This is a genomic window from Nocardia sp. NPDC003693 (assembly GCF_053981095.1).
Genome location: NZ_JBSFNO010000060.1, coordinates 1 through 40,611, shown reverse-complemented (window position 1 = coordinate 40,611; position 40,611 = coordinate 1). Strand labels below are relative to the sequence as shown.

Here is a 40,611-nt window from a genome sequence, read left to right as displayed (position 1 = left end):
CGATCCCGAGTATCCGGCCGCCCGCCTGCGCGACATGATCGCCGATGCCGCACCGTTGTTGGTGTTGAGCACGGGCGACACAGCTTCCGAACTGAGTACGTAGTTCGGGTATCTAAGGAAGGCGAGGCGCTCGCGCGCCAGACCGGGTTGCTCGATGTGCGCGGACGTCCCGTGCGGGGTCTGCCCGCGCAGGTCGTCGGCGGCAGCATCGGTGACGCCGAAGCCGCTTGGCGCGGAGCGTTTCTCGCGCACGGCTCGCTCACCGAGCCGGGCCGATCGTCGGCGCTGGAGGTGAGCTGCCCCGGACCGGAGGCCGCTCTCGCTCTGGTCGGCGCGGCACGGCGCATGGGCATCTCGGCCAAAGCGCGCGAGGTCCGCGGCACCGATCGGGTGGTGGTGCGCGATGGCGAGGCCATCGGGGCGCTGCTCACCCGCATGGGCGCCCAGGACACGCGGCTCACGTGGGAGGAACGGCGCATGCGCCGCGAAGTCCGCGCGACCGCGAACCGCCTGGCGAATTTCGATGACGCAAACCTGCGTCGCTCGGCCCGGGCCGCGGTAGCCGCCGCCGCCCGCGTGGAGCGCGCACTGGAGATATTGGCCGACGACGTGCCCGATCATTTGGCCGCCGCCGGCAAACTGCGGGTCCTGCATCGTCAGGCGTCGCTGGAGGAGCTCGGTCAGCTGGCCGATCCGCCGATGACCAAAGACGCTGTGGCGGGCCGTATTCGACGCCTGCTGTCCATGGCCGATCGCCGCGCCAAGGAACTCGGGGTGCCGGATACCGAATCCGCCGTCACCGCAGAGTTGTTGGAAGAGGCATGATCGTGTCCTGAAATCGGACATAATGACCTGATGGCGCCGCACCTCGACAAAGGTGCGGTGCCATCGGTGTTTCCACGCACCCCCGCATACCGCCCAGTACGGGCGGTGTCACCTGCTCACAGGCTGCCCCGCGGCCGTGAGAGGGGCCTGTCCGTTACGTTCGCGTGACGGTCTAGGGTGAGGGGTGCAACAGAATAAGTTCCGCGACACAACTGAGGAGCGATAACGTGACTGTCCGGGTAGGGATCAACGGCTTCGGCCGCATCGGACGTAACTTCTTCCGGGCCGTCGAGGCGCTGAAGGCCCTCGGCACCACCGACATCGAGATTGTCGCGGTCAACGACCTGACCGACATCCAGACCCTGGCGACACTGCTGAAGTACGACTCCATCCTGGGTCGGCTGCCGCAGGACGTCTCGGTCGACGGTGACTACATCGTGGTCGGGGAGCAGCGCATCAAGGCGCTCGCCATCAAGGAGGGCCCGTCCGCCCTGCCGTGGGCCGACCTGAATGTCGACGTGGTCGTCGAGTCCACCGGCATCTTCACCGATTCCGCCAAGGCGAAGGGCCACCTGGCCGCCGGCGCGAAGAAGGTCATCATCTCCGCCCCGGCCTCCGGCGAGGACATCACCATCGTGATGGGCGTGAACGACGACAAGTACGACGGCTCGCAGAACATCATCTCCAACGCCTCGTGCACCACCAACTGCCTGGGCCCGATCGCCAAGGTGCTCAACGACTCCTTCGGTATCGAGCACGGCCTCATGACCACCGTGCACGCGTACACCCAGGACCAGAACCTGCAGGACGCCCCGCACAAGGATCTGCGTCGCGCCCGCGCCGCCGCGCTGAACATCGTGCCCACCGGCACCGGCGCCGCCAAGGCCATCGGCCTGGTGCTGCCCGAGCTGCAGGGCAAGCTCAACGGCTACGCGCTGCGCGTGCCGGTTCCGACCGGTTCGCTCACCGACCTGACCGTGGTGCTGAAGAAGGCCGCGACCGTCGACGAGATCAACGCCGCCATGAAGGCCGCCGCCGACGGCCCGCTCAAGGGCATCCTGAAGTACAACACCGATCCGATCGTCTCCACCGACATCGTGACGGACCCGCACTCCTCGATCTACGACGCGCCGCTGACCCAGGTCATCGACAACCAGGTCAAGATCGCCTCCTGGTACGACAACGAGTGGGGCTACTCCAACCGCCTCGCCGACCTCATCGGCCTCGTCGGCAAGTCGCTCTGAGCCCGATGACGATCAAGACTCTCCAGGATCTGCTGACCGAGGGCGTCGAGGGCCGGGGCGTGCTCGTGCGCTCGGACCTCAACGTTCCCCTCGACAACGGTGTCATCACCGACCCGGGCCGCATCATCGCGTCCGCGCCGACCATCAAGGCGCTCGCGGAAGCCGGCGCCAAGGTCGTCGTGACGGCGCATCTGGGTCGCCCGAAGGGCGAGCCGGACCCGAAGCTCTCGCTCGCCCCGGTGGCGGCGCGCCTGGCCGAGGAGCTGGGCCGCAACGTCCAGCTCGCCGGCGACGTGGTGGGCCAGGACGCGCTCGCGCGGTCCGAGGGCCTCACCGACGGTGACGTGCTGCTGCTCGAGAACATCCGTTTCGATCCGCGCGAGACCAGCAAGGACGACGCGCAGCGGGCCAAGCTGGCCAACGCGCTGGTCGAGCTGGTCGGTGACGACGGCGCGTTCGTGTCCGACGGTTTCGGTGTCGTGCACCGCAAGCAGGCATCGGTCTACGACGTGGCCAAGGTGCTCCCGCACTACGCGGGCGGCCTCGTCGCGGCCGAGACCGAGGTGCTGAAGAAGCTGACCGAGAACGCGGAGCGCCCGTACGCGGTCGTGCTCGGCGGTTCGAAGGTCTCGGACAAGCTGGCGGTCATCGAGGCGCTCGCGCCCAAGGTCGACACGCTCGTCATCGGCGGCGGCATGTGCTTCACCTTCCTTGCGGCGCAGGGACTTCCGGTCGGCGGCTCACTGCTGCAGGAAGAGATGATCGACACCTGCAAGGGTCTGCTCGAGAAGTACGCCGATGTCATCCACCTGCCCCGGGACATCGTGGTCGCCGACAAGTTCGCGGCGGACGCGGAGTCGAAGGTGGTCTCGGCCAACGAGATTCCGGACGGCTGGATGGGCCTGGACATCGGTCCCGAGTCGACCGCGCGTTTCGGCGCGCTGCTGACCGAGGCCAAGACGGTGTTCTGGAACGGCCCGATGGGCGTGTTCGAGTTCGAGAAGTTCTCCGCGGGCACCCGCGGCGTCGCCGAGGCCATCGCGGTGGCCACCGGCAAGGGCGCGTTCACGGTGGTCGGCGGCGGCGATTCGGCCGCGGCCGTGCGCACCCTGGGCCTGCCGGACGACGGTTTCTCGCACATCTCCACCGGCGGCGGCGCGTCGCTGGAATACCTGGAGGGCAAGGAACTTCCCGGCATCTCCGTTCTGGAGGACTGACCCATGGCACGTAAGCCTCTGATCGCCGGCAACTGGAAGATGAACCTCAATCACCTCGAGGCCATCTCCCTGGTGCAGAAGATCGCGTTCGCCCTGCCGGAGAAGTACTTCGCGAAGGTCGACGTCACGGTGATCCCGCCGTTCGTCGATCTGCGCAGCGTGCAGACCCTGGTCGAGGGCGATCGCCTGCTGCTCACCTACGGCGCGCAGGACGTCTCCACCCACGACGAGGGCGCCTACACCGGCGAGATCAGCGGTTCCATGCTGGCCAAGCTGGGCTGCTCCTTCGTCGTGGTCGGCCACTCCGAGCGTCGCCAGTACCACCTGGAGGACGACGCCACGGTCCTGGCCAAGGCCAAGCAGGCGCTCAAGTACGGCATCACCCCGATCGTCTGCATCGGTGAGGGCCTGGGCGTCCGCGAGGCGCGCACGCACGTCGAGTACAACCTCGAGCAGCTGCGCGGCTCGCTCAAGGGCCTGACCGCCGAGGAGATCTCCCAGGTCGTCATCGCCTACGAGCCGGTCTGGGCCATCGGCACCGGTAAGGTCGCCACCCCGGCCGACGCGCAGGAAGTCTGCGGCGCCATCCGCAAGGAGCTCGCCGAACTGGCGAATCCCGAAGTGGCGGCGGGCGTTCGCGTCCTGTACGGCGGTTCGGTCAACGCCAAGAACGTCGGCGAGCTGGTCGGCCAGACCGACATCGACGGCGCCCTGGTGGGTGGCGCGTCCCTGAAGGGTGACGAGTTCGCCACCCTCTCGGCGATCGCCGCCGGCGGTCCGCTGCCGTAAAGGCCCGCCACACAAGGCAGTACCCGCAGCGCCGGACATCCACGGATGTCCGGCGCTGCGCCTTTCTCGGGGCACGTGATCGGTCGTCCTCGACCGAGCGATCTCCGCCTCCCGCCCGGCGCGTTCGAAGCATGGCCGAACCATGCCGGTGGCATCGGCGAACCGGTCGTCGAAAGCCGGAAATCTGGCCGTTGTCGTCAAAGGCCGGGGCATCGCGCTGTGGAATAGTCGAGGCCGGATTGTCCCGAAGGCGGAGGAGATACGCGCGTGCAGGTTTCCGGCAAGGTGGCCATCGTTACCGGTGCGGGGCGGGGGATCGGGGCGGCGCTGGTGCGGGCGCTGGCCGCCGGCGGGGCGCGGGTCGTCGCCGCCGACATCGACGAGTCCGCGGCGAAAGAGGTCACCGAGCGGGTGAACGCGGAGCACCCGGGGGCGGTGGCCGGGGCCGGGGCCGATGTCACCGACAGTGCGCGCATCGCGGAATTGATCGCGCTGGCCGAGCGCGAATTCGGGCCGGTGGACATGTATTTCGCCAACGCGGGGATCATCGGGGCGCTGGGGCTGGACGCGGACGACGCGGAGTGGGATCGGGCGCTGGGGGTCAACGTCCAGGCGCACGTGCGGGCCGCGCGGTTGCTGGTGCCGGGGTGGGTCGAGCGGGGCGAAGGGTATTTCATCAGCACCGCGTCGGCGGCCGGACTGCTCACGCAGATCGGGTCGGCGACCTACTCGGTGACCAAGCACGCGGCGGTCGGATTCGCGGAGTGGCTGCATATCACCTACGGGGACAAGGGTATTCGGGTCAGTTGCCTGTGCCCGATGGGGGTCAACACCGAGTTGTTGAACCAGGGGGATCCCGAGGCGGCGGCCGCGCATCCGGTCGCGCGGGCGGTCACGGCGGCGGGCGAGGTGCTCGAGCCGGACGCGGTCGCCGAGGTGACCCTCGCCGCCGTCGCCGAGGAACACTTCCTGATCCTGCCGCATCCGCAGGTGCTGGACATGTACCGCCAGAAGGGGTCGGACTACGACCGCTGGCTGCGCGGAATGCGCAGGTAACAGGCGAGTTTGGGGCTGGGCGGCTAGGACCGGGACCGTGCCGTCGCCGTGGCGAGCAGGCGATTGAAGGTCGGGCAGTCCAGATGCGAGGGATGCGGGCAGGCCGCGGCGTGCCGGAGCGCGTCGCGCATGGCGGTCAGGTCGCGGATCGAGCGGTCGAGTTCGTTGAACTGAGACGCTCGAAGCATCCGATATTTCCGACGCCGACGCAAGGGAGACGAGCCGATGAGTGACGAGCAGGGGCAGCACGAGCGGTGGAACGGACAGGCGGGCAGCGCCTGGGTGACCTCGCAGGCACTCCTCGACCGGGTGCTGAAACCGTTCGAAGAGATTCTCCTGGAAGGGGTTTCGGGGGAGCGGGTGCTCGATGTCGGCTGCGGCACCGGTGTCACGACGGTGGGGGCGACCCGGATTCCGGGCGTACGCACCTGCGTGGGCCTGGACATCTCCGATCAGATGGTCGCCGCCGCCCGCGAACGGGCGAGTGCCGCGGACAGCCCCGCGTCCTTCGTGGTCGCCGACGCGCAAACCTTCGGCTTCGAGCCCGAGACCTACGACATGGTGATGTCCCGCTTCGGCGTCATGTTCTTCCCGGACCCGGTCGCGGCCTTCGCGAATCTGCGCGCGGCGACCCGTCCCGGCGGCGAACTGCGCTGCATAGCCTGGCGTGACGCCGCGGAAAACCCGTTCATGACCACCGCCGAACGGGCCGCCGCGCCCCTGCTGCCCGGGCTGCCGGTCCGCATTCCCAACGCCCCCGGCCAATTCGGTTTCGCCGACGAGGATTTCGTGCGGAAGATCCTGGCCGCGAGTGGCTGGACCGACATCGACCTGCGGCCCATCGACACCGAATGTTCCTTCGCCGAAGCGGATCTGACCCGCTACGTCACGCAAATGGGTCACGTCGGCATCGCCCTGGCCGGGGCGGACGAGCAGACCCGGGATCGGGTGGTCCCCGTCGTCCGCGCCGCGTTCGAGCCGTTCGTTGTCGGCGACGAGGTCCGCTTCGCCGCCGCGTGCTGGCTGATCCGGGCCCGCGCTGCCGACTCCTGACCTGGTCGGAGGCGCTTCCCGGACCTTGATGGTATGTCCGTACCAATTACGTGATATGTTCGTACCATCAAAGTTGATGAAGGGGAGAGCGATGGCGGACAAGATCGGGCGGTTCGAGAACGACGAGGCGCGCGCGGCGCACGACCGCGCGTACGACGAGCTGGAGGCGCTCTGGCCGCTGCCCGCCGAGCGCTACGACATTCCGACCCGGTTCGGCTCGACCCACGTGCGCCGCTCGGGATCGGGCACGGGAGCGCCGATCGTGCTCCTGCATCCCTTCCCGGGCAACGGCCTGTACTGGCACCGCTTCATCGAGGCGTTCGCCCGCGATCGCACCGTCTACGCCCTGGATACCATCGGCGCGGCCGGCCGCACGATACAGACCGCGCCGGTGGGGGAGCGGAACTTCGCGGTGTGGTTCGACGAGGTCATGGCCGGTCTCGGTGTCGAGCGAGCGCACGTGGTGGGGTACTCGCAGGGCTCGTGGACCGGATCGATCATCGCCCTGCACGGTTCGCGGCGGCTGGCGAGCCTGTCGCTGATCGAACCCGGCGTCTTCACGAAGATGAAACTGCGGGTGCTGTTCAAGGTGATCCGGCTCAGCGCCCGCCCGACGGACGCGAATCTGCGGAAACTCAGCGAGTGGCTCACCCCGGGCAGCCGCATCGACGACAAGACCATGGCCTGCCTGAAAACCGCCATCGGCTACCGGTCCACGGTCGGATGGCCGCGGGTGTTCGACGATGCCGAGCTGCGGTCGATTTCCACGCCGACACTGGCGATCTTCGGTAGCGAATCGCTGGGATGCGACCCTCGGCGATCGGCCGAGCGGATCGCCGAGCATCTCCCGCACGGGGAGTCCGAGATCTACCCGGGCATGGGACATGCTGTGCTGGACCAGATTCCGGAGCGGGTGATTCCCCGCATCCTGTCCTTCATCGCCCAGCACGATCACCTGCCCGCCGAGCGCGCCTGACGGCGAACCGCCGGGGGAGCCGCTCGCCCGGAACCTCTGAGGGGTGAAGGTTCCGGGCGAGCGCTCGCGGTTCGACTAGGACGAGCCGGTGCTGCCGAAGGACCCGGACCCGCCCGATCCGGTGGTGGTCGTGGTCTTCAGCGTCCAGGTGCCGCAGCCCGCGGTGTAGAAGGCGACGTCGGTGGACTTGATCTCCACGGTGACCTTGCCGTTGATCGCGCCGCCGCTCTCGAGAATGGCGGTCACGTCCGGGGTGATGGCGTTCAGTCGCGCCCAGGCGCAGACGGTCGCGGCCGTGGTGGTGGTGTAGACGCCGGGCTGGATGTCGACCCCGACCAGGAAGGTCGCGTCGATGTCCATGATTCCGGTGGTGGCCGACGCGGGCGCCGCGGCCGCCATCAGGGCCGCGGCGGTCAGGGCTATTCCGTTGGCCAGCAAGGCATTGCGCATGGGTTCGGTTCCTTTCGGCGGAGCCGCGCCGAGCGGGTCCGGTCCGGCCGGGCGCCGGCGGGGAGGACCGGCACCCAACAAGTGAAAATTGAGTGTTTCGGAGGCTAATGGCTCCGGATACGCGATGCGGGGGTTTCACGCATCCTCGTGATCACCTGCGCGGAGCGTGCGGCCCGTGGTATTCGATCACCCTGCGCGCGTACCGAATCGAGCATCGAACGCGATCCGGTTCACGGACCTCTCCTTGCGATCCCACACTGCGAAGACCACCCGTTCGAAGCCCGCGCCGTGCCTGCGCAGGGCGAGATCGAACGCCTCGGCCACCTCGGCCGGGTCGTTGGCGAACACCCCGCAACCCCACGCGCCGAGGACGAGATCGCGCACCCCGTGCCGCGCGGCGATGGCGAGCACCCGATCGGCGCGTTCGATCAGCACCTCGCGCACCGGCACCGGTGCTCCCGCGCGCAGGGCCAGTTGGCCGGCGTTCGGGGCGGGCGAGGTCAGGAACGACACGGGGAAGGGCGCGGCCAGCAGTTCGTTGTGCCGATCCCGGATCACCGGGACGTCCGGCGAGAAGATCACGCGATGGCTGTAGCGCAGGTCGGTGGACGCCCGGTGTGCCGCATAGTAATCCGGCGCCTCGAGCAGCGTGCGGTACAGCAGCGCGCTGCGGCACACGTCTTCTTCCTGTGCCCGTGCGCCGCGCAGGTAGCCGCCACCGGGATTGCGGGCCGAGGCGAAATTCAGTACCGCGACGGCGGTTCCGCCGGAGTCGACCAGCCGGCGCGCCGCCTCGATGCTGCCCTCGCCGGTCACCTCGGGCGTCCCGCGGAAGGGGCCGCGGGCGGTGGTGTTCACCGCGTCGTCCGGGGTGTACGACACCGTGCCCGCGCGGGCGGCCGCCAGCGTTGCGGCGATCTCGACCTCGACCCCCGCCGGCGTCCGGTATCCGCCGCGATCCGCGATCTCCTCGTTCTGCGCGGCAAGGTATTTGGGACTGCTCATGCCCGAGACCGTACGGGCACCCGGCGCGCCCGTCACCCGAATTTTGGTCGCATCTACTAAATCTCCGTGGGTCGGCGGCGATTACGATGCCGCTATGACCCGCACCCAGCGTTTGCGCATCGTCCCGTCGCAGTTCGCGGTGGAGCACCTGCCGAATTCGACCTTCCCCGAAGACGACGAGTGGATCGCGCTGGTGCGAGCGCCCGAGGGGCTCACCGTGATTCGCGAGTGCCCGCCGTGGGTCGATGCCGAGCGCTGGAAGGGCTTCTACAGCGACGGCGGGCACGCGGTCGATACGCCGGGCATGCTGGCCTCACTCATCACCCCGCTGGCCGAATCGCAGATTCCGGTGTTCGTGGCCTCGACCTATCACGCCGATCTGGTGCTGGTGCCCGAACAGCGGCTCACCGAGGCCGCGGACGTGCTGCGCGCGGCGGGGCATCGCCTGCCCGACTGATCCGGCCGCCGCTTGCGTCGGCGAGCCCCGCTGCCTCGGCGAACGCCCTGCGCGGCGCGTGTGTCGCCGAGTTGCGCGGCGGGCGGGTCGGGTGCACGATATTACGGTCTACGTACGTAGGACGTACTCGAACGGGTATGTCCTACGCGCCTGGGCAAGTGCTCGAGTGCGTGCCGGCGCACCCCTACGATCAGGAACTACGCAACTGGCCAGTTGGCTGGCACACGGTGCGCGTCCGGTGCGCCGTGAGGTGAGGAGACATGAGAAGTGGGAGCGCGAGGCTTCGGTGAACTGGAAGCGGTCGTGATCGAACGGATCTGGGACCGCGCCGAGAAGACGACCGTGCGCGAGGTGTTCGACGGGCTCGCCGCCGAACGCGACATCGCCTACACCACGGTCATGTCCACCATGGACAATCTGCATCGCAAAGGCTGGCTCGAACGCGAGCGAGTCGGCAAGGCGTACCACTACTGGCCCACGCTGACCCGTGAGGAATACAGCGCGCGGCTCATGCGCGAGGCCCTCGGTAGCGGTGGTCGCTCGGAATTGGTGCTCGCGCATTTCGTCGAGCAGATGAGCGCGGAGGAATCGGAAGGGCTGCGCACCGCGCTGCGCAAACTGGCCCGCAAGCGCGACTGATCGCGTGCGTCCCGGCGCGCGGCCGGGAATGACGCCGAACGTCGGGCCGTACCCGCCGGTCGAAGGGACGTTGCGCCCGTACATCGGGCCGAACTCGCGCCCGTCGATCGGGCCGGCGTCGTGCCCGGACATCGCCGTTCGACGGCCCGCGCGCCGACGACGGCCGTGCCTGTCATCGCGCCTCCCGTCGGTACCGTCGCGCGTTCGAGTGTGATCGTGGACTCGCTCACACGGTTCGAACTAAGTACGTACGGAGATAGTAGATTGTTTCGGAGGGATGTCAATCAGGTTGCCCGCACGCACCTGATCCGACCGAAAAGACCGCTGGTCCAATCGTATTCGTGACGGGAAGGGAGAGCCGGTGGCTGCTGTGCCGCACATCCGGCGCGACCTGTTCGTTCTCGGAGCCCTCGTGGTCGCGATGCTGTTCGCGGCCGGGGCGGTCGCCGACTGCATGCTGCTGCGCCCGCACGGGCACACCCACGAACCGGTCGTCAGCGTGTCGGCCGCGCCGAGCGGGGCCGGGACGGTGGCGCCGGCCGCCGATCACTGCCCGTCGGCGCAGTGGCATTGCGACAAGGCCACCCTGCCCGGCGCCGTGGCCGCCGCGCCCTCGGCGACCGCGCCCGCGCAACCCGCGGCGGTGCTCGTCCTGCCGGTGCTGTTGCTCGCACTCCCCGGTGGGTCCCGCGGCCCGCCCCGGACCTCGTACGCCATCGTCAGCGGCCGAATGCTGTTGACGCGCCTGTGTATCGCCCGACGCTGATCGGTCAGCGCCAGGCCGGTGTGTGTTTCCCACCGGCCGGTGTTCGCTGCCCGCGCACGTCACGACCGTCCCCGCGGGGGCGGTTCCGATACCGAAAGCGACTCTCATGGACAAGCTTCTGCACGGCCCGTCCGCCCGATTCGGCGGCACGGCCGAGGACTTCGTGCTCGCCGCGCCCCACGCCGCCCGCGCGCCGCGCGCCCTGGTCGGCAACACCCCGCTGCTGTGGGTCGGGAAACCCTTCGCCTCGGCGGGACGGGGATTCTGGGCCAAACTCGAAGGCTGCAATCCGGGCGGGATGAAGGATCGCCCGGCCCTGCACATGGTGCGCCGCGCCGTGGCCCGCGGCGATCTGGCCCCGGGCGCACGCGTCGTCGAATCGAGCAGCGGCACACTGGGTTTGGGACTCGCGCTGGCCGGGCTGGTCTACCACCACCCGGTGACCGTGGTGACCGATCCCGGTCTGGAACCGATGGTGGCCCGCATGCTCACCGCCTACGGCGCGCAGGTCGACCTCGTGCGCAGCCCGCATCCCACCGGCGGCTGGCAGCAGGCCCGCCGCGACCGGGTCGCCGAACTGCTCGCCGCCGAACCCGGGGCCTGGTGCCCCGACCAGTACAGCAATCCCGACAACGTCGACGGCTACGAGTCCCTGGCGCTCGAGCTCCTCGAACAGCTCGGCGGCGTGGACGTCCTGGTGTGCGCGGTCGGCACCGGCGGGCATTCGGCCGGTGTGGCCCGTGTGCTGCGCCGCCACAACCCGGCGCTGCGCCTGATCGGCGTGGACACCGTCGCCTCCACGATCTTCGGCCAGGACGCGGGCCCCCGCCTCATGCGCGGTCTCGGCTCGAGCATCTACCCCCGCAACGTCGACTACGCCGCCTTCGCCGAAATCCATTGGGTGGCACCGTCCGAAGCGGTGTGGGCGTGCCGGACCCTGGCCGCCACCCACCACGCCAGCGGCGGCTGGAGCGTCGGCGCGGTGGCCCTGGTCGCGGGCTGGGCCGCCCGCACCCACGCCCCCGGCACCCGCGTCGCCGCCGTCTTCCCCGACGGCCCGCATCGCTACTTCGACACCGTCTACAACGACGCCTACTGCCACGAGCACGGCCTGCTCGACGCGCCGCCGCCCACCACCCCGGACCGGATCGCCCACCCCCGCGAACGCCAGGTGACGTCCTGGACCCGCTGCACGACGGTCGTCGACCCCGGCGCCGGTGCGGCCGATCGGGATTCACGCGGCGGCGTCCCGAGCACCCCTGTACCGCTCGCAGCGGCCGGCGACGCCGCCGGGGCGGTCGATGGGGCTGCGGTACCGAAGCGCCCCAGCCCGGGAGCCCGGGCGCGAGATGCGGTGGCGGACACCCACGCGATCCCGGGGGGTTCGAATGCCGCTGTTGTGCAAAGCAATACGGCGGACGTCGCGCGTCGTGCCCTCGGTGGCGCGAGCGGGTCGCGGTCCGAGCCCGAGCGCCGTGCGGACTCGAGCGCGCGCCGGGTGGGTGATCCGCGGTGAGCGTCCTGACCAAATTCCGGGGGTTCGACACCGCGGCGCAGCTGCTCATGGTCAACCAGTTCGGGATCAACCTGGGCTTCTACATGCTGATGCCGTACCTGGCCGGATACCTGGCCGGGCCATTGGGTTTGGCGGCCTGGGCCGTCGGCCTGGTGCTCGGGGTGCGGAACTTCTCGCAGCAGGGCATGTTCCTGGTCGGCGGCACGCTCGCCGACCGGCTCGGGTACAAGCCGCTCATCGTGGCCGGATGTCTGTTGCGCACCGGCGGATTCGTGCTGCTGGCCTTCGCGTCCTCGCTGCCGGCGCTGCTCATCGCTTCGGCGGCAACGGGATTCGCGGGGGCGCTGTTCAATCCCGCGGTGCGGGCCTACCTCGCGGCCGAGGCGGGGGAGCGGCGGGTCGAGGCGTTCGCGGTGTTCAACGTCTTCTATCAGGCCGGGATCCTGGCCGGCCCGCTCGTCGGGCTCGCGCTGCTGTCGGTGGACTTCCGGGTGGTGGCGACGTCGGCCGCCGCGGTCTTCGCGCTGCTGACGATCGCCCAGTTGTTCGCGCTGCCCGCCCGCCGGGGCGCCGAAGCGCCGGGTGCGTCGGTGCTGGCGGACTGGCGCACGGTGGTGGCCAATCGCCCGTTCGTACTGTTCTCCCTCGCCATGATCGGCTCGTACGTGCTGTCGTTCCAGGTGTACCTGGCACTGCCGCTGCAGGCCGAGTTCATCGCGGGCGCGAACGCGCAGACGGTCACCTCGGCGGTGTTCGTCATCTCCGGGGTGGTGGCCGTGGCCGGACAGCTCCGCATCACCGGCCTGCTGCGCTCGCGCTGGGGTTCGGGCCGTGCCCTGGTCGCCGGTATGACCGTGCTGGCTCTCTCGTTCCTGCCGCTGGCGATCGCGCCGACGGCGACGGTGTTCGGTGCGGCCGCCGCGATCACCGCGCTGCTGATCACCGCCGCGCTGCTGGCGGTCGGGACGGCGGCGGTCTTCCCGTTCGAGATGGACACCGTGGTGGCCCTGTCCGGCAATCGCCTGGTCGCCACCCACTACGGCTTCTACAACACCGTCGTGGGGGTGGGCATCCTGTTCGGAAACCTCGCCACCGGTGCGGTATTCGGCGCGGCCCGGGACGCGGGGGCGACGTGGGCGGTATGGATCGGCCTGGCGGTGATCGGGGCCCTCGCGGCCGTCGCGCTGCATCTGCTCGACCGGCGCACGCCCGCCGTACCGGTCGAGCAGGCCGATCCGATCACCGATCGCTTCCCGGTGGTCGCCGATCCCGACACGCTCCGGCTCCCGGTGTTCACCGGCGAACGGACCCGCTGACTCGAGCCGGCCCGGGGTGCGCGGTCCGCGCTGCCCGAGCCACCGCACCGGCAGCGCATCCGATACCGCTGCGGCGGTATCGGATCCGGCCGTGTCTCAGTTGATGGGGTCGCAGATGGTGAGCCCGACGATGGCCGTCAGCACCGCGGCCAGGGGTACGAGCGTCGCCGTGCCCGCCGCCGCGGCCAGGGCGAGTCGTTCCCGGAACCGGGTGGCCGCCGCGGCGGGCGCGGCCAGCCGTTCCACCCGGCTCGCCAGCCCGACCTCGGCGGCGCCGAGCGCGCCGGCCGGGCCGGTGGCGATGCCGGACAGGGTCAGCAGCGCCTGTAAGACCGTGCCCCGGCCGTGAATTCGCGCCGAGACGTCGTCGGCGATCATCTCGAGCAGGCGCGCCACCTCGTGCTCGCCCAGGACGAACAGCGAGATCCGTGGCATGGCCGTGGACAGCCCGCGGGTCAGCGCGAGGATCAGATGATGCCGCCCGGCCAGGTGCGCGCGCTCGTGGCTGAGCACCGCGTCCAGGTGCCGATCGTCCAGGGCGCTCAGGACGCCCCGGCTCACCACCACCGTATGTGGTTTGCCCGCAACGCAATACGCGGCGGGCTCGTCCACCGGCAGGACCACCGCGTCCAGTTCGGGATGATGGCGCCCGGCCAGCCGGGCCATGCGCGCGTGCTCGAAGGTCAGCCTGCGCGCCCGCAGCAGCGAGTTGCTCACCCGCGCGGCCAGCACCCCGGCCGCCAGGGTCGAGACCCCGGCCAGCCCCAGCAGGCCCGCCTGCACCGGTGTGCCGTACGCACCGAGCGCGGCGTCGTGCAGATGCACCATGCAGGTGTCGAGGAACCGCTGCGGGACCGTGGTGAGGCGGTGCGTGGCCAGATCCAGCACCAGCATGAAAAGGGCGACCACCCACGCCAGCACGGTCGACCCCAGCGCGGCCAGCCAGGCCGCCAGCGCCACGCGCGGGGTCGCGCCCCCATGTCCGGCCCGGCACAGCAGCCGCGGCGCGAGCACCGCGACGGCGAATCCGTAGAGCAGTAGACATGCCGCGACCGTCAATGCTTCCCCTGCCGTAGAGCCCGCCCCATTGCGTTCCTCCTCGAATCGGCCCGAGTGTACGTAGCGATCCTGAGCGGATCCTTACCGCGCGATGAGTTGCGATTCGCGCCCATTGTCCGGTAATACTATCTACGTACGTAGAACGTAGATAGCTTGTGTCGTCCCCTCAACGGCACAGGGGCGCCGACCGGACCGGCGTCGCCGACGAGCGGCCGGGGTGTAACCCTCCATCAGGCTCCGCCCGCTCGTCGCACACCCCTCCGGCGCCCGCTCAGCGCGCCGCGAGCAGCGCGTTCGCCGCCGCCTCGATCCGCTCCTCGTCCAGCAGCACCGTCCCGGCCGCGGGTCCGAGCGGGACGAAACTGTCCTCGCTGGTGACTCGCGCCACGCGCCCGTCGAAACCGGCGTCGACCAGCGCCGCGCACACCGCCTCGGAAACCCCGCCGCTGCGCCGGGTTTCGTCGGCGATGAGCACGCGCCCGGTGGCCCGGGCGCAGTCCAGCAGATCCTCGATCGGCAGCGGGGCGAGCCAGCGCAGGTCCAGCACCCGCGCGTGAATGCCGCGCTCGGCGAGCCTGCGCGCCACCCGCAGGCTCATCGGCACCCCGTTGGCGAAACTCACGATGGTGAGGTGGGTGCCGCTGCCGTGCACCCGCCCCTGCCCGATCTCGGCATGCCGGACGCCGGAAACCGGTGCGAGCCAGCCGTTGTCGCCGTCGCGGTACAGATCGCGGGTGTGATAGAGCGCGATCGGCTCGAGGAACACGCACACCCGCCCGTCCACCCGCGCCGCCGACACGCACGTGCGCAGCATGGCCGCCGCGTCGTCCCCGCGCGCGGGCGAGGCGATCACCACGCCCGGGATATCCCGCAGCGCGGCAAGGGAATTGTCGTTGTGGAAGTGCCCGCCGAATCCCTTCTGGTAGGCGTAGCCCGCGATCCGGACGACCAGCGGATTGCGATAGCTGCCCGCGGAGAAGAAGGACAGCGTCGCCGCCTCGCCCCGGACCTGATCCTCGGCGTTGTGCACGTAGGCCAGGTACTGGATCTCCGGAATCGGCACGAACCCCGCCAGGCCGGCGCCCAGCGCGGTGCCGAGCACACTCTGTTCGTCCAGCAGTGTGTCGAACACCCGGCGGACCCCGAAGCTCTGCTGCAGCCCCTTGGTGACCCCGTAGACCCCGCCCTTGCGGCCGACGTCCTCACCGAACACCAGCACGTCCGGATCACGCGCCAGCAGTTGCCCGAGCGTGTGATTGACCGCCTGCGCCAGGGTCAACTGCTCGCCGGTGTCGGCGCCCGGGCGATTTCCGGCGCGCTCGGGTTCTGGCCCGGTCCGCAATACATCGGTGCGCACCACCGTGGGACGGGACGGGGCCAGAGTCGCCATGACAGCGGCCGCGGTGGTGAGTTTGCTTTCGCCCCGGGCCTTTTCGGCGGCGGCGCCCACGCGGTCCCCGATATCGGTGTAGCGGCACAGGATTTCCCCGGCGGTGGCGACGCCCGCGCCGATCAGCAGCCGCGCGGTCGCGGTCACCGGATCACCGCGCAGATCGGTGGCGATATCGGCCGGGCGGCGATAGGCCGACTCGACATCGGAGCCCGCGTGCCCGAGCAGGCGCACGGTGCGCAGCCGCAGGAACGCGGGTTTGCGTTGCGCCCGAACCCAGTCCGCCGCCTCGCCGGCCACGGCCAGGGCCGCGGGCAGATCCGCGCCGTCGGCCTCGAAGTACCGCAGGCCGGGCCGCGAGCCGTAGGCGTGCTCGATCCACTGGCGCGGGGTGGGCACGCTGATGCCCAGTCCGTTGTCCTCGCACACGAACAACACCGGCATCGGTACGCCCTGGTGGGCGGTGTGCACGGCGGTGTTGATGGCCCCGGCGGCGGTGGAGTGATTGGCCGATGCGTCCCCGAAACTGCACACCACCACCGAATCCTCCGGCCACTCGCACGGGACCCCGAGCCGCGCGGCGTGTTCGATGGCGAAGGCCAGCCCGGCCGCGCGCGGGAGGTGCGAGGCGATCGTGGAGGTCTGCGGGATGACATTCGCGGCCTTGCTGCCGAAAACCTTGTGCCGCCCACCGGAAATCGGATCACCGATCGCCGCGGTGACCCCCAGCAGGACATCCCGGATGGGGTCCGGTCCGGGTACCTGGCGGGCGCGGTGCACGAAGAAGGCGGCCGAACGGTAGTGCAGCAGAGCCGGATCCGTGGCCCGCAGCGCGGCCGCGACCGCGACGTTGCCCTCGTGCCCGGAGGATCCGATGCTGTAGTACCCGTGCCCGTCGCGGGTGAGCTGCCGGGCGGCGAGGTCGAGGTGGCGCGCGGTGGCCTGGGCGTCGAACAGCTCCAGGTACTGCGCCCCGGTGCGCGGATCGCCCGGGGCGAACGGGTCCTGTTGCGGGCGTGCGACACCGGCTCTGGCCGCCGCTACTTCGGCTCGGAACCACGCATCGAGTTCGGCTTCCCGCTCGTTGATGTTCCCCACCTCCCGTATGTCCCAAATGTCACTTAAAGCCGGGCCTCAGAGTAAATGTGGAACGCCGATCCCCACGGGAACCGGGACCTGTCGGCTAGTCGGCGGGCCACCCACTCTGTTCCATCATGTCGGCGATGAGGGCCGCGATGTTCCACGCGTCGTCATCGCCCCGGTGATGGGTGCCGATCAGGGGCAGTCCGGCCGCGCCCAGAGCCTCGGCCATGCCGAACCGCCGCCGGGTGCGGCGGGAGGCGGAGAACGCCGCCTTCGCGTTGGTGTGCCTGCTGCCGAAGGGATATCGCACTCCCGTGGCCGCGCACTGGCGCTCGAACTGTTTGCGGTCGTAGTCGCCCCAGCTCGCCCACGCGCGGGAATCGGCGCGAAACTCGGTGCGCAGCAGCGCGCACGCCTCGGCGAAGGTGACGCCGGTGGCGACCTGTTCCGGGGTCAGGGTGGTCAGCCGGGTGCAGAACTCGCTGACGGTGGAGCGTTCGGGCCGCACCAGGATGCTGTGCTTGGCCACCCGCTCCCGGGTGCGCGTGTCCAGGACGCAGAGGCCGATCTCGATGATCTCGTTCGGCATGCCGGGCGGATTCTGTCCTTCCCAGCAGGTGGCCTCCACGTCGACCACGTTCAGAAGATGCGTGTCCATAGCGGCGGACGGTACCCGCCGATTCCCGCCCGGCGACAGCGGTTTTCGGTCGCCGGGCGGGCGCGGGACTACTCCGCGCGGAACTTCAGCCCGGTCCCGTTCGCGGTGTTGCGCAGCGTCAGGGTGTCGGAATCGATGGTGGCGGTGGTCTTTCCGTTCAGCGCCTCGAGGACCTGCTGCTCGACCTCCATGATCGCCGCGTCGCACATCATCTTGGTGGTGCCGATGCCCTCGAAGCTCACCTCGTCGCCCGCGACCGCGGCCTTGCCGACCATGCGGTTGCAGCCCGCGCTGCCCGAGACCGCGCCGTCCGGGGCGATGGTCAGGGTGGGACGAGCCTCGTCCAGGGCGACCGAGCGCACCTCGGCCTCGGGGCGCAGCAGCGCGGTGACGACCCAGGTCGTCCCGGCGAGCGGCCGGTCGGGCTGGGCGACCTTGCGGTCCAGCAGCTTCACCGTCAGGCCGTTGCCGGTGAGGGTGAGATCCGGGCCGTCGAGCGTCCAGTCCGGGCCCGAACGCAGCAGCCCGTCCATCCACTCGTCCGCCCCGGCGGTGTCGCCGGGGCAGCCCATGAGGGTGGAGGCCATCTCGCCCACCGTCAGCGTGTGGCCGTCGATGGTCACCGGGCCGGAGGCGGTGTTGCAGCCCGCGGTCGCGGTGACCCGGTTGTCGGCGAAGGTCAGGGTCAGCGGGCCGCCGCCGGGAATGGGCGTGCCCGTGACCTCGGTGGAGACGTAGGCCTTGCCCATGGGTGTTTCGGCGGGCGGTGTGTCGTCCTCGGCGGCGGACGAACACCCGGCGAGCGCGGCCACGGACGCGGCGAGCAGCACGCCACACCATCTGTGAGTTGCTGACATGTAGCCGATCGTACGGTGATCAGACCGGCATACCGAGTGCCGACGCGAGGGTCTGCCCGATGACGTCGACGAAGGCCGCGATGGCGCCCGGATCGGCGAACGAGGTCAGCACGTCCCGATTACCGCACCCGGCGGGCAGTTCCACGCCGTTGAGTCGCTGGTCCAGCCACAGCACCGCGCTCGCGGTGCCCGACACGGCGGCGATGCCGTGCTCGCTGAGCAGATCCCGGGTGTAGGCGACACGGGCCTCGGGGTCCCGGCAGTAGGTGTCGTAGAGATTGTTGACCGCGTTGATCGGCATCGCCTCGTCCAGCGGCGCCTGATAGATGTAGACGGGCGTGCGCGGGGTGCCGCGATGGCCCAGGCTCAGCTCGTCCAGCACCGGCTGCATTTCCGGCGCGCGCATCGGGTCGCCGGGGTAGTCGAACAGACCCTTGATGTTCACGAACGGGAAGCCCGCGAATTGCAGTGCCACGCACTGGTTCTCGTGCACCAGTCGCAGGCCCTTGCCGAACGGGTTCATGTACCGGTCGATGAACTGGTTCACCTGCGGGTATTCGCGCGCCACCCCGAGCAGTCCGCCGAGCACCGCGCCGCCGAAGGTCGAGGTGCCGTTGTTGTAGTCGATGGCCATGCGGATGTCGGCCATGAGACCGCCGGTCGCCGAGCCGACGAGGTTCAGCTCCGGCGCGTACTCGGGCTGGAGTTCGGCGGCGTGCGCGGTGGGGATCGCGCCGCCGGAGTAGCCCCACAGCGCGACCCGGGTGTCCGCGCCCGGCAGACCGGCGGGCTCGAAGTTCTCCGCGGCGCGGATGCCGTCCAGGGTGATGCGGCCGCCCAGCGGCCCGACCGCGTAGGCGGCGTTCGGGCCCTGGTGATCGGGGACCACGACCGCGTGCCCGCGCTGCAGCATGGCCTGCACCTCGATGAACTCCGCGCCGATCACCGGATTCAGGGGATTGGGCAGCGAGCCCATCTGCAGGCTGTAGGAGGGCGCGCAGTTCTGCGACAGCGAATCCTCGGCCATCTGGAACGAGAGCAGCGCGCGCTGTTCGGTCGGGGAGGGGCGATGCGGGACGATCACCGTCGAGACCGCCGCGATCGGCTCGCCCCGGGTGTTCGTGCTGCGGAACGAGAGTTGCCAGGCGTTGACGTTGAGCGGAATGAGCCAGAAATTGGCGAGATTCACCCGCCGGGCCGCCAGGATCTCCCCGGGTTGCGCCGCCGCGACCCGCGCCGGGTCCGGGGAGTAGAAGCCCGGATCCAGGTACGGCGGTGCGGGCGGAATCGGGAACGGCAGGGCAGGCTCCACCGAAACCGGTTGTGCCCCGGCGGTATCGGTCACCACCGGGCACAGGGCCAGCGTCACCCCCGCGGCCACGGCCAGGGCGGTCCCCATGCGTCTACCCGCTGTCATCTCGAACTCCTCCACCCCGCGCACCGCGGCGACCCTGCACTGCCTAAAATAGGAAGTGAGTATTTTCTAAGTAAGTGTCCCAGACGATAGGGGTCCGCCCGGAATGTGTCAACGGTCACCCGGGGCCGCCGCTTCGCCCGGCGGGACCGGCACGGCAGGATGTGCGGCGTGAGTGAAGTTTCGCGTCCGCGCCGCACCCAGCACGAGCGCCGAACGGCCACGGTGAGCAAACTGGTCGACGCCACCATCGCGGCCATCGGCGAGGTCGGCTACCAGCGAGCGACCGTGCAGGAGATCTGCGGGCGCGCCGGACTCTCCGCCGGGGCCATGTTCCGGCAGTTCGACACTCGCCTCGACCTGATCGTGAAGACCGCCGAGGAAGCCTTCGGGCGCCAGCTCGACGGCTTCCGCGCCGTCATGGCGCACCTCGACGCGCAGGACAACGCGCTGGCCGCGGCGCTGCGCTTCCTGCGCCAGGCCCAGGGTTCGCATCTGAGTCACGCGCTGCGCGAGATCTACCTGGCGGCCCGCTCGGACACCGAACTGCGCGACCGCATCGCGCCCATCGCGGAGCGGTACTACGCCGATATCGTGGCCGCGCTCAACGAGAGTCATGTGCTGGACGCGTTCCCCGAGGAGCTGCGCGAATCGCTGTTCTTCGCGATGCTGCATCTGTTCTCGGGCGAGGCCGTCGTGCGGTGCGTCTACCCGCGGCCCGACCTGGATGTGTCGGTGCTGGCGTTGGTCGAGGACATGCTAGCGGTGTACGCGGCGCGGGGGGTTGCGCAGGAGCCGTGATGCCGGCACGGCCGCCCGGCGCGCGATGAATGCGCACTCGGTGCGTGTTTTCGCCCATTCCAGCGGGCTCGCGGCTCGTCCTGGTCGGTTGACGGTCGCGGTACCGATCCGGGTGGTGTTCGCGGATCCGGCTGCCGGCCGCCCGGTCCGGCTCGTCGGCGACACGCCGGGGATGTGGGCGCGGCCCGGTCGACTCGCGGCCCATTGCGATCAGCCTGATTTGCGAGGTTAGGCCGGGTCTATCGGCAGTGTGCCGCCGGCGCGGGCCTAGGCTTACCCCGGTGACTGCGCTAGCGACGGCTTCCCCTCCCTCCGCCTGGGCGCCTCTGGCGTCGAAGGTGTACCGGGCACTGTGGATCGCGCAGCTGGTGTCCAACCTCGGCACCTGGATGCAGACCGTCGGCGCGCAGTGGCTGCTGGTCGACGAGCCGAACGCGGCGATGCTGGTGTCGCTGGTGCAGACCGCGACGACGCTGCCGGTGGTGCTGCTGGTCATTCCGGCCGGGGTGCTCGCGGACCTGGTGGATCGGCGGCGGCTGCTGATCGGGGCGCAGTCGGCGATGGCGGTGACCGCGCTGACACTGGCCGCGTGCACCGGATTGGGGTTGACCACCCCGGGGGTGCTGCTGGGCCTGCTGTTCCTGCTCGGCTGCGGGCAGGCGCTGACCATGCCGACCTGGCAGTCGATTCAGCCGGAACTGGTACCGCGCGAACAGATTCCGGCCGCGGCCGCGCTGAACGGGTTGAGCGTCAACGGCGCTCGCGCGGTGGGTCCGGCCATCGCGGGCGTGCTGATCTCGCTGGCCGGGCCGACCTTCGTGTTCGGCTTCAACGCGGTGTCCTTCATCGGCATCGTGGTGGTGCTGGTGTTGTGGCGGCGACCGGAGCGGGCGGCGACGCTGCCGAGCGAGCGGCCGCTGGCGGCGCTGCGGGCGGGCATGCGGTTCGTGCGGTCGGGACCGGCGATTCGGCGAGTGCTGTTGCGCGCCATCCTGTTCATCGTCCCGGCCAGCGCGATCTGGGCGCTGTTGCCGGTGGTCGCGCACAATCGGCTCGGGCTCGAGTCCTCGGGGTACGGGCTGCTGCTCGGGGCGCTGGGGGTGGGCGCGGTGTCGGGCGGGCTCGGGTTCGCCGCGCTGCGCAGCCGATTGAGCGCGACTCGCATGGTCACCCTGGCGGCGGTGCTGTTCGGGGCGGCGACGCTGGTGGTCACGCTGGCCGATCGGGTGCCGCTGGTGCTGCCCGCGCTGGTGGTGGCGGGCGTGGGCTGGCCGCTGGCGCTGTCGACGCTGAATTCGACCATGCTGCTGATGCTTCCGGCGTGGGTGCGGGCGCGCGGGATGGCGGTGTACTCGCTGACCTTCATGGGCGGGCAGGCGCTGGGATCGCTGCTGTGGGGTGCGGTGGCCAACGCGCTGGGCGTGGTCACCGCGCTCGGGATCGCGACGGGTTTGCTGGCGGTGTGCGCGCTGAGCACGCTGTGGTGGCCGATCAGCCAGGACGCCACCGGGTTCGATCTGACGCCGAAGGTGATCTGGCCCGAACCGGTCCTGGACACCGAACCCGATCCCGCCGACGGCCCGGTGCTGGTGATGCGCAGCTATACCGTGCCCGAGGAGGTGGTTCCCGAGTTCGTGGCCGCCATGACCCGGGTCGGCCGCTCCCGCCAGCGGACCGGCGCGCGCGAGTGGCGCCTGTATCGCGATGTGGGGGAGTCGGATCGGTACGTGGAGGCGTTCGTGGTCCGCTCCTGGGCCGAGCACATGCACCAGCACCAGCTCCGCCTGACGGTGCAGGATCAGCGCAACGAGCAGGTGGTGGCGCAGTACACGGTCGGCGAGGACAAGATCACCCACCTGATCGCGGTCGGGCCGCCCGTGTGAGTCCCGTCGATCACCCCACCGGCGCTCAGAAGGTCCATTCCCAGCCCGGCCACGCCGCGGGGGCGAAAAGCAGTGTGCCCGTCGGGGTTTGCGCGTCGAAGGTCAACTTGAACTGGTACTTCGACGCCGGGGCGAGGTCGACGGGCCAGTCCGCGGCGGTGCAGCGGTAGACCGCATCCGAGGCCGGGCGCGGGTGGGTGACGCCCGCGGCGTCGATCAACTGCCAGTCGTTGCCCGGATGGAAGAAGCCGGGACCGCCGATCTTCGCCTGGTCGAATTCGCCCGAGGTGCGCGCGTCGATCGAGACGACGACGAACTGCCCGTTCTCCGGCGGCACCGCCCCGGCCTCGGTGCACGGCGCCCCGACCTCGATGCCGGTCACCGTCCACGCGAGGACGGGCTCGGCGCCGGGTTTGCCGATGCCGGCCTCCTGGCCGACGGTCTTGACGGCGGCGCCGCGCGGCGAGGTCGGGCCGGCGAACGTCACGGCCGGGCTGTCCGTCGAGCTCGTGGGTACGGGACCGGGGTCGTCGGGTGTGCCGCACCCCGCGAGCAAGGCCGCCCCGGCGGCGACGGCACTGACGATCCTGCGAGACATCGGTCCTCCTTGGTGACTGGCGGACAACGTACTCGGTGCCGATCTTGCCGGGGCGGAAATCCGGAAAGCCCGGCACGCACGTGAGTCACCCCACATGGCTCCGCAGCCGGCTCCGACCCGGCTCAGTCGAGCAGCGGCCGCAGCAACCACAGCTGCGCCAGCAACGCCGCCAGCGGCCAGATGAACAGCGGCACCCGCCGGGCCCCCGGGTGCCCGCGCACCTCGAGCGCGTCACTGACGTAGTCCACGACCGCGGTCGTCACCAGCGCGAGCAGGGGAATCCAGAAGCCACACCAGGCGAGCGGATCCAGCCACCCGATGCCACGGAGTTCCGCCGCGCCACACTCCTCGGCTGCGTCCCCGCACGCCGCCCCCACCTCCCCGAGAAAATAGGTGGTGAGAAACCACAGCGCACAACACAGCCCGACCCCCAGCACCCCGATCCCGAGCACCCACGACACCACGATGTCCGCGACAGGCCGCCGCTCGAATTCCTCCCCCTGCCCCTCGAACCGCCACGGTTCGGGCGGCATACCCGGCCGCTGACCGTACATGGCCCCCCGATCCGAACGCGACTGCCGCTCATCGTAGCCATTCGCCCCCGCCCCGTTCATCGCATTCACCCGAGAGCGCCTGCCGAACAGGAGGTTTCGCCGCCTCCGCCCGCCGCTGCTCAGTGGCATTCCCAGTAGGTTCGGACCCGGGTGAAGTCTCGGGCCGGCAGGTCCGCGACGGGAATGAAGCAGTAGAGCTTGCCGAAGTCGCCCCAGCCCATCCGCAGGGCGTGGTCGGTGCCGAACTGGGCGATCAGGACCTGACCCGCGGGTGAGCCGCCGGGTGAAAAGCGCTGGGCCACCGGGGTTCCGGGTAGCAGGCCGCCGTCGTTGTCGCCCTGGATCTCGTTCGCCCAGCCGCCGAGCTGATGACGCCATCTGGGGCCCGCGTCGACGAACGACTCGAAGCGTTCGTACAGCTCCTCGTCGTCGTAGTGGTCGTCGTCGACGAGATTGCCGGTGAGGAACTCCGTCGTAGGGATCGTGGGAACCCGCACGCAGGACATGTCGGTGCGAACGAAGACGCGGTCGTGTGCTGCCAGATCGGCCGGCAGCGCCCGTTCGCGCAGTGTCGTGCCCTCGGGGAAGTAGTGGAAGGCACCCTCCCAGCCATCGGTGTCGCCGAAGACCACCAACCGGCCCGCGGTCGGCAGATTCAGGTCCAGCGACGGCACCTTCGCCAGGTCGATGGTCGCGACGTGCTCGTAGTGGCCGTGACTCGCGCCGGGCCAGTCCATCTCGTCGGGAAGTTCGGGCAGTCCGCCGAAGTACCCGATGACCTCGTCATCGACGCTCGCGTGCCGCAGGTGCATCGCCTCGCGAACCGATAGGCCTACGTCGGCATGAAATTCCGCGGGAAGATGGGTTCGCATCAGGACGCCAGGATCATTCTCGATCATGGATCGGCATCCTGCCAGGGCGGTACGACCACGTATGCCACGTCCGATCCGAAGCCCGCTGTGGCACAGCCGATTCCCTCAGGACCAGGCCCGCTACAAACACCACACCTGCGCCGTCGCGGCCAGTAGCGGCCAGGCGAACGGCGGCACCCGGCTGGCGGTCGCGCGCTCACTCGTGGCGAGTGCTCGGGCGGTGCGGGCGACGGCGACGCCTGCGGCGTCGGCCGCCCTCGTAGCGCTGCCCGCTGGCAGCGCGCGGGTCGGCGCGGGAGTAACGATCCCGATACGATCCGCTGCCCTGCACCGGCTTCCGGCCGAGCGCGGCACCGGGTCGTGCGAGTGCTCCCAGCTGCGCGGACGCGCCGCGCGCGGGTTGTGCGCGTCGGGCGATCTCGTGTTCCCCCGGCGCGAAATCGGTTGCTGTTTCCGCGACGCGGCGGGTCAATGGGGTGTGCCCGGTTGTACTACACGAGCTTTCGCGGATACGCGCGAACGCGACCGGGCTCGTATCGGGGGAGAGGGGCAGTCATGAGGATTTCACGGGGGAAGGCGTTCGGGCAGAGCGCTGTGCTCGCGCTCGGGGCGGCGGTGCTCGCCACGGCGGTATTGGCCGGCTGCTCGTCCGACGCCGACGTCGCATCGGAGAACATCTCGAAGAAGTCCGACAACTTCGAGATCAACCGGCGCATCGTCTTCTACAACGGCATCACCGACAAGTACATGCTGTTGATCGAGGGTTTCTGCTCGATCGACCCGGGGGACCGCAAGATCACGGTGACCTGCAAGGTCGGGCCGGACGACTACAAGAAGCACTATCTCGGGCTCAGCGACAACGTGACCTACGTGGTCGAGCAGCTCGAATCGGCCAACGTCTCGTCCGACCACTACATCGTCAACTTCAAGCCGGAGGCCATCGTGCCGAACGTGGAGAAGCGGTAGGCCCGCGGCCCGGGTTCGGCCCGACCCCGCCCCGCATCGCGTTGCGGGGCAGGAGGTTTGGCTCGCGTCAGTGGAACAGGGCGTCGATCACGTCGACCGAGCCCGCACCGCCGCTGCCGCCGCCCACCGAGCCGGCGTTGGCGATCTGGCGGGTGCCGAAGACTATCTGCTGGCCGGCGCCGGGCCCACTCTGGATGCCCAGCACGCTGATGGCGTTCTGACCGACCGGTGAGGTGACCCAGTTGCCCGAGACCACGCTGACCGAGCCGTCGGACCAGACGATGGTCCCGTTCGCCGGGTTGCCGCCCGCGCCGGTGCCGGAGTTGCTGCCGGTGACGATGTTGTACGGGTAGCGGATGTTGAGCATGCCGCCGTTGACCCCGGGCAGCTGCGGGCTACCGCAGTCGGTGAGGCCGCCGGTGACGTTGGTGTCCATGCCGACGCTCCCGCCGCCGGGAACGTTGGTCGTGGTGAGCTGGCCGCCGTAACATCCGCCGACCACCCAATCGGCGCTCGCGGTGCCCGTCAGCCCCGTCAGGACGGGAATGGCGAGGGTCGCGCCGACCAGAATCGAAGCAGAACGCTGGAATCGCATTTCGGTACCTTTCGCCGTGACGCGCCGTGGCGTCTCGAATCCAGTACGAATGACGAAATCTATGGTAGGCCCGTATTTCAGTAGATGGGCCCAGAAATTCGACCAACCGAAAAATGCCCGTTTCACCTGCGGAACCGCGTTGCCGCACTGTCGCTGGAATGCGTTCGCGAGGTGCTCGCGGCCACTGCTGGAACTCGAACACGCGTGCGAGTGGCGTGTGCTGGGGGATGACCGGCCCGATGTGAACCCGCAGCCCGGCCCGAGAGCGTGGGGTGGCCGGCGGGCGCGGCTGAACACGCCCCGCCCGGACCAGGGGGTATGTGATCACGTCGTTGACGGCGGGATAGGATGCCCAGCATGCGCATGTTCCTGGATATCCTCCTGATCATCACCAGCGTCCTGCTGGTGTTGCTGGTGCTGTTGCATCGCGCCAAGGGTGGAGGTCTTTCCAGCCTGTTCGGTGGCGGTGTGCAGTCGAGCCTGTCGGGTTCCACCGTTGTCGAGAAGAACCTCGACCGGATCACGGTGTTCGTCGGTGTCATCTGGTTGATCTCGATCCTCGGCATCGGCCTGGAAATCAAGTTCTCCTGACCTCATAGCTTTGGGTAGGTAGCCCGGGTGTCGCAGTCGCGACACCCGGGCTACTTGTGTTGGGCGAGTACCTGCGGGACGGCGTTCGCACTGCGGCGTTGCGGAAAATGCCCGGGCGCGAAGGTGAATGCCGTGCATGATGGATCCATGGACTTGGTTGATGCGGTCGCGCCGAGCCTCGTGGGGGTATTGCGCCGTGATCTGTGGTGGATGAGCTGGAATACCGTATTGGCTTGGATTCCAGTCGGTCTGGCGTTTCTGGTGTTCCGCCTGCCGGGCAGGGCCGAGCGGCGGCTGCCGAGTTCGCCGCTGTGGTGGGCCGGCGCGGTGTTGCTGCTGTTGTTCCTGCCGAACGCGCCCTACGTGGTGACGGACCTGGTGCATCTGCGCGACACCGTGCGCTCAGTCGGCGACGGCCCGGTGGTGTCGACCGTGCTGCCGGTGTACGTGGCGTTCATCGCCTCGGGCTTCGTGGCCTACTACCTGGTGCTGGCCGAACTGGGCCGCTTCCTGGAGCAGCGGGGGCTGGGTTCGTGGCGCACGCCCGTGACGCTCATCGTGCATCTGCTGTGCGCCGTCGGTGTTTTCCTCGGCCGCTGGGTCCGGCTCAACAGCTGGGAGCCGGTGGTCGAGCCGGTCGGCACCCTCGAACGGATGGTGCTGGCGCTCACCTGGGAGTGGGCGCCGATTCTCATCACCGCGGTGTTCGCGGCAACGGCGCTGGGGCACTTCGTGACCCGGGCCATCGTGGAGGCCGGCGCGGTGAGCGTGCGCAGGGGCGTGCGGCAGGTCCGCGCCCTGCGGATCACCCCGCCCAGCGCGGACCAGGCGTAAAACGACTCGGGCCGAGCGCCATTCGGCGACTCGGCCCGAGCTCTAGAGGTTGATCACGCCAGGCCGAGCCGCTCGGCCGCCAGCACCCGGATGACCTTCTTGTCGGGCTTGCCGAGCCCGGTCAGCGGCAGCTCGTCGACCAGCAGCACGTGCTTGGGCACCTGCACGGATCCCTTGCGCTGCTTGACCGCGGCCTGCACCTCGGCGATGACCGTCTCCACCGCCGCGGCATCGCCCGCGGTCTCGGGATCGAGCACGACCACCGCGGTCACGGCCTCGCCGTAGTACGAGTCCGGCACGCCCACCACGGCCACGTTGCGCACCTTGGGATGCTCGGACACCACGTCCTCCACCTCGCGGGGGAAGACGTTGAACCCGCCGGTGACGACCATGTCCTTGCTGCGGCCGACGATGAACAGGAAGTCGTCCTCGTCCTGGCGCGCCAGATCGCCGGTGCGCAGCCAGCCGTTGTGGAAGGTCTCCGCGGTGACCTCGGGCAGGTTCAGGTACCCGCCCGCGAGCAGCGGCCCGGACACGCAGATCTCGCCGACCTCACCGGACTCGACGACGTTGTCGTCCTTGTCCAGCAACGCCACTCGGATCGCGGTGGACGGCCGCCCGCACGAGGCCAGGCGCGCCTTGTCGTGCTCGTCCTTGCCCAGGTAGCTGATCGCCATCGGCGCCTCGGACTGCCCGAAGTACTGGGCGAAGATCGGCCCGAAGCGATCGATGGCCTCCTGCAACCGATTCGGGTCGATGGCGGCCGCGCCGTAGTACACGGTCTCGAGCGAGGACAGGTCCCGCGTGTGCGAATCCGGGTGATCCAGCAGCGCGTACAGCATGGACGGCACCAGCATGGTGGAGCTGATCTTGTGCTCCTCGATCGCCCGCAGCACCTCGCCCGGCTCGAAGCGCGGCAGCACGATGCACTGCCCGCCGAGCAGCACCACCGGCAGGAAGAACGCCGCGCCCGCGTGCGAAAGCGGCGTGCAGATCAGGAATTTGGGGTGCTTGGGCCACTCCCACTCCGAGAGCTGGATCTGCGTCATGGTCGCCATGGCCTGCGAGGTACCGATGACGCCCTTGGGCTTTCCGGTGGTGCCGCCGGTGTAGGCGATGGAAATGACGTCGTCGGGCCGCAATTCGACGGCCTGCACCGGACGCGGTTCGAACTTCTCCGCCGTGGCGAGCAGATCGATGCCCACATCGGCCAGCTCGTCCGGCACCGGGCCGAGCACCAGGATGCGATTCAGGCCCGGCACCCGGTCCACCAGTTCGCGGGCGCGCTGCACGAACGCGGGCAGCGGATCCAGGATGAGCGTGGTGATGCCCGCGTCGGCGAGCACGTACGCGTGATCGTCGAGGCCGCCGATGGGGTGCAGGGCCGTGCGCCGGTGGCCCGCGATCTGGCCCGCGCCGATGGTGAACAGCACCTCGGGGCGGTTCAGCGCGAGCACGCCGATCGGGGTCCCGGACACCACGCCGTGTTCGGCGAAGGCGTCGATGTAGCGGCTGATGGCCTGCAGGACCTCGCCGCCGGTGAGCACGGTGTCACCCAGGGTCAGCACCGGCCGGTTCTTGTGGCGGCGCAGTCCGGACACGAGCGCGTGCCCGTTGTGCACGGGCATCCGCAGCCGGGTGTCGGGATCGATGGTGGTCATTGCTGTCTCCGCTCCGAGCGATGGGTTCTGATCAGGCGTTGTAGCCGCGGTAGAGGGTGACGACCACCGCTCCGCCGAGGCCCAGGTTGTGCGCGAGGGCCGTGCGCGCGCCCGCGACCTGCCGGTCACCGGCGAGTCCGCGCAGCTGCCAGGACAATTCGGTGGCCTGGGCCAGGCCGGTGGCGCCCAGCGGGTGGCCCTTGGAGATGAGTCCGCCCGAGGGGTTTACCACGACCGAACCGCCGTAGGTGGTAGCGCCGGATTCGGCGAACGCGCCGGATTCGCCCTCACCGCACAGGCCCAGCGCCTCGTAGGTGATGAGTTCGTTGATGGTGAAGCAGTCGTGCAGTTCGATGACGTCGACCTCGCCGATACCGACGCCGGAGGCGGCGAACACCTTCGAGGCGGCCGCGCGGGTCATGGGCGCGCCGACGACGTCGATCATCGAGCCCGTCGAGAACGAGGTGCCGTCGTCGGTGGCCAGTTCCTGGGCCAGGATCTCGATGGCCTGGTCCTCGAGCCCGTGCGCCTTGACGTACTCCTCGCTGACCACGACCGCGGCGGCCGCGCCGTCGGACATGGGCGAGCACTGCGAGCGGGTGAGCGGGCCGTGCACGGGCTTGTCGCCGAGGACCTGCTCGAGGGTGTACGCGTCCTGGAACTGCGCCAACGGGTTTCGCGTGGAGTGCTCGTGGTTCTTGACCGCGACGGCCGCGAGCTGCTCGGGCGTGGTGCCGTACTGCTTCATGTGCTCGATGGCGGCGTTGCCGAAGAACTGCGTGGTGATCGGGGCCTGGCTGAACTCGTAGTGCTCGCGCATGACGGCCAGGTGGTGATCCACGGTGGTGGCCTTGGGCCGGGTGGCCGGGCCCGCCATGGACTCCTTGGTCATCTGCTCGAAGCCGACGGCCAGGGCCACGTCCACGATGCCGCTGCCGACCCATTCGCGCGCGAGCATGAGCGCGGTGGAGCCGGTGGCGCAGTTGTTGTTCACGTTGACCACCGGAATGCCGGTGAGGCCGACGTCGTACAGGGCGCGCTGCCCGGCCGCCGACGGCTGGAAGACGTACCCGACGGCGGCGCGCTGCACCTGGTCGTAGGTCACACCGGCGTCGCCGAGCGCTCCGTTGACGGCCTCGGCGACCATCTGCGGGTAGGTCCACTCGCGGGAACCGATCTTGACGAACGGCGTCATGTTCACGCCGACGACGAAAACGCGTCGCATAACTTGCTGTACTCCTCTGTGCTGGAACGGATGTGGGGCGGTTCAGTCGGCGCGGGGGACCCGGCCGTCGATGTCGGTGAAGCCGTACGCCTCGGCCAGGTCGGCGACCTTCCAGGCTTTGCCGGTGCGCGCCTTACGATTCGGATCCGCCGCCAGGGCCACCACGGCGCGGCCCGGGAAGCGCGGGGTCTCGGCGGTGTCCAGGTCGAAGGACCCCTCGCCGGGCAGGGTGACGATGCGACGGCCCTCGGCATCGGCCGGAACCATCTGCAGCAGTTCGGTATTGACGATGCCGGGCCAGATGGACACGGCGGTGACCGCGGTATCGGCCAGATCGTGGGCGAAATCGGCGGTCAGACGGTCGACCGCGGCCTTGCCCACGCCGTAGACGGCGTTGTGCATCTGGCGCTGTGCGCCGGGGGAGGAGACGTTCACGATGAGGCCGCCCGACTCGATCAGCAGCGGTGCGGCGAAAACGCTTGCCACATAGTGCGATCGCACGCCGATGTCGAAGCTCTCGTCCCACGCCTTGGGCGGCACCTCCCAGAACTTGCGGCCGATCCAGCGCGCCGAGCCGGGGGCGTTGTAGACGTTGTTGACCAGCACGTCGAGCCGGCCGTGCTCGTCGCGGATCTGCGCGAAGAGCTTCTCGACCGCGGCGTCGTCCTTGTGATCGCAGACCACGGGAACACCGGTCCCGCCGAGTTCGTCGATCTCGGCGGCGGTGCCGCCCACGGTGCCCGGCAGGTGTCCGGGCGTGGTCGTGCGGCCGGTGACATAGACGGTGGCACCGGCCGCGCCCAGCTCCAGGGCGATGCCCTTGCCGATGCCACGGCTGGCTCCGGTCACCACGGCGACCCGACCGGCGAGAATCTTGGGTATTTCGCTCACGACCTCTGGACACTACCTTGAAATAGGAACGTGTTCTAGAAATTGGAGGCAGCAGTGGAGCTGACGCATCGGACGGTGGATACCGGCGACATCCGGATGCACGTCGCCGAGCAGGGGGAAGGGTTTCCGGTCGTCTTCTGTCACGGCTTCCCGCACACCTGGTACATGTGGCACAACCAGCTGGACGCGCTGGCCGCCGCGGGCTACCGGGCCATCGCACCCGACCTGCGCGGTTACGGCCGGACCGACGCTCCCGCCGACCCGGCGGCGTACACCAACGAGGCCGTGATCGGCGATCTGCTGGCGCTGCTGGACGATATCGGCGCGGACAAGGCGGTGTTCGTCGGCCTGGACTTCGGCGCCCAGCTGGTCTGGGAGCTGTCCCTGCGCGCTCCCGAGCGCGTGGCCGGGGTCGTGGTCCTGAACAATCCGTTCAGCCCCCGCCCGCCGCGCCCGCCGTCGGCGTTCTGGACCCGCGCGGCCGAGAAGCACTTCCTGCACCTGTCGTACTTCCAGGAACCCGGCGTCGCCGACGCCGAGCTGGCCGCGGATCCGCGCGGATTCCTCGCGCGGGTGTACTACTCGCTCAGCGGCGAGTACCACTACCTCGACACCTGGAAGAACCCGCCCGGACTGGGCTACCTCGACGTGCTGCCCGAGGCGCCGCCACTGCCCTGGCCGTGGCTCTCGCAGGCCGAATTCGACACCCTGGTGGCCGATTTCGAACGCACCGGCTTCACCGGCGGGCTCAACTGGTACCGCAACCTGGACCGCAACTGGGAGCTGACCGCCGCCTACGCCGACGCCAAGGTGGAGGTGCCCGCGTTCTTCCTGTACGGCGAGAACGATCCGGACATGGAGGGCTTCAGCGGGCGTGATCCGCTGGCGACGCTGCGCGCGAGCCTCACGGATCTGCGTGCGGTGGTGGAGGTTCCGCGCGCCGGGCACCTGGTGCAGCTGGAGCGGGCCGACGCGGTGAACGACTTCCTGCTGGCTAGCTTGCGGGCGCTGGGGGTCGGGTCGGCCGTGGCGTCCTGAGCAGGGATCACTCGCCGGGCACCGCGCTGGATGCGGCGGTGCCCTCGGCGGGGGACCGGTCCGCGCCGGTGGCCGTGCCCGCGTCCATGGCGGACCTCGGGCAGGTGTCAGCCCCGGCTCGAGCCGATGCCGCGTGATCAGGCCCGGCGCGATCAGGTCAGCGGCGCCGCCCTCCACCAGGTGCGCATTTCCTCGATGGTGTGGAGTTCGTACATGTTCGAGGTGAACATCAGATACCGGCCGCGATCGTCGTTGCCGGAGAAATGGGTGATCAGGCCGTCGCGCTGGGGCGGACCCGCGGAGTGGAACTCGTAGTTGGTGTAGGTGTGCCCGGCGTTGACGTCCTGTTGAGCGGGAAGGGTGGACAGGGCCGCGACCACCGAGCGGGCGTCCTCGGTGTCGGTGTAGCCGTAGATCTGATAGATCGGCAGCCCGGTCCCGTAGCAGGTCCACCGGGTAAGCCACTTACCCATATCGGGTTCGTTGTCCTGCGGCTTCTGCGTCGCGGCCGAACCCTTGGTGGTGTCGCAGGTCGCGTTGTCGTGCCCCGTTCCCCTGTAATTGCCGGACGGCGTGAGCTCGACGTCGGCGAACATGTAGGGGAATTCCTCGACGATCGCCTTGGCCATCGCGTCGAAATCCTGTGGGCCGCCGGCCTTGCCGTCACGTTTCAGGGCCACGGTCGCGCCGACCGCGACGGCGATGAGCACCACCAGGCCGAGACACAGTCCGACGATCAGGCCGGCGGACGAGCGGCGCGGTACGCGATCGTGGGGAATCGGCGACATGTTGTACCCGGGCCCTATGCGCGGCCCCTGCTGATGGGGAACCGGCGGAACATACTGCGGCGCGGGTGAATACCGCGGCGCGGGCTGATAGGGCGCGGCGGGCTGCGGCACACCCGCGGGCTGATAGGGGCCGGGCTGCGGGGCCCGGTATTGCGGTATCGGCGTGGGAGTCGGCTGGCGCGGGGCCGACCGCTGGGGATTCGATTGCGCCGGTGCGGGATTGCGCGTGGTGGGCGGAGCCGGACTCAGGGCGCGCAGCGCGGCATCGGCGAATTCCACGCTGGAGGCGAATCTGTCGGCGGGGCGTTTGGCGAGCGCGCGGCGCAGCACGGCGTCCATCGCGCGCGGCAGCTCGGGCCGGCGGGTGCTCGCCGCCGGCGGATCCTCCTGCAGATGCCCGCGAATGATGTTGCCCGGCTGCGGGGAATCGAAGGGCGGCTCCCCGGTCAACAGGAAGTACAGCGTGCACGCCAGCGAATACTGGTCCGAGCGGCTGTCCATCGGCTGGGCGGTCAACTGCTCGGGCGAGGCGAAAGCCAGGGTGGCGGTGAAGGTTCCGGTGCGCGTGAGATGCGAGTTGTCCTCGCGTAGTCGCGCGATGCCGAAATCGGTGAGGTACACCCGCTGCTGTCCGCCCACGGATTTGGCGAGCAGGATATTGGCCGGCTTCACATCGCGATGCAGTACGCCCGCGCCGCCCGCGTAGTCCAGTGCCGCAGCGGTTTCCGCGGCGATCTGCACCGCGCGCCGCGGATCCAGGGTGTGCGGATCCAGGTGCGCGGCATCGACGCCGTCCACGTATTGCATCGAGATCCACAGCTGCTCGTCCTCGACCCCGCGGTCGTACACGGTGACGATGTTCGGATGGTCGAGCTGCGAGACCAGATCCGCCTCTCGCTCGAAGCGAGCCCGAATCTCCCTGTCGCCGAACATTTCCCGATTCAGCAGCTTGAGCGCGGTCTTGCGCGGCAGCCGCGGATGCTGGGCCAGATACACCGAACCCATTCCGCCCCGGCCCAACTGCCGCTCGATGGTGTATCCGGCGAATACCTCACCCGTACCGAGCATGTGCGCCCCTTCCCGCGATCCCCGCCCCGTCCGGTCGCCCGGACGCGCGTCGATGGTATCGGCTCGGCCGGCGGGTCGTGGGCCGCAGGGCGGTGCGGCAGCCTCGCTCGTCTCGCGCCCGAATCCGCCGCGATTCCACCGCCGCTCGGGCTGTGGACGGTAGCCGGGGCGATTACTGTGGCCCGGTATGGACACAGCTGGGATCCGCCGGGAAGTCGACCGCCGCCTCGACCCCTGGTCCGAGCACCTCGGCGCGGATCGCCCGGGCTATACGAATCACTGCCTGCGGGTGCTGACCCTGTGTGATCGCCTGGCCGCCGAGCACGGCTTCGTGGCCACCGACCGCGAGGAATTCCTGACCGCGGGGGCCTTCCACGACATCGGCATCTGGTCCGCGGGGACGTTCGACTACCTCGCTCCGTCGGAAGAACTCGCCACCGCCTGGCTGACCGGCGTCGGCCGGACGGACCTGATCGATCTCGTCTTCCGGATGATCGACCAGCACCACAAGGTCCGATCGGCCGGTGCGCCGGCCGACCCCGTCGAGATCTTCCGCCGCGCCGACGCCATCGACGTCGAACTCGGCCTCCTCGGCCGCTTCGGAGTCCGGCGATCGGCCTATCGGGAGCTGTCCCGCGACCTGCCGGACGCGGGCTTCCACCGCCGCCTGCTCCAACTCGGCGGCAAACGGCTCCGCACGAATCCGCTGTCTCCGCTGCCCATCCTCAAGTGGTGACCGGGGCATAGCGACCGTGGCGGGACCGGGGGCTGTGCACCGGGCCCCGCCACGATCGGAGCGCTCAGGCGGGGCGGGTCGCGCGGTAGTAGGTGATGCGGCCGATCGCGCGATGCGGACGGGATTCGGTGGTCTCGCAGTCGAATCCGGCGGCGCTCAGCAGGGTGGGAATGGCTTGCCCGAGGTTGCCGGCCGCATGGGGATTCGACAGCAGCCGGCGAGCGGCGTAGCCGTCGGCGGCGGTGACCTCACCACCGACATCGACGAGGTGCAGCCGGCCGCCGGGCCGCAGCACCCGGAACGCGTCGGCGGCGACGGCGGACTTCAGCTCGGTGGGGATGTGGTGCAGCATGAACGCGGACAGGACGCGATCGAAGGCGGCGTCCTCGAACGGGAGATCCTGGGCGTAGCCGTGCTGGAAGGCGATTCCCGTGCGGCCGTGTGCCTTGCGCTGCGCGCGCTCCAGCGCCAGGGGATCGGGATCGGTGCCGATGATGTCGGCGCCGGGGTGGGCATCGAGAGCGGCCAAGGTGAGATTGCCGGTGCCGCAGCCGATTTCCAGGACTCGCGCGCCGGGCGCGATATCCGCGTGCCGCAGCAGCGTGCGGTGCACGGCGCGCACGCCGAGCAGGCGGGTGAACAGGTCGTAGACGGGGAGCATGGCATCGCGGCCCATGGCGGGGAGATAGTCGTGGTGATGGCTCGCGGTGTCGGCGGCAGGAGTATTTTTGGTCATGCAATCCATGATGTGTGGCAGCGCAGCCGCACAATTGGGCGATACTCGGCAGAATCAGGATTATCTTTAGGTCATGACCTCGCGTAGTTATCCGGTACGCTACGAGGCGGGTGTGCCGGTCTACCGCTACACCTCGGACCCGGCGGCGCCGCCCATGTCGGTGGTGCGCTTCACCGTCGGGGCGCCGCCGGCACAGGGGAATCCGCATATTCACGACTTCCCGGTGCTGATGTATGTCGACAGCACCCTGCCCGGTGCGGAGGCCGCGGCGGCGGGAGTACGTGTCGGGGACATCTACGTGGTGTCACCGGGCGTGGTGGTCGACGGGTCGGGCGTGCACCTGGCCGGGGCCAGCGGGATACTCTTCGATCCCGCCGCGCTCGGGGACGACACCACCGCGCCCTGGCCCGCGTGGCGCGCGCACCCGCTGCTGTTCCCGTTCCTGCACGGGATACCCGGTGGACTGCTTCGCTTGCACGTGCCGACAGAGCGACAACCGCTGTGGGAGAACGCCATCGCGGCCATCGAGGACGAACTGTCCGCGTGCCGGGCCGGATACCGGCAGGCCGCGGCGGCGCATCTGACGCTGCTGCTGGTGGACGTCTCCCGGCTCGCCGTGGATGTGGTGGGCGACCTGCGGCGCAGCAACGAAGCGGTGCTGGCCGAGGTCTTCGAAGTCATCGAACAGCGATTCGGTGACACACTGTCGCTGCGGGATGTCGCCCGCGCGGTCGGGATGACTCCCGCCTATCTCACCACCCTGGTCCGCCGCCGCACCGGCCGCACGGTGCAGGATTGGATCCTGGAACGGCGCATGAGCGAAGCCCGCCGCCTGCTGAGCGACACCGAACTGTCCATCGGCGAGCTGTCGCGCCGGATCGGCATCGCCGACCCGGCGTACTTCACCCGGCTGTTCCGCCGCGAGCACGGCACCGCGCCACGCGCCTGGCGCACGCTGAAAACCACTGTCGTGTAAGCGAATAGCCGCCGGTGGAGATCAGCGAACCGGTCGCATGGCATCCCGCGTGATATCCGCGAGAGTCGGATAGCCGTCCACCGCCATGATCAGATCGGCCTCGGCGAGCAGACTGCGCAGCACGTGCACGATGCCGTCCACACCGCCCAGCGCCAGCCCGTACGCGTAGGGGCGGCCGATGCCCACCGCGGTCGCGCCGAGCCCCAGCGCCTTGATGATGTCCGCGCCGGTGCGCACACCGGAATCGAAGAGCACCGGCAGGCCATCGGCGGCCTCGACCACATCGGGCAGCAGATCCAGCGCCGGAATACCGCCATTGGCCTGGCGGCCACCGTGATTCGAGCAGTAGATGCCATCGACGCCGAGGTCACGAGCGCGGCGGGCATCCTCGGGATGGCAGATGCCCTTGACGATCAGCGGCAGCGTGGTGAGCGAGCGCAGCCACGGCAGATCTTCCCAGGTGAGAGGATTGCCGAAGACCTGAATCCAGCGCAGGATGGCCGACTGCGGATCCTGCTCGGGCGACTGCGCCAGGGCCTTGCGGAAGACCGGATCGCTGAAATAATTCGCCAGGCAGTGGCCGCGCAGCTGCGGGAAATTGCCGGTGGACAGATCGCGCGGGCGCCAGCCTGTCACCCAGGTGTCGAGGGTGACCACGATGCCCTTGTAGCCGGCCGCCTCGGCGCGCTCGACCAGGCTGGCCGCGAGATCGCGATCGGTGGGCGTGTAGAGCTGGAAAAAGCCCGGGGTATCACCGAATTCGGCGGCGACGTCTTCCAGCGGATCCACCATGAGGGTGGAGGCCACCATGGGCACGCCGGTCCGGGCCGCGGCCTTCGCGGTGGCGATATCGCCGTGGCCATCCTGTGCGCAGAGGCCGATCACGCCGATGGGAGACATGAAAACCGGTGCGGGCAGTGTCATTCCGAACAGATCCAGGGACAGATCGCGTTCCTTGGCGCCCACGAACATGCGCGGCACGATGCCCCAGTGATCGAAGGCTTCGACATTGGCGCGCTGCGTGCGCTCATCGCCCGCGCCACCCGCCACATACGACCAGATCGAGGGCGGCAGTGCCGCCTGCGCGCGCTGCTCCAGCTCCGCCGCACTCACCGGGTAGGCGGGAACGACCCCGCGCAGCCCGTTGAAATAGATCTCGTTCTGATAGTCACCGAATGCCACGATCAACCTCCGCTGTGAATTGGCTCGCCGCTATTGTGCGAGACTGGTCGCCGGGACCACTGGAATCGCAGGATTTCACCGTGAGGAACTGGACGCGTGCAGGATGATGTCAGACTACTGACCGAAGAGGATCTCGCGCTCATTCACGCGCTGCAATTGCGACCGCGGGCGTCCTGGACCGAACTGGGCGGGGTACTGGACGTAGACCCGGTCACCGTGGCCCGGCGCTGGCAGCGGCTGCACGAGCGCGGAGATGCGTGGGTGTGTGTTTCGCCGGGGCCCGCACTGTACGACGACGTCTGCGCCGCATACATCGACATCGACTGTGCGGCAGGGGAAACCGCGACGGTCGTGCGAACCCTTACCGCGCATCCGCACATGCTCACCCTGGAGCGCTCGGCCGACAGCAATCGCATCTTCGCCACCGTCGGCACCGGTGATCTCGACAGGATGGCGACCTACACCCTGGATGTGCTGCCCGCGTTGCCGCACGTGGTGGGCGTGAAGGCGCAAATAGTCACCCACTGGTTCGCCGAGGGCGGCAGCTGGCGCATCGACGCCCTCGCTCCCGGCCAGCGCGACCGCCTCCGGGCACAGCCCGATCCCACGCGAGCCGATAGAGACCGCCGACGCCTGACCGACCTCGACCGAGCCATGCTCGGCCGTCTCTCCCTCGACGGCCGAGCCTCCCATCAGGCTCTGGCCACCGCGCTGGGCATCAGCAATTCCACGGTCAAACGCCGCCTCGACGAATTGACCCGCCTCGGCCTGCTGTCCTTCCGCTGCGACTTCGCCCGCCCCCTGGGCGGCTGGCCCGTAGCGGTGACCTTCCGCGCCACCGCTCCCGCCGCCACTCTCCCCGATATCGGCTACAACCTCATCCGCCTGCCCCAAACCCGCAACTGCGCGGCGGTCAGCGGTGCGAGCAACATCGTCCTGCAGGCGTCGCTGCACTCGGTGTCGGAGGTGACCCGCTTCGAGAATCAACTGACGACCCTGCACCCCGATCTGACCATCATCGAACGCGCCATCACCATGCGGCACGAGAAATTGCTCGGGCGGGTGCTGGATTCGCACGGGCGGTCGCTCGCCACGGTCCCGCCGGATATCTGGCAGGTTCCGAGTGTGAGTGGAGAAGTGGTGTAGCGCTGGGGGATTGGTGTGTGGGGGTGTGGGAGTGCCGGCGGCAGGTCGATTACCGGCGCCAGGGCTGGTTGATGCATCGGTGGCAGTTCCAGCGCTACCCAAGGCGAGATGCCTGGATGGCGGAGTCCCGGCGGGAAGACTTGGGTGCCTTGGCGGCGGGTGGGTGACCTGTCGGAGGAGAGATAACTAGAAAACGGAGTACCGGCGGGGGCGCGTTGGGAGACTCGGCTGCGGGTGGGTGCCTGGCTGGGAAAGGGCGCCTGGATAACGGAGTACCGGCGGGAAGGCTTGGGTGCCTCGGTCGCGGGTGGGCGCCCTACCGCAGGAAAGAAGCCAGGACAACGGAATACCAGCCGGGGTGGGGTGGGTGCCTCGACGGCGTTTGAGAGCCCTACCGCAGGAAAGGCGACTAGAGAACGGAGTACCGGCGGGGGCAAGCCGGGAGACTCGGCTGCGGTTGGGTGCCTCTACCGGGGGAAGGACGCCTGGATAACGGAGTACCAGCCGGGCCGGATTGAGTGCCTCGACGGCGGTTCCAGCCCTTCCGGGCCGATCAACGGGATCGAAGCCTCGGATGCGTGGCCGAGTTCCCAACCCCGGGCCGGACACGACTATCACCACCAGAGACATCACCCTGTTGTGTTGATGGCGAGTCTTTGTCGGTAGGTCTCGAAAAGGTCCCCACGGCCAGCCAGCCAGGCTGGAAGGACGAAGGCGCTCCCGGCTGGGGAGCCATAGGCCGGGTACGGCAGGCGAAGTGACCAGCACTGTCGCATCTGCTTTGCCCGCTCTCCCGAACTCCGCTGAAAGCCGGAGCGTGGGTGCGGGGGTTGGGCTACGTCGGCCACGGGCATGAACACTGATGCGTGTGGTCGCACCAGCCGCAAGGGCGTGAAGAGCGGGCCAATGCTTGGGCGCAGGAGGAGCCCCTTCGGCATGGGAAAGCCGAAGAGGCAGAGTGGAAACGGCGGTGAGACTCGATGCCCAGGGCCGGTTGGCTAACAGCGCCATCGCGCGGGAATACCCGGAAACTGGGGATGGTGGCGGAAGTTCACACGAGGTCTCCGAGCCGGGTCGATATGTGGTGGTGGGATCCACCCGGTCTTGCCCGGATTCTCCGAATCCTCGCCCATGACAACGGTTTCCCAGCCGTTCGGGCCGGTGTTGATCTGTGCGTGGCAGGCATCGCACGCGAGAGTCAGGTTCTCGATGTCCGTTTCGCCGCCATCGGACCATTCCCTGATGTGGTGGACGGCCGAGCGGCTCGCTGGCGCATCGCACCCGGGGCGGGTGCAGCCGCGTTCGGTGGCGGTGAGCGCCAATCGCTGGGCGGGGTTCGCGAGGCGTTGTCCGCGCGACAGGTGCAGGGGTCGGCCATTGCGGTCGAGCACCACCAGATACGGCGTCGAATTCCTGGCCACCTGGAGGGCTTGGGTGATCGACATGGTTCCACCGGTCGCGGTGGTCGCCACGCCCGCGCGCTTCTCCAGATCCTCGATGCTCATGGTGATGATCGTCGAAACCGGCAGCCCACGATGCGATCCCAGACGCGTGGGTCCCATATCCGGGCGGAAGAACACCATCAGCGCATCATGGTTGCGCTGCTCGGCGGTGCGGTGATCCCGTTTGGCGGCCGCACGCAGCTTCGCGCGAACGACGGCGCGGGCACGCTCGGCCGGGGTCAGCGAGGGATCGTTTGC

Annotated in this window: 38 protein-coding genes and 2 pseudogenes; 21 read left to right on the top strand and 19 right to left on the bottom strand. The window is 69.4% G+C overall.

The features are described 5' to 3' along the window. The 5 genes and pseudogenes from whiA to ACWDOP_RS37040 all read left to right on the top strand — a co-directional run. Nucleotides 1-825 (top strand): annotated as a pseudogene (gene whiA / locus ACWDOP_RS37060) (DNA-binding protein WhiA); the annotation flags it as partial. A 227-nt stretch (nt 826-1,052) separates the two neighbouring features. Next, the gene (gap, locus tag ACWDOP_RS37055) at nt 1,053-2,069 is read left to right on the top strand and encodes a type I glyceraldehyde-3-phosphate dehydrogenase (protein ID WP_454202983.1); all 1,017 of its coding nucleotides are present in this window, start codon (nt 1,053-1,055) and stop codon (nt 2,067-2,069) included. A gap of 5 nt (nt 2,070-2,074) precedes the next feature. After that, nucleotides 2,075-3,286, top strand: coding sequence for a phosphoglycerate kinase (locus tag ACWDOP_RS37050; protein WP_454202984.1), 1,212 nt, complete (start codon nt 2,075-2,077; stop codon nt 3,284-3,286). A gap of 3 nt (nt 3,287-3,289) precedes the next feature. Continuing rightward, nucleotides 3,290-4,075, top strand: a complete 786-nt coding sequence (gene tpiA, locus ACWDOP_RS37045; protein WP_454202985.1) for a triose-phosphate isomerase — start codon at nt 3,290-3,292, stop codon at nt 4,073-4,075. A gap of 267 nt (nt 4,076-4,342) precedes the next feature. Further along, nucleotides 4,343-5,131 (top strand): SDR family oxidoreductase, encoded by a 789-nt coding sequence (locus ACWDOP_RS37040; RefSeq protein ID WP_456348800.1) that lies wholly within the window; start codon nt 4,343-4,345, stop codon nt 5,129-5,131. Nucleotides 5,132-5,154: 23 nt separating this feature from the next. On the opposite strand, the gene ACWDOP_RS37035 is transcribed toward ACWDOP_RS37040, so the two are convergent. Continuing rightward, nucleotides 5,155-5,319, bottom strand: coding sequence for a hypothetical protein (locus ACWDOP_RS37035; protein ID WP_456348799.1), 165 nt, complete (start codon nt 5,317-5,319; stop codon nt 5,155-5,157). 37 nt (nt 5,320-5,356) lie between these two features. Here ACWDOP_RS37035 and ACWDOP_RS37030 point away from each other — a divergent pair, with 37 nt between their 5' ends. Next, entirely contained in the window at nt 5,357-6,184 is an 828-nt protein-coding gene (locus ACWDOP_RS37030; protein ID WP_456348798.1) for a class I SAM-dependent methyltransferase, read from the top strand. Nucleotides 6,185-6,260: 76 nt separating this feature from the next. Further along, a complete protein-coding gene (locus ACWDOP_RS37025; RefSeq protein WP_456348797.1) occupies nt 6,261-7,160 on the top strand; it encodes an alpha/beta fold hydrolase in 900 nt (299 codons plus the stop codon). A 75-nt stretch (nt 7,161-7,235) separates the two neighbouring features. Here ACWDOP_RS37025 and ACWDOP_RS37020 read toward each other — a convergent pair whose 3' ends face one another. Then, the gene (locus ACWDOP_RS37020; RefSeq protein ID WP_456348796.1) at nt 7,236-7,610 is read right to left on the bottom strand and encodes a hypothetical protein; all 375 of its coding nucleotides are present in this window, start codon (nt 7,608-7,610) and stop codon (nt 7,236-7,238) included. A 186-nt stretch (nt 7,611-7,796) separates the two neighbouring features. Beyond that, a complete protein-coding gene (locus ACWDOP_RS37015) occupies nt 7,797-8,615 on the bottom strand; it encodes a TIGR02452 family protein (protein ID WP_456348795.1) in 819 nt (272 codons plus the stop codon). 94 nt (nt 8,616-8,709) lie between these two features. Between ACWDOP_RS37015 and ACWDOP_RS37010 the strand changes: the two genes are divergently transcribed. From ACWDOP_RS37010 to ACWDOP_RS36990, 5 genes and pseudogenes are all read left to right on the top strand, one after another. Then, on the top strand, nt 8,710-9,072 hold the full coding sequence (locus tag ACWDOP_RS37010; RefSeq protein ID WP_456348794.1) for an ACT domain-containing protein: 363 nt from the start codon (nt 8,710-8,712) through the stop codon (nt 9,070-9,072). 267 nt (nt 9,073-9,339) lie between these two features. Then, the gene (locus tag ACWDOP_RS37005; protein ID WP_354986408.1) at nt 9,340-9,711 is read left to right on the top strand and encodes a BlaI/MecI/CopY family transcriptional regulator; all 372 of its coding nucleotides are present in this window, start codon (nt 9,340-9,342) and stop codon (nt 9,709-9,711) included. A 361-nt stretch (nt 9,712-10,072) separates the two neighbouring features. Continuing rightward, the gene (gene lpqS / locus ACWDOP_RS37000; protein ID WP_456348793.1) at nt 10,073-10,477 is read left to right on the top strand and encodes a putative copper homeostasis (lipo)protein LpqS; all 405 of its coding nucleotides are present in this window, start codon (nt 10,073-10,075) and stop codon (nt 10,475-10,477) included. 106 nt (nt 10,478-10,583) lie between these two features. Next, a pseudogene (locus ACWDOP_RS36995) lies at nt 10,584-11,687 on the top strand (PLP-dependent cysteine synthase family protein); the annotation flags it as partial. A gap of 302 nt (nt 11,688-11,989) precedes the next feature. Beyond that, entirely contained in the window at nt 11,990-13,309 is a 1,320-nt protein-coding gene (locus ACWDOP_RS36990) for an MFS transporter (protein ID WP_456348792.1), read from the top strand. A gap of 96 nt (nt 13,310-13,405) precedes the next feature. Here ACWDOP_RS36990 and ACWDOP_RS36985 read toward each other — a convergent pair whose 3' ends face one another. The 5 genes from ACWDOP_RS36985 to ACWDOP_RS36965 all read right to left on the bottom strand — a co-directional run bounded on the left by ACWDOP_RS36985 (nt 13,406) and on the right by ACWDOP_RS36965 (nt 19,773). Then, nucleotides 13,406-14,368, bottom strand: coding sequence for a M56 family metallopeptidase (locus ACWDOP_RS36985; protein ID WP_456348791.1), 963 nt, complete (start codon nt 14,366-14,368; stop codon nt 13,406-13,408). 271 nt (nt 14,369-14,639) lie between these two features. Continuing rightward, nucleotides 14,640-16,856: a thiamine pyrophosphate-dependent enzyme gene (locus tag ACWDOP_RS36980; protein ID WP_456348790.1), complete on the bottom strand. Its 2,217-nt coding sequence runs from the start codon at nt 16,854-16,856 to the stop codon at nt 14,640-14,642. Nucleotides 16,857-16,941: 85 nt separating this feature from the next. Continuing rightward, nucleotides 16,942-17,499, bottom strand: coding sequence for an exonuclease domain-containing protein (locus ACWDOP_RS36975; protein ID WP_456348789.1), 558 nt, complete (start codon nt 17,497-17,499; stop codon nt 16,942-16,944). A gap of 68 nt (nt 17,500-17,567) precedes the next feature. Further along, a complete protein-coding gene (locus ACWDOP_RS36970; RefSeq protein WP_456348788.1) occupies nt 17,568-18,356 on the bottom strand; it encodes an META domain-containing protein in 789 nt (262 codons plus the stop codon). A 19-nt stretch (nt 18,357-18,375) separates the two neighbouring features. Beyond that, on the bottom strand, nt 18,376-19,773 hold the full coding sequence (locus ACWDOP_RS36965) for a lipase family protein (protein WP_456348787.1): 1,398 nt from the start codon (nt 19,771-19,773) through the stop codon (nt 18,376-18,378). Between the two features lie 159 nt (nt 19,774-19,932). Between ACWDOP_RS36965 and ACWDOP_RS36960 the strand changes: the two genes are divergently transcribed. After that, nucleotides 19,933-20,571 carry a TetR/AcrR family transcriptional regulator gene (locus ACWDOP_RS36960; RefSeq protein WP_456348801.1) on the top strand — a complete coding sequence of 213 codons (639 nt, stop codon included), beginning with the start codon at nt 19,933-19,935 and terminating at the stop codon, nt 20,569-20,571. A 281-nt stretch (nt 20,572-20,852) separates the two neighbouring features. Further along, a complete protein-coding gene (locus tag ACWDOP_RS36955) occupies nt 20,853-22,454 on the top strand; it encodes an MFS transporter (protein ID WP_456348786.1) in 1,602 nt (533 codons plus the stop codon). A gap of 25 nt (nt 22,455-22,479) precedes the next feature. On the opposite strand, the gene ACWDOP_RS36950 is transcribed toward ACWDOP_RS36955, so the two are convergent. From ACWDOP_RS36950 to ACWDOP_RS36940, 3 genes are all read right to left on the bottom strand, one after another. Next, complete coding sequence (locus ACWDOP_RS36950) at nt 22,480-23,052, bottom strand: hypothetical protein (protein WP_456348785.1); 573 nt, start codon at nt 23,050-23,052, stop codon at nt 22,480-22,482. Nucleotides 23,053-23,174: 122 nt separating this feature from the next. Further along, nucleotides 23,175-23,606, bottom strand: a complete 432-nt coding sequence (locus ACWDOP_RS36945; protein ID WP_456348784.1) for a hypothetical protein — start codon at nt 23,604-23,606, stop codon at nt 23,175-23,177. 119 nt (nt 23,607-23,725) lie between these two features. Continuing rightward, nucleotides 23,726-24,418, bottom strand: coding sequence for a DUF1963 domain-containing protein (locus tag ACWDOP_RS36940; protein WP_456348783.1), 693 nt, complete (start codon nt 24,416-24,418; stop codon nt 23,726-23,728). A gap of 615 nt (nt 24,419-25,033) precedes the next feature. On the opposite strand from ACWDOP_RS36940, the gene ACWDOP_RS36935 reads away from it, so the two are divergent. Next, nucleotides 25,034-25,444 (top strand): beta-sandwich lipoprotein, encoded by a 411-nt coding sequence (locus ACWDOP_RS36935; protein WP_454203004.1) that lies wholly within the window; start codon nt 25,034-25,036, stop codon nt 25,442-25,444. 67 nt (nt 25,445-25,511) lie between these two features. Here ACWDOP_RS36935 and ACWDOP_RS36930 read toward each other — a convergent pair whose 3' ends face one another. After that, nucleotides 25,512-26,039: a hypothetical protein gene (locus tag ACWDOP_RS36930; protein ID WP_456348782.1), complete on the bottom strand. Its 528-nt coding sequence runs from the start codon at nt 26,037-26,039 to the stop codon at nt 25,512-25,514. 357 nt (nt 26,040-26,396) lie between these two features. On the opposite strand from ACWDOP_RS36930, the gene secG reads away from it, so the two are divergent. Both secG and ACWDOP_RS36920 read left to right on the top strand, forming a co-directional pair. Further along, nucleotides 26,397-26,630, top strand: coding sequence for a preprotein translocase subunit SecG (secG, locus tag ACWDOP_RS36925; RefSeq protein WP_354986422.1), 234 nt, complete (start codon nt 26,397-26,399; stop codon nt 26,628-26,630). Between the two features lie 147 nt (nt 26,631-26,777). Next, nucleotides 26,778-27,464, top strand: coding sequence for a DUF1361 domain-containing protein (locus ACWDOP_RS36920; protein WP_456348781.1), 687 nt, complete (start codon nt 26,778-26,780; stop codon nt 27,462-27,464). Between the two features lie 53 nt (nt 27,465-27,517). On the opposite strand, the gene fadD8 is transcribed toward ACWDOP_RS36920, so the two are convergent. Genes fadD8 through ACWDOP_RS36905 form a run of 3 tightly spaced genes read right to left on the bottom strand, consistent with a single transcriptional unit; the run spans nt 27,518 to nt 31,241 of the window. After that, entirely contained in the window at nt 27,518-29,125 is a 1,608-nt protein-coding gene (gene fadD8 / locus ACWDOP_RS36915; protein WP_456348780.1) for a fatty-acid--CoA ligase FadD8, read from the bottom strand. Nucleotides 29,126-29,156: 31 nt separating this feature from the next. Then, nucleotides 29,157-30,350, bottom strand: a complete 1,194-nt coding sequence (locus ACWDOP_RS36910) for a thiolase C-terminal domain-containing protein (protein WP_454203008.1) — start codon at nt 30,348-30,350, stop codon at nt 29,157-29,159. Between the two features lie 42 nt (nt 30,351-30,392). Then, nucleotides 30,393-31,241 carry an SDR family NAD(P)-dependent oxidoreductase gene (locus tag ACWDOP_RS36905; RefSeq protein ID WP_456348779.1) on the bottom strand — a complete coding sequence of 283 codons (849 nt, stop codon included), beginning with the start codon at nt 31,239-31,241 and terminating at the stop codon, nt 30,393-30,395. Between the two features lie 54 nt (nt 31,242-31,295). On the opposite strand from ACWDOP_RS36905, the gene ACWDOP_RS36900 reads away from it, so the two are divergent. Beyond that, nucleotides 31,296-32,279, top strand: coding sequence for an alpha/beta fold hydrolase (locus ACWDOP_RS36900; RefSeq protein ID WP_454203010.1), 984 nt, complete (start codon nt 31,296-31,298; stop codon nt 32,277-32,279). A 152-nt stretch (nt 32,280-32,431) separates the two neighbouring features. Here ACWDOP_RS36900 and ACWDOP_RS36895 read toward each other — a convergent pair whose 3' ends face one another. Beyond that, nucleotides 32,432-34,135, bottom strand: a complete 1,704-nt coding sequence (locus ACWDOP_RS36895) for a serine/threonine protein kinase (RefSeq protein ID WP_456348778.1) — start codon at nt 34,133-34,135, stop codon at nt 32,432-32,434. A gap of 187 nt (nt 34,136-34,322) precedes the next feature. On the opposite strand from ACWDOP_RS36895, the gene ACWDOP_RS36890 reads away from it, so the two are divergent. Then, on the top strand, nt 34,323-34,871 hold the full coding sequence (locus ACWDOP_RS36890; protein ID WP_456348777.1) for an HD domain-containing protein: 549 nt from the start codon (nt 34,323-34,325) through the stop codon (nt 34,869-34,871). A gap of 64 nt (nt 34,872-34,935) precedes the next feature. Here the strand turns inward: ACWDOP_RS36890 and ACWDOP_RS36885 are convergent, their stop codons facing one another. Further along, nucleotides 34,936-35,607 (bottom strand): class I SAM-dependent methyltransferase, encoded by a 672-nt coding sequence (locus tag ACWDOP_RS36885; RefSeq protein WP_456348776.1) that lies wholly within the window; start codon nt 35,605-35,607, stop codon nt 34,936-34,938. 73 nt (nt 35,608-35,680) lie between these two features. Here ACWDOP_RS36885 and ACWDOP_RS36880 point away from each other — a divergent pair, with 73 nt between their 5' ends. Then, nucleotides 35,681-36,583, top strand: a complete 903-nt coding sequence (locus ACWDOP_RS36880) for a helix-turn-helix transcriptional regulator (RefSeq protein WP_456348775.1) — start codon at nt 35,681-35,683, stop codon at nt 36,581-36,583. 21 nt (nt 36,584-36,604) lie between these two features. Here the strand turns inward: ACWDOP_RS36880 and ACWDOP_RS36875 are convergent, their stop codons facing one another. After that, nucleotides 36,605-37,765: a lactate 2-monooxygenase gene (locus ACWDOP_RS36875; RefSeq protein WP_454203015.1), complete on the bottom strand. Its 1,161-nt coding sequence runs from the start codon at nt 37,763-37,765 to the stop codon at nt 36,605-36,607. Nucleotides 37,766-37,861: 96 nt separating this feature from the next. Between ACWDOP_RS36875 and ACWDOP_RS36870 the strand changes: the two genes are divergently transcribed. Beyond that, nucleotides 37,862-38,911: an AsnC family transcriptional regulator gene (locus ACWDOP_RS36870; RefSeq protein WP_456348774.1), complete on the top strand. Its 1,050-nt coding sequence runs from the start codon at nt 37,862-37,864 to the stop codon at nt 38,909-38,911. Nucleotides 38,912-39,909: 998 nt separating this feature from the next. Here ACWDOP_RS36870 and ACWDOP_RS36865 read toward each other — a convergent pair. Beyond that, the coding region (locus tag ACWDOP_RS36865; protein WP_456348773.1) for a DUF222 domain-containing protein at nt 39,910-40,611 on the bottom strand (702 nt) is incomplete at its 5' end.

Coding starts and splice junctions, on each gene's coding strand:
- ACWDOP_RS36880 (WP_456348775.1), top strand. CDS start 35,681: ATGACCTCGCGTAGTTATCCGGTACGCTACGAGGCGGGTGTGCCGGTC.
- ACWDOP_RS37010 (WP_456348794.1), top strand. CDS start 8,710: ATGACCCGCACCCAGCGTTTGCGCATCGTCCCGTCGCAGTTCGCGGTG.
- fadD8 (WP_456348780.1), bottom strand. CDS start 29,125: ATGACCACCATCGATCCCGACACCCGGCTGCGGATGCCCGTGCACAAC.
- secG (WP_354986422.1), top strand. CDS start 26,397: ATGCGCATGTTCCTGGATATCCTCCTGATCATCACCAGCGTCCTGCTG.
- ACWDOP_RS36895 (WP_456348778.1), bottom strand. CDS start 34,135: ATGCTCGGTACGGGTGAGGTATTCGCCGGATACACCATCGAGCGGCAG.
- ACWDOP_RS36935 (WP_454203004.1), top strand. CDS start 25,034: ATGAGGATTTCACGGGGGAAGGCGTTCGGGCAGAGCGCTGTGCTCGCG.
- ACWDOP_RS36970 (WP_456348788.1), bottom strand. CDS start 18,356: ATGTCAGCAACTCACAGATGGTGTGGCGTGCTGCTCGCCGCGTCCGTG.
- ACWDOP_RS36945 (WP_456348784.1), bottom strand. CDS start 23,606: ATGTACGGTCAGCGGCCGGGTATGCCGCCCGAACCGTGGCGGTTCGAG.
- ACWDOP_RS36940 (WP_456348783.1), bottom strand. CDS start 24,418: ATGCACCTGCGGCACGCGAGCGTCGATGACGAGGTCATCGGGTACTTC.
- ACWDOP_RS36885 (WP_456348776.1), bottom strand. CDS start 35,607: ATGACCAAAAATACTCCTGCCGCCGACACCGCGAGCCATCACCACGAC.
- ACWDOP_RS37030 (WP_456348798.1), top strand. CDS start 5,357: ATGAGTGACGAGCAGGGGCAGCACGAGCGGTGGAACGGACAGGCGGGC.
- ACWDOP_RS37020 (WP_456348796.1), bottom strand. CDS start 7,610: ATGCGCAATGCCTTGCTGGCCAACGGAATAGCCCTGACCGCCGCGGCC.
- ACWDOP_RS36965 (WP_456348787.1), bottom strand. CDS start 19,773: ATGACAGCGGGTAGACGCATGGGGACCGCCCTGGCCGTGGCCGCGGGG.
- ACWDOP_RS37015 (WP_456348795.1), bottom strand. CDS start 8,615: ATGAGCAGTCCCAAATACCTTGCCGCGCAGAACGAGGAGATCGCGGAT.
- tpiA (WP_454202985.1), top strand. CDS start 3,290: ATGGCACGTAAGCCTCTGATCGCCGGCAACTGGAAGATGAACCTCAAT.
- ACWDOP_RS36960 (WP_456348801.1), top strand. CDS start 19,933: ATGTGCGGCGTGAGTGAAGTTTCGCGTCCGCGCCGCACCCAGCACGAG.
- ACWDOP_RS37035 (WP_456348799.1), bottom strand. CDS start 5,319: ATGCTTCGAGCGTCTCAGTTCAACGAACTCGACCGCTCGATCCGCGAC.
- ACWDOP_RS36890 (WP_456348777.1), top strand. CDS start 34,323: ATGGACACAGCTGGGATCCGCCGGGAAGTCGACCGCCGCCTCGACCCC.
- ACWDOP_RS36920 (WP_456348781.1), top strand. CDS start 26,778: ATGGACTTGGTTGATGCGGTCGCGCCGAGCCTCGTGGGGGTATTGCGC.
- ACWDOP_RS37025 (WP_456348797.1), top strand. CDS start 6,261: ATGAAGGGGAGAGCGATGGCGGACAAGATCGGGCGGTTCGAGAACGAC.
- ACWDOP_RS36910 (WP_454203008.1), bottom strand. CDS start 30,350: ATGCGACGCGTTTTCGTCGTCGGCGTGAACATGACGCCGTTCGTCAAG.
- ACWDOP_RS36950 (WP_456348785.1), bottom strand. CDS start 23,052: ATGTCTCGCAGGATCGTCAGTGCCGTCGCCGCCGGGGCGGCCTTGCTC.
- ACWDOP_RS37050 (WP_454202984.1), top strand. CDS start 2,075: ATGACGATCAAGACTCTCCAGGATCTGCTGACCGAGGGCGTCGAGGGC.
- ACWDOP_RS36930 (WP_456348782.1), bottom strand. CDS start 26,039: ATGCGATTCCAGCGTTCTGCTTCGATTCTGGTCGGCGCGACCCTCGCC.
- ACWDOP_RS36975 (WP_456348789.1), bottom strand. CDS start 17,499: ATGGACACGCATCTTCTGAACGTGGTCGACGTGGAGGCCACCTGCTGG.